The sequence below is a fragment of the Actinokineospora enzanensis DSM 44649 genome (assembly GCF_000374445.1).
Lineage (GTDB): Bacteria > Actinomycetota > Actinomycetes > Mycobacteriales > Pseudonocardiaceae > Actinokineospora > Actinokineospora enzanensis.
The window spans coordinates 1-57,671 of record NZ_KB894431.1 but is presented as its reverse complement, the minus strand read 5'-3'; the positions used below and the strand labels follow the sequence as shown (position 1 = coordinate 57,671).

The 57,671-nt window shown below is 71.3% G+C and carries 44 protein-coding genes (1 of these 44 running past the window's edge); 20 read left to right on the top strand and 24 right to left on the bottom strand.

Annotated features, from left to right (window positions below):
• A protein-coding gene (locus C503_RS0127805) for an ATP-grasp domain-containing protein (protein WP_018685498.1) crosses the window boundary here: on the bottom strand, positions 1-733 show its 5' portion. It extends 482 nt beyond the left edge of the window; 733 of the gene's 1,215 nt are visible here — the first part of the coding sequence; the start codon lies at positions 731-733; the stop codon falls past the left edge of the window.
• A complete protein-coding gene (locus C503_RS0127800; RefSeq protein ID WP_018685497.1) occupies positions 730-1,992 on the bottom strand; it encodes an ATP-grasp domain-containing protein in 1,263 nt (420 codons plus the stop codon). The genes C503_RS0127805 and C503_RS0127800 overlap by 4 nt, the downstream gene beginning before the upstream one ends.
• Positions 1,993-2,369: 377 nt before the next feature.
• On the opposite strand from C503_RS0127800, the gene C503_RS0127795 reads away from it, so the two are divergent.
• From C503_RS0127795 to C503_RS0127760, 8 genes are read left to right on the top strand one after another with little or no spacing between them, the layout of a single operon-like run.
• Positions 2,370-3,422, top strand: coding sequence for an N-acetylneuraminate synthase family protein (locus tag C503_RS0127795; protein ID WP_018685496.1), 1,053 nt, complete (start codon positions 2,370-2,372; stop codon positions 3,420-3,422).
• The gene (locus C503_RS0127790) at positions 3,422-4,225 is read left to right on the top strand and encodes an SDR family oxidoreductase (protein ID WP_018685495.1); all 804 of its coding nucleotides are present in this window, start codon (positions 3,422-3,424) and stop codon (positions 4,223-4,225) included. The genes C503_RS0127795 and C503_RS0127790 overlap by 1 nt, the downstream gene beginning before the upstream one ends.
• A gap of 25 nt (positions 4,226-4,250) precedes the next feature.
• Entirely contained in the window at positions 4,251-6,164 is a 1,914-nt protein-coding gene (locus tag C503_RS0127785) for a transketolase C-terminal domain-containing protein (protein ID WP_018685494.1), read from the top strand.
• A 2-nt stretch (positions 6,165-6,166) separates the two neighbouring features.
• Positions 6,167-6,841 (top strand): RraA family protein, encoded by a 675-nt coding sequence (locus C503_RS0127780; protein ID WP_026316766.1) that lies wholly within the window; start codon positions 6,167-6,169, stop codon positions 6,839-6,841.
• The gene (locus C503_RS0127775; protein ID WP_018685492.1) at positions 6,841-7,749 is read left to right on the top strand and encodes an SDR family oxidoreductase; all 909 of its coding nucleotides are present in this window, start codon (positions 6,841-6,843) and stop codon (positions 7,747-7,749) included. The genes C503_RS0127780 and C503_RS0127775 overlap by 1 nt, the downstream gene beginning before the upstream one ends.
• Entirely contained in the window at positions 7,746-9,056 is a 1,311-nt protein-coding gene (locus C503_RS0127770; RefSeq protein ID WP_018685491.1) for a D-arabinono-1,4-lactone oxidase, read from the top strand. Before C503_RS0127775 ends, C503_RS0127770 begins: the two co-directional genes overlap by 4 nt.
• On the top strand, positions 9,053-9,703 hold the full coding sequence (locus tag C503_RS0127765) for an HAD family hydrolase (RefSeq protein ID WP_018685490.1): 651 nt from the start codon (positions 9,053-9,055) through the stop codon (positions 9,701-9,703). The genes C503_RS0127770 and C503_RS0127765 overlap by 4 nt, the downstream gene beginning before the upstream one ends.
• 17 nt (positions 9,704-9,720) lie before the next feature.
• On the top strand, positions 9,721-10,668 hold the full coding sequence (locus tag C503_RS0127760) for a branched-chain amino acid transaminase (RefSeq protein ID WP_033401141.1): 948 nt from the start codon (positions 9,721-9,723) through the stop codon (positions 10,666-10,668).
• 9 nt (positions 10,669-10,677) lie between these two features.
• Here the strand turns inward: C503_RS0127760 and C503_RS43685 are convergent, their stop codons facing one another.
• The 17 genes from C503_RS43685 to C503_RS0127665 all read right to left on the bottom strand — a co-directional run bounded on the left by C503_RS43685 (position 10,678) and on the right by C503_RS0127665 (position 36,395).
• A complete protein-coding gene (locus C503_RS43685) occupies positions 10,678-11,448 on the bottom strand; it encodes an LppU/SCO3897 family protein (protein WP_018685488.1) in 771 nt (256 codons plus the stop codon).
• A 336-nt stretch (positions 11,449-11,784) separates the two neighbouring features.
• A complete protein-coding gene (locus C503_RS0127750) occupies positions 11,785-12,096 on the bottom strand; it encodes a hypothetical protein (protein ID WP_156893567.1) in 312 nt (103 codons plus the stop codon).
• Between the two features lie 198 nt (positions 12,097-12,294).
• The gene (locus C503_RS0127745) at positions 12,295-13,692 is read right to left on the bottom strand and encodes a DHA2 family efflux MFS transporter permease subunit (RefSeq protein ID WP_018685486.1); all 1,398 of its coding nucleotides are present in this window, start codon (positions 13,690-13,692) and stop codon (positions 12,295-12,297) included.
• Positions 13,693-13,783: 91 nt separating this feature from the next.
• The gene (locus C503_RS0127735) at positions 13,784-23,980 is read right to left on the bottom strand and encodes a non-ribosomal peptide synthetase (RefSeq protein ID WP_018685484.1); all 10,197 of its coding nucleotides are present in this window, start codon (positions 23,978-23,980) and stop codon (positions 13,784-13,786) included.
• 28 nt (positions 23,981-24,008) lie between these two features.
• On the bottom strand, positions 24,009-24,785 hold the full coding sequence (locus C503_RS0127730) for an ABC transporter ATP-binding protein (protein ID WP_018685483.1): 777 nt from the start codon (positions 24,783-24,785) through the stop codon (positions 24,009-24,011).
• Positions 24,782-25,804 carry a FecCD family ABC transporter permease gene (locus C503_RS0127725; protein ID WP_018685482.1) on the bottom strand — a complete coding sequence of 341 codons (1,023 nt, stop codon included), beginning with the start codon at positions 25,802-25,804 and terminating at the stop codon, positions 24,782-24,784. Before C503_RS0127725 ends, C503_RS0127730 begins: the two co-directional genes overlap by 4 nt.
• Positions 25,801-26,751: a FecCD family ABC transporter permease gene (locus C503_RS0127720; RefSeq protein ID WP_018685481.1), complete on the bottom strand. Its 951-nt coding sequence runs from the start codon at positions 26,749-26,751 to the stop codon at positions 25,801-25,803. Before C503_RS0127720 ends, C503_RS0127725 begins: the two co-directional genes overlap by 4 nt.
• 59 nt (positions 26,752-26,810) lie before the next feature.
• Positions 26,811-27,806, bottom strand: a complete 996-nt coding sequence (locus tag C503_RS0127715) for an ABC transporter substrate-binding protein (RefSeq protein ID WP_033401133.1) — start codon at positions 27,804-27,806, stop codon at positions 26,811-26,813.
• Between the two features lie 189 nt (positions 27,807-27,995).
• Positions 27,996-28,847, bottom strand: coding sequence for a siderophore-interacting protein (locus C503_RS0127710; protein ID WP_018685479.1), 852 nt, complete (start codon positions 28,845-28,847; stop codon positions 27,996-27,998).
• Positions 28,844-29,098, bottom strand: a complete 255-nt coding sequence (locus C503_RS0127705) for a phosphopantetheine-binding protein (RefSeq protein ID WP_018685478.1) — start codon at positions 29,096-29,098, stop codon at positions 28,844-28,846. The genes C503_RS0127710 and C503_RS0127705 overlap by 4 nt, the downstream gene beginning before the upstream one ends.
• On the bottom strand, positions 29,095-29,763 hold the full coding sequence (locus C503_RS0127700; protein ID WP_018685477.1) for an isochorismatase family protein: 669 nt from the start codon (positions 29,761-29,763) through the stop codon (positions 29,095-29,097). Before C503_RS0127700 ends, C503_RS0127705 begins: the two co-directional genes overlap by 4 nt.
• A gap of 3 nt (positions 29,764-29,766) precedes the next feature.
• On the bottom strand, positions 29,767-31,401 hold the full coding sequence (locus C503_RS0127695; protein ID WP_018685476.1) for a (2,3-dihydroxybenzoyl)adenylate synthase: 1,635 nt from the start codon (positions 31,399-31,401) through the stop codon (positions 29,767-29,769).
• Entirely contained in the window at positions 31,398-32,591 is a 1,194-nt protein-coding gene (locus C503_RS0127690; RefSeq protein WP_026316762.1) for an isochorismate synthase, read from the bottom strand. The genes C503_RS0127695 and C503_RS0127690 overlap by 4 nt, the downstream gene beginning before the upstream one ends.
• Positions 32,592-32,730: 139 nt before the next feature.
• Entirely contained in the window at positions 32,731-33,501 is a 771-nt protein-coding gene (locus C503_RS0127685; RefSeq protein WP_018685474.1) for a 2,3-dihydro-2,3-dihydroxybenzoate dehydrogenase, read from the bottom strand.
• A 479-nt stretch (positions 33,502-33,980) separates the two neighbouring features.
• Positions 33,981-35,438 carry a WXG100 family type VII secretion target gene (locus C503_RS48110; protein ID WP_018685473.1) on the bottom strand — a complete coding sequence of 486 codons (1,458 nt, stop codon included), beginning with the start codon at positions 35,436-35,438 and terminating at the stop codon, positions 33,981-33,983.
• Positions 35,435-35,722 carry a hypothetical protein gene (locus C503_RS0127670; RefSeq protein WP_026316761.1) on the bottom strand — a complete coding sequence of 96 codons (288 nt, stop codon included), beginning with the start codon at positions 35,720-35,722 and terminating at the stop codon, positions 35,435-35,437. Before C503_RS0127670 ends, C503_RS48110 begins: the two co-directional genes overlap by 4 nt.
• Positions 35,723-35,882: 160 nt before the next feature.
• Positions 35,883-36,395 carry a snapalysin family zinc-dependent metalloprotease gene (locus tag C503_RS0127665; protein ID WP_018685471.1) on the bottom strand — a complete coding sequence of 171 codons (513 nt, stop codon included), beginning with the start codon at positions 36,393-36,395 and terminating at the stop codon, positions 35,883-35,885.
• Positions 36,396-36,590: 195 nt separating this feature from the next.
• Here C503_RS0127665 and C503_RS0127660 point away from each other — a divergent pair, with 195 nt between their 5' ends.
• Positions 36,591-37,031, top strand: coding sequence for a hypothetical protein (locus tag C503_RS0127660; RefSeq protein ID WP_026316760.1), 441 nt, complete (start codon positions 36,591-36,593; stop codon positions 37,029-37,031).
• A 6-nt stretch (positions 37,032-37,037) separates the two neighbouring features.
• Here the strand turns inward: C503_RS0127660 and C503_RS0127655 are convergent, their stop codons facing one another.
• Entirely contained in the window at positions 37,038-37,946 is a 909-nt protein-coding gene (locus tag C503_RS0127655) for an alpha/beta fold hydrolase (protein ID WP_018685469.1), read from the bottom strand.
• Positions 37,947-38,117: 171 nt separating this feature from the next.
• On the opposite strand from C503_RS0127655, the gene C503_RS0127650 reads away from it, so the two are divergent.
• Together C503_RS0127650 and C503_RS0127645 are read left to right on the top strand one after the other, a co-directional pair.
• Entirely contained in the window at positions 38,118-38,498 is a 381-nt protein-coding gene (locus C503_RS0127650) for a DUF4279 domain-containing protein (protein ID WP_018685468.1), read from the top strand.
• A gap of 70 nt (positions 38,499-38,568) precedes the next feature.
• Positions 38,569-39,081, top strand: a complete 513-nt coding sequence (locus tag C503_RS0127645) for a hypothetical protein (protein ID WP_156893566.1) — start codon at positions 38,569-38,571, stop codon at positions 39,079-39,081.
• Positions 39,082-39,140: 59 nt separating this feature from the next.
• On the opposite strand, the gene C503_RS0127640 is transcribed toward C503_RS0127645, so the two are convergent.
• Together C503_RS0127640 and C503_RS0127635 are read right to left on the bottom strand one after the other, a co-directional pair.
• Positions 39,141-41,207 (bottom strand): DUF8189 domain-containing protein, encoded by a 2,067-nt coding sequence (locus tag C503_RS0127640; RefSeq protein WP_018685466.1) that lies wholly within the window; start codon positions 41,205-41,207, stop codon positions 39,141-39,143.
• 87 nt (positions 41,208-41,294) lie between these two features.
• Positions 41,295-43,364, bottom strand: coding sequence for a DUF8189 domain-containing protein (locus C503_RS0127635; RefSeq protein ID WP_084477347.1), 2,070 nt, complete (start codon positions 43,362-43,364; stop codon positions 41,295-41,297).
• A 404-nt stretch (positions 43,365-43,768) separates the two neighbouring features.
• Here C503_RS0127635 and C503_RS0127630 point away from each other — a divergent pair, with 404 nt between their 5' ends.
• Positions 43,769-45,289, top strand: a complete 1,521-nt coding sequence (locus tag C503_RS0127630) for an alpha/beta hydrolase (RefSeq protein ID WP_018685464.1) — start codon at positions 43,769-43,771, stop codon at positions 45,287-45,289.
• A gap of 52 nt (positions 45,290-45,341) precedes the next feature.
• On the opposite strand, the gene C503_RS0127625 is transcribed toward C503_RS0127630, so the two are convergent.
• Positions 45,342-46,388 carry a GNAT family N-acetyltransferase gene (locus tag C503_RS0127625; RefSeq protein ID WP_018685463.1) on the bottom strand — a complete coding sequence of 349 codons (1,047 nt, stop codon included), beginning with the start codon at positions 46,386-46,388 and terminating at the stop codon, positions 45,342-45,344.
• Positions 46,389-46,506: 118 nt separating this feature from the next.
• On the opposite strand from C503_RS0127625, the gene C503_RS0127620 reads away from it, so the two are divergent.
• The 6 genes from C503_RS0127620 to C503_RS0127595 all read left to right on the top strand — a co-directional run bounded on the left by C503_RS0127620 (position 46,507) and on the right by C503_RS0127595 (position 53,543).
• Positions 46,507-47,454: an NAD-dependent epimerase/dehydratase family protein gene (locus C503_RS0127620; protein ID WP_026316758.1), complete on the top strand. Its 948-nt coding sequence runs from the start codon at positions 46,507-46,509 to the stop codon at positions 47,452-47,454.
• Positions 47,455-47,524: 70 nt separating this feature from the next.
• Positions 47,525-47,692, top strand: coding sequence for a hypothetical protein (locus tag C503_RS0127615; protein ID WP_018685461.1), 168 nt, complete (start codon positions 47,525-47,527; stop codon positions 47,690-47,692).
• Entirely contained in the window at positions 47,692-48,039 is a 348-nt protein-coding gene (locus C503_RS0127610) for a VOC family protein (protein ID WP_033401137.1), read from the top strand. The genes C503_RS0127615 and C503_RS0127610 overlap by 1 nt, the downstream gene beginning before the upstream one ends.
• On the top strand, positions 48,036-49,322 hold the full coding sequence (locus C503_RS0127605) for an MFS transporter (RefSeq protein WP_018685459.1): 1,287 nt from the start codon (positions 48,036-48,038) through the stop codon (positions 49,320-49,322). Before C503_RS0127610 ends, C503_RS0127605 begins: the two co-directional genes overlap by 4 nt.
• 114 nt (positions 49,323-49,436) lie before the next feature.
• Positions 49,437-53,015, top strand: coding sequence for a multifunctional oxoglutarate decarboxylase/oxoglutarate dehydrogenase thiamine pyrophosphate-binding subunit/dihydrolipoyllysine-residue succinyltransferase subunit (locus tag C503_RS0127600; protein ID WP_018685458.1), 3,579 nt, complete (start codon positions 49,437-49,439; stop codon positions 53,013-53,015).
• A 192-nt stretch (positions 53,016-53,207) separates the two neighbouring features.
• Positions 53,208-53,543, top strand: a complete 336-nt coding sequence (locus C503_RS0127595; protein WP_018685457.1) for a hypothetical protein — start codon at positions 53,208-53,210, stop codon at positions 53,541-53,543.
• A gap of 14 nt (positions 53,544-53,557) precedes the next feature.
• Here the strand turns inward: C503_RS0127595 and C503_RS41120 are convergent, their stop codons facing one another.
• Entirely contained in the window at positions 53,558-54,424 is an 867-nt protein-coding gene (locus C503_RS41120; protein WP_018685456.1) for a MerR family transcriptional regulator, read from the bottom strand.
• Between the two features lie 602 nt (positions 54,425-55,026).
• Between C503_RS41120 and C503_RS0127585 the strand changes: the two genes are divergently transcribed.
• Together C503_RS0127585 and C503_RS0127580 are read left to right on the top strand one after the other, a co-directional pair.
• Complete coding sequence (locus C503_RS0127585; protein ID WP_018685455.1) at positions 55,027-55,662, top strand: DedA family protein; 636 nt, start codon at positions 55,027-55,029, stop codon at positions 55,660-55,662.
• Positions 55,663-56,228: 566 nt separating this feature from the next.
• Positions 56,229-57,509 (top strand): cytochrome P450 family protein, encoded by a 1,281-nt coding sequence (locus C503_RS0127580; RefSeq protein WP_018685454.1) that lies wholly within the window; start codon positions 56,229-56,231, stop codon positions 57,507-57,509.
• Positions 57,510-57,671: the final 162 nt, after the last annotated feature.

The following is a 57,671-nucleotide window of genomic DNA, read 5'->3' as shown; positions in this document are numbered from 1 at the left end:
ATGGTCCCAGAAGCGGGTCGTCGGGATCCAGCAGGGCGCTGCGCAGGGCCGTCCCGCCGAGCAGGTCCAGGCAGGAGGTCGTGCCCTGTGAGGACGGCCACATCAGCCGCACCTCGCCACGCACGGTGATCCCATCCACGTGGAACAGCTCGTGCTCAAGGTAGGACTCCACAAGCAACTGGGCGCCGTCGTCCGTGCCCAGTTCACGGGTCTCCGCGACATAGCCGAGCAGCTCGGTCTCGTCACGCAGCACGTGCACGCCCTCGGAACCACCGCCACGGCGCGGTTTCACCACCACCGGGTAGCCGTGTCGGTCGATGAAACCGAGCACATCCGCGAGGTGTGCGACAGGGGCGAAAGGCACCAACGGAATACCTGCCGCACCGAGAAGTTCCTTCATCCACAACTTGTCCCGGAACGCCCGCGCGCCTGCCACGTCCTGGCCGGGCACGCCGAACAGCTCGCGCAGCCGAGCCGCCCGAAGCAGGTCGAATTCGGACAGCGAGATGACCCGGTCGAAGCCGAACCGCTCGTGCAGGCGCAGCGCCGCCAGCTCCACCGCCGGGTTGAAGTGGAAGTCGTCCAGCACGGTGGTGTGCTCGTAGCCTGCCAGCTGCGCGGGGTCCGACACCGCGTCGGCCGCGGTGATCAGCACCGCCCGGTTGTCCTCGCCGAGCCAGGCCGGAAAGTGCCGGTCGGCCAGCGGCGTGCGGTTGAGCACCAGGTACCTCATCGCACCTCCACCCGGATCTCGCGGCGCAGTTCGGCACAGACCTCGTCGAGATCGTCCATACCGGCGGCGGAGAACACCACGTGCCCGTGCGCGCCGGACAGCTGCGGGGCGATCAGGATACGGTCCCCGACCCCGTGGTAGAGCGCGATCTCGCTGACCCGCGGGTCCTGCTCGTAGCGCTCGACGCCGTGGAACCGCGCCAGCTCCCCGGCCCGCTCGGCGTAGATCCGGTAGAAACCGGTCGGCGTCGGCGAGTCCCGCACGGTCAGATCGGTGTCCCGGCCGGTGGCCAGGTCCAGCAGCACCGTGACCATGTCCACACCGGTGCTCCGCAGCACCGACTGGTAGACCGCCGCCCCACCGAGCCTGGCCGCCGTCTCCAGGATCACCGCGCGGCCCGCCGCAGTGACCCGGAACTCGGTGTGCGTGGCGCCGATACCGATCCCCAGCGCGGAGTTGGCGGCGGCGGTGGCCTCGCCGATCCGCCGCACGAGCTCGGCGGGCAGCCTGCTCGGCGTGCTGAAGTAGACCTCGTAGAAGAACGGTCCTTCCATGGGCAACGGCTTGTCGTGCACCGCGAGTACCTCGGTCCGTCCCGCGCGCACCACGGACTCGACGCTGATCTCGCTGCCCGGAATGTACTCCTCAAGCAGGATTGCCCGGTCGTATCGCTCCGCCGTGCGCTCGTACAGCGGGTCGTGGCTGAACCCGTCCCAGGCGCCGCGGCGGATCGCGTCGAAGTGCTCGGCCAGCTCGGCGTCGCCGTCGACCCGGCGCACGTACTTGCTCCCCGCGCCGATCAACGGTTTGAGGATCAGCGGGTATCCGACGCGGGTCGCCACCTCGCGTGCCTGCGCCAGGCTCGCGGCCAGCTCGAACCGCGGCTGGTCCAGCCCGACCGCGGCGAAGGCCGACCGCATCGCGAACTTGTCCCTGGCCAGGTAGGCCGCCCGTTCGTCGACACAGGGCAGTCCCAGCTCGGCGGCCACGGCCGCGGCGGCGGGCACGCTCTGCTCGACGAACGTCAGCACCCCGCGCACCGGCTCGCGCTCCTGCGCGGCCAGCGCGCGTACCGCGGTCAGCGTCTGCTCGATGCTCGTGGTGTCGGCGGACACCACACGGTCGGCGAAGTCGACCTCCCAGGTCGGGTCCTTCATCACGATCAGCAGCCGCTCGCCGTGCGCGCGGCAGTAGTCCCGCACCCGCGTCACGTGCGGACGGCGGCTCGGGTTCGTGGTGTGCAGCAGTACGACACTCATTACGTTCCGTGGTTCCTTCGACGTCGAGAGCGGCTCGCCGCTAGCCCGTTCGGAAAAACGTCTAGCCCGCTCGGAGTAAACGGAGACCCGCCTTGGGGGCGGACGAACGCCCGCGCCGCCCTTTCAAAGGACCGTAGTGCGGTCCAGGCAACACGATGGCCTTTGCATGACCCCTCGACTGCGAGCCTCCGGACTCAAGCCTCTGGACAAAGACCGCGTTCACCGGCAAACTGCATGCTAGCCTAGCACTCAGGGGGAGGGTAGGCTTTCAATACATCAAAGCAGCGACTCGGCTGCGCGAGACCCGACGGGCCCGAACCCGCCGGGTCAACCTTTCGCGTTCATTTTCAGTGCGATCTGGGGAGGATTGCCCTACTATGTCCGAGCGTAAAATCGTCATTGGCGACCGCATCGTCGACGATTACTCCGATGCATATGTGATCGCCGAGATCGGGCACAACCACGAGGGCGAGCTGGCGCGCGCCGAGGAGCTCTTCCACATGGCCGCCAAGGCCGGCGCCAGCGCGGTCAAGCTGCAGAAACGCAGCAACCGGACACTGTTCACCCGGCACATGTTCGACGAGCCCTACGTGGGCCGCAACAGCTTCGGCCCCACCTACGGCAAGCACCGGGAAACACTTGAGTTCGGCCGCGCGGAGTACGTCCACCTGACCGGCCTGGCCGCCGAGCTGGGCATCGACTTCTTTTCCACCGCATTCGACAGGGACAGCGTCGACTTCCTCGTCGATCTCGACGTCCCGGCGATCAAAATGGCGTCCGGTGATCTCACGAACACGCCGCTGCTCACCTATGCGGCGGCCGCCGGTAAACCATTGATCGTGAGCACCGGCGGCGCCGACATGGATGATGTCCGGCGCGCCGTCGACACCATTCTCCCGATCAATCGACAGCTCGCGCTTCTCCAGTGCACGGCCGTCTACCCGGCCACCCCGGAACAGCTCAACCTGTCGGTCATCGACACATTCCGCCGCGAGTTCGACGGCGTCGTCGCGGGTTTCTCGGCACACGACCTGGAGGTCGAGTCCAGCTGGGTCGCCTACGCGCTCGGCGCCAGGGTGGTGGAGAAGCACGTCACACTGGACCGGGCCCGGCCCGGCAGCGACCACCACTTCTCGCTGGAGGCACAGCATCTCAGCGCGCTGGTGGACGGCCTGGCCCGCACCCGGCTCAGCCTGGGCTCGCCGGTCAAGCGGCACCTGACCGAGGAGCTGCCCGCGATGCGCAAGATGGCCAAGAAGCTCGTGGCGGCCCGGGACCTGCCCGCCGGGCACGTGCTCACCGAGGCCGACGTGGCGATCAAGTCCCCGGGTGACGGTCTGCGCCCGCACCTGCTGCCGCAGGTGCTCGGCCGCCCGCTGGTGGCCGCGCTGGCCGCCGACGCGGACATCCGGCTCGACGGTCTCGGCTGATGCGGATCAGTCTGGACGGCCGGGTCGCCGTGGTGACCGGGGTGCTGGGGCGCCTCGGTCCGGTGTGGACCGAGGCGCTGCTTGGCGCGGGCGCCGAGGTGGTCGGCATCGACCTGGCCGAGGAGATCCCCGCCGCGCTCGGCGAGGTGCTCGGCGAGCACGACGCGACCCGGTTCCACCTGCTGCGGGCCGACGTCACCGACCGGGCGAGCGTGCGCGCGGCACTGGCCGAGTGCCTCGGCCGGGTCGGCGCACCCGCCGTTCTGGTCAACAACGCGGGCATCGACTCGCCCCCGTCGGCCACCGGTGGCAGCTGGCGCTTCGACGACATCCCGGACGAGGTCTCCGGAGCGGTGCTGGAGGTCAACGCGCTGGGCACGCTGCGGATGTGCCAGGTGTTCGGCGCGGAGATGGCCCGCCGGGGCACCGGGTCGGTCATCAACATCGGCTCGCTCTACGCGGGCATGGCGCCGGACCCCCGGCTGTACGAGCACCTCCCGGTGGACCCGCCGTTCCTCAAGCCGCCCGCCTACGGCATGTCCAAGGCCGGGGTGGCCGCGCTGACCAGGTACCTGGCCGCCCTGTGGGGCCCGCTCGGGCTGCGCGTGAACACGCTGTCCCCCGGCGGGGTCCTCGGCGGTCAGGACGAGCGATTCCGCGCCAAGTTCACCGACCGGGTGCCGCTGCGGCGGATGGCGCTGCCCGCCGACCTGACCGGCCCGCTGCTGTTCCTCGCCTCGGACCTGAGCAGCTACGTCACCGGCACCGAGCTGATGGTCGACGGTGGCTATGTCTGCTGGTGAGCCCGCGACTTCCCGTGGAGACACAATGACTCTCTCCCCCGGCGGCACCGTCCGGCTGGGCTTCGTGCCGACGACGGCGTTCGCGCCGATCCTGGCGCTGCCCGACCGGCACGACCGGTGCCGCGCGTTCGCCGACGCCGTGCGCGTCAACACCCTCTACAGCGTGATGCGAGCCGGGTCCGGGCACATCGGCTCCAGCTTCAGCGCCGCCGACATCGTGTCCTGGCTGCTGCTGGAGGGACTGGACGAGCCGTTCGCCCCGGACGGCGACATCTACTTCTCCTCCAAGGGGCACGACGCGCCCAGCCTCTACGCCGCGCTGATCGCGCTCGGACAGCTGCCCGAGGCGGACCTGCACCGGCTGCGCAGGCTGGGCGGCCTGCCGGGGCACCCGGACGTGCGCACCCCGCACATGCACGCCAACACCGGTTCGCTTGGCATGGGGATCTCCCGTGCCAAGGGTTTCGTGCTGGGCGACCGGCTCACCGGGCGACGGCGGCGGGTCGTCCTGCTCACCGGGGACGGGGAGCTGCAGGAGGGCCAGAACTGGGAGGCGCTGGCCGGGGCGGTGCACCGGGAGATGGGCGAGCTCACCGTGGTCGTCGACCACAACAAGCTCCAGTCCGACACCTGGGTCCGGGACGTCAGTGATCTCGGCGACCTGGAGGCGAAGTTCCGCGCCTTCGGCTGGGCGGTGCTGCGCTGCGACGGCAACTCGGCGCCGGAGTTCGCAGCCGCCTTCGCCCGCCGCGAGCGGGAGTTCGGCGCCCGGCCCGCGGTGATCATCGCGGACACGGTGAAGGGCGCCGGGGCGACGGTGTTCGCGGCGACCTCGATGCCCGAGGGCGAGTGGATGTACCGCTTCCACAGCGGCGCACCGGATGTCGGGTCGTACCGCGAAGCGCACGAGGAGCTGGTGGCCTCGGTGAACGCGATCCTGCGCAGGCACGGCGCGGATCCGGTACGGCTGTCGGTGGTCGAGCACACGCCGGGTGCCCGGCCGTCGGGGCCGCGGCTGCCCGAGGTGTACGGGCGGGCGCTGACCGAGCGGGCCGCCGTCGACGAGCGGATCGTCGCGCTGGACGCGGATCTCGTCCTGGACACCGGGTTGATCCCGTTCAAGGAGCAACTCCCGGACCGCTTCGTGGAATGCGGGATCGCCGAGCAGGACATGGTGTCCATGGCGGGCGGTATGGCCGCGCGCGGACTCATACCGTTCGCGCACTCGTTCTCCTGCTTCCTGCACGCACGGCCCAACGAGCAGATGTACACCAACGCGACCGAGGACCGGAAAGTCGTCTACGTTGGCTCGCTGGCGGGCCTGCTCCCGGCCGCGCCAGGTCACTCGCACCAGGCGGTCCGCGACGTCAGCGCGGTCGGCGCGATCCCCGGCCTGGTCGTGCTCGAACCGGTCAACAGCGCGGAGACCGTGGCCGCCGTGGAGTTCTGCGCCGACTCGCCGCACAGTGTCTACCTGCGACTGGTCAGCACGCCGGTCCCGGAAGCGGCCGAGGCGCTGCCGGTCGGGCCGCTCGTGCTCGGCCGGGGTCGGGTCGTGCGCCAGGGCGGCCGGACCGTGGCGATCGGCTCGGGCCCGGTGGTGATCCCCCAGCTGCTGCACGCGGCCGAGCTGCTGGACACCGACCTGACCGTGGTCAACCTGCCCTGGCTCAACCGGGTCGACGCCGAGTGGCTGGCCCGGCTGGTCGCCGAGGCGGATCATCTTGTCGTGGTGGAGAACCACTACACCCGCGGCGGGCAGGCCGACCTGGTCGCCCGCTGCCTGCTGGAATCCGGGTTGCCGCGACTGCCCACGTTCAGCGGGCTCGGCCTGACCGAACTGCCCGCCTGTGGGGCACCGGACGAGGTGCTCGACGCACACGGCCTGAGTGCCGCCGCGCTCGCCGCGCACATCACGCAACGATCACCGAGGAGATGACCATGGACACCGTGTACAACGACTTCGTGCGCCCGCCGCAGGAGGTCGTGGACGGCTTCCGGGCACTGCTGCCCGAGTACAGCCCGAGCTGCATGGTCACCGACGCGCAGCGCAGGCACGGCGCGATCGGTGGCATGCAGGTGGTCCGGCGCGAACAGCGGGTGGCCGGGCCCGCGCTGACGATCAACCTGTCGATCGACGACTGGGTGAACACGCTGCCGATCCTGGCCCGCGCGCAGGAGGGCGACGTCGTGGTGATGGCCTGTCACGGAGTGGCCACCACCGCGATGTGGGGCGGGCTCACCGCGACCGTCTCGCACACGTTCGGCATCGCCGGGGCGCTGGTGGACGGCGCGGTGCGCGATGTCGACGAGATCCGGGACATCGGCTTCCCGGTCTGGTACCGCACTGTCGTCCCCCGCCAGTCCCCGGGTGCCGTGCACGACCGCGTCGAGCCGGTGCAGGTGAACGTGCCGGTGTCCTTCGGCGGTCAGCTGATCAACCCGGGCGACATCGTGGTGGCCGACGAGAACGGCATCGCCGTGGTGCCCCGGCAGTCGGCCGAGCAGGTGCTGGCCGCCGCCCGCGAGGTGTGCGACCGGGAGAACGCGATCCGGGACCGGATCAAGGCGGGCGCCACGGCGGCCGACCTGCGCGCCGAGTTCGGGAACCTCTGATGCGCCTGTACATCACCGGCGCCGACGGCAGTCTCGGCACGGCACTGCTCGACCGGTTGCGGCGGGACGAACGCACGGCGGACTGGCCGGTGCTCGGGGTGTCCGTCGCCGACTTCGACATCGCCGACGAGACGGCGGTCGCCGAGTCCATCGACGCCTTCCGGCCGGACCTCGTGCTGCATCTGGCCGCCGTCTCGATCGTGGCCGCCTGCCAGACCGACCCGGAGCTGGCGTTACGGGTCAACGTGGCCGGGGTGCACCAGGTCGCCGAGGGGTGCCTGCGGCACGGCAGTGGGCTGGTCTACATCTCCAGCGACTACGTGTTCGACGGGGTGGACGCGCCCGCGGACGGGTACCGCGAGACCGACGTGCCCAACCCGCTCAGCGTCTACGGGCTGACCAAGCTGGCCGGTGAGCAGATCGCCGCGACCGTGCCTGCGCATCTGGTGCTGCGCACCTCCTGGCTGTTCGGCGGGGCCGCGGAGAACAACGACGACGTCCTGGCCACCATCCGGCAGGCCGAGCGCGGCGAGCGGCAGCCGTTGATCGAGGACCAGCTCAGCAGGCCCACCTACACCGTCGATCTGGCCCGGGCGATCATCGAGCTGATCACCATGGCGCCGATGCCGACCGGCACCGTGCACGTGGCCAACGAGGGTCGGGCCAGCCGTTACGAGCTCGGCGTGCACGCGCTGCGGGTCTACGACGCGAGGTTGGACGCCGACCATCCGCCGGTGCCGGTCGCGTTCGCGGACACCGTGTTCGTCGGCGGACGGCCCAAGGTGTCCGCGCTGAACACCGACCGGCTGGCCGCGCTGGGACTCACCATGCCCAGCTGGCAGGACGCCGTGGCCAGACACTGCGTGGAGCTGCGCCGAGCCGGGCAGCCGGAGGAGAGGGTCGGATGAGCGGTCGGAACACGGCCTGGCGCAACTGGGCGGGCTCGGCTCGCTGCGTGCCGCAGGAGCTGGTCGTGGTGCGGGACGAGGAGGACATCGTCCGCGCGGTGCAACGGGCGGCCGCCGCCGGGCACACCGTGCGTACTGCGGGCACCGGCCACTCCTTCAACCCGATCGTCACCACCGACGGTGTCCTGCTGGACCTCACCGGCTATAGCGGGATCGTGTCGGTGGACCGGCACACGCCCGCGGTGACCGTGCGGGCGGGCACCTCGCTGCGGCGGCTCAACCTGGAGCTGGAGAAGGTGGGGCTGGCACTGTCCAACATGGGCACGCTGGACGAGCAGACGATCGGGGGCGCGCTGTCCACCGGGAACCACGGCAGCGGCATCACGCACCCGCCGTTCACCGGGCAGCTGCTGGGACTTCGGCTGGTCACCGCCGACGGCACGATCCGTGAGTGCGCCGCGGACTCGGACCCCGAACTGTTCCTCGCGGCGGGGACCGCGCTGGGCGCACTGGGCGTCCTGTCCACGGTGACCCTGCGGTGCGTGCCGAGGTTCAAGCTGCGGGTGGTCAGCGGCAGCGAGCCGCTGGCCGCCATCCTGGCGGACGCGCCTGCCTGGGCGAGCCGCTCGGACCACGCCACCTTCAGCCTCAAGGCGTGGAGCGGGCCGAACGCGTCCACGTTGAAGCTGGACCGCACCGACGACCCGGTGTCCGCCGACGCCACCCGGCGCCGGTACGGCAACACCCTGGGCGAGGTGCGCTGCACCCTGGCCGGGCTCGCCGGGCGGGTGGACCAGCGCGCGGTGCGCGGACTGATGACCGCGCGGCTGCCGTTCGCCGTGGACCGCCCGCCGCACTACGTGGACCGCAGCTTCGACGCGTTCACGTTCCCGCAGCCGGTGAAGTTCCTGTCCCTGGAGTACGCGCTGCCGGTGACCGAGCTGGCCGAGGCGGTTCCCGCCGTGCAGCGGGACGTCACGCGGTTCGGTCGGCAGACTCCCTACTCGGTCACGGTTCGCTTCGCGGCCGCCGACGACTTCCTGCTCAGCCTGGCGCACGGGCGCACCACCGGGTTCGTCAACATCACCGTGCCGCGGACGGTCGGCTATACCGAGCTGCTGCGCACGTTCGAGGCGGTGCTGCGGGAACACCAGGGCCGACCGCACTGGGGCAAGGCGCACACCGCCACCTGGGACGTGATCGCCGACCGGTACCCCGGCTGGCAGCGGTTCCAGGCGGTGCGCGCCGAACTGGACCCGCGGGGCATGTTCACCAGCGACTACCTACGCCGGGTGCTGGGCGGGTGAGCCAGGTCCGGGCGCTGTTGCTGGACTTCGACGGCCTGGTCTGCGACACCGAACGGGCCGCCAGGGCCTCCTGGGCCGAGGTGTACCGACGGCACGGGCACGAACTCTCGGACGAGGTATGGCAGGCGATGGCGGGCAGGCCGAGCGGCGAGTACATCGCCGCGGCGCACCTCGGTGGGCTGATCGGCCGCGAGCTCACCGCCGACGAGCTGCGGGACCGCCGTCACCGCAAGGCGGAACTGTGTGCCGCCGAACCGCCGCGCCCCGGCGTGCTCCGCCTGCTGGAGTGGGCCGACGCCCGGGGTATGCCCGCCGTGATCGTCTCCAGCTCGGGCGCGGACTGGGTGGGCCCGCACCTGTCCCGGCTCGGCATTCGCGGCCGCTTCGCCGAGCTGGTCACCGGTGATCTCGTGCCGGTGCACAAGCCCGCGCCCGACCTGTACCTGTACGCGCTGGACCGCCTCGGCCTCGCCGCGACGGCCGCACTGGCCTTCGAGGACTCCCCGACCGGGGTCGCGGCGGCGAAGGCGGCCGGGCTGCGCTGCGTGGCCGTGCCCAACTCGGTCGGCTCGGCGACCGATCTCGGTGCCGCGGACGTGGTCCTGGAAAGTCTGGACAGCTACCTTTCTGAGGTGAACCCGATATGACCGGTCCGATGTCCATCATGGACTCACTCGTCCGTTCCGACGTGCGCCGCCCGGAGTGGTTGTGGCGCAGTGGGAAGCTCGTGCCGTGGCAGGACGCGTTGGTCCACGTCAACGCGGTCGGCCACGCCTCGGTGGCCGCGGTGTTCGAGGGGATCAAGGCCTACCTGTCCCACGACGGCGAGACCCTGCTGCTGTTCCGGCTCGACGAGCACCTCAAGCGGCTGTACGACTCGGCCCGCATCGCCCGGCTCACCTTGCCGCACGACCAGGGGGAACTGCGCGAGGCCGTACTGGAGGTGCTGCGTGTCAACAACTACCGTCAGGACGTCTACCTGCGCCCCTGGGCGTTCCCGGCCGGGATCATCCAGGAGCAGATGGTGCCCGCGGGCGTCGAGTGCGAGGTCGTGGTGGACAGCTGGCAGTTCACCAGCGGGCTGGGCACCGAGCGCGGGTGTCGGGCCGCGGTCAGTTCCTGGGCACGCATCAGCGAGGCCGCCATGCCGCCCCGGGTCAAGGCGTTCTCCAACTACCACAACGGCAGGCTGGCCATGATCGAGGCCAGGGAGAACGGCCACGACTGGCCCATCCTGCTCAACGACCGCGGCAAGGTCAGCGAGGGCCCCGGCGCCTGCCTGGCCCTCGTCCGCGACGGTGTGGTGGCCACGCCGTCGTTGACCAGCGGAATCCTGGACAGCCTCACCAGGGACACCTCGATCCGGCTGCTCACCGAACTCGGATACCCGGTACAGGAGCGCGAGGTGGACCGCAGTGAGCTGTACCTCGCCGACGAGATATTCTTCATGGGCACCGGCTGGGAGATCCTCCCGGTGACCACAGTGGACGGTCTCCGGGTCGGCGACGGGACAGCGGGACCGATCACCCGACAGCTCGACGCGGCCTACGAGTCGGTGGTGCGCGGCCGCTCGTCGGAACATCCCGAATGGCTCACCCCGGTGACCGGATGAGTGGCTGCGTCAGAGTTCCTGCAGGCACAGCACATAGGATTCGGCGGGGGCGGGTCTGCGGCTTATCTCTATCCCGTTTCGGGTGGTCACGTAGTACTTCGTCACGATGAAGGTGTGCGTGTAGCCGCGCACTTTCCGGCAGGCCGAGTCGAGGGTCGTGCCCGCGAACCGCTGTTTGACGCGGAACATTCCGCGCGCGCAGGGCGCGGGGATCATATCCGGGTCGGTGTCGGTTCCGGTCTGTTGCAGGCATGTTCCGACGGTGGCGGAGTCCTGCGGGTCGACGGGCACGGTGTCGATGGGCGGGGCGTACTCCGTGGTGATAGGCGCTGTGGTGATGGGCTCTGTGGTGATAGGCGCTGTGGTGATGGGCTCGGTCGTGGTGGGCGCCGTGGTCGTCGTCGTTTCGAGGGTTGTCGTGGGCGCGACGGGTTCCGAGGAGGCAGCGGGCGGTAGCGACTCGTCGTGTCCCGAGAACGCCGTCCGGACGACGATGACGGACGCCAGGACCACCACCACGACCGCCGCGACGACCAACCATGGTCGGCGGGTCCGGGCAGGCGCGGCGTGGTGGACTCGGAAGTGCACCACGCCGCCGTCCTGCATGGTGACCCGGATCAGCGTGCCGTCGACGGCTTGTGCCGGTACGCGCATCGTGATCTGTCGCGCCGGTCGCCCCTCGCCCGCAGGCACGGTGACGACCCGGACTATGTCGTGACCGACCTCGGCGGCGGTCAGTTCGAACAGCAGAGGGTGGTCGGCGGATCCGTCCGGTTGCACTGTGTTCGGCCTCGCCTTCGCCAGGGGTGTCGCGAAAGTGGTAGCACGATGCGCTCTACTGCGGGCCGGGATTCGCGCGAGATGTCTAAAAACTGTCCAGCGATTGACACAGGGCTATCGCATATCTTTCGCGGTGAGCGGTGTTGCGTCACCCCTCCGACGCTCCGAACCGGGGCCTGTTCGATCGCATCAATATCCACATGACCAATGAGTTCCCATGGATACATTGGATGCTCCGCCGGAAACTTCCGCGATGATCGGATCCGCGGTTGACTCTCTCCTGGCATTTCTGCTCCGGGAGCCGCATCCGCAAACGCTGACGGCCCGCCGGACGCGTCACCTGCCGAGGTGCAGTTTGCGCACGTAGGCGGCTATGACGCGCACCTGCTTGCGCTCGTCGGCGTCCAGCGACGCGTATCCCTCCATCGCCTTCTTGGCCACCAGCGCCAAGGTCCCGCCCGCGACCGGCAGCCCGATGCCCGGGAGCAGGGTCGCCGCCAGCGTGGCCGCGCCCAACCCGACCGAGACGATCGCGCCGATCTCCCCGCCGACCCTGGCCAGCGACACCAACGCCTGCCGCACGTCCCGCGCGGTCACACTGCGCGACAGTCGTTCTATCTCGTCATCGACATCCTTTGCCCAAGCCATGGCGCACACCCCTTTCGTCGAGGAATTGTCGTCGAGGGAGCTATCGGAGGTCCCACCCACTACATCGAGTGAGCTCCGGGCTTGACTCTCCGACAAACGGGTGAATTCTCGCCAAGAACCCACTCGATGGAATCCTGGGCGGAAAGATTCCTTGCGGCGGGCTCGGCGGAATACCGCGTGCACCGAAATGAGGCGGACTCAGCCCGGCTTTCGTTGTGGCCGGGGCAGGCGGGTGGCGGCCAAGGCGGCCAGGACACTTGCGGCGAGTACCCACCAGAAGGTGTCGGCGAATGCCGCTGGGGAGTCGGGGCCGTGGACGGTCAGCCGGGATTGCAGGATGACGGCCAGGGCCGCGGTGCCCACGGATCCGCCGAGGGTGTTGAGCAGGCTGAGGGCCCCGGCCGCGCGCGGGAGTTGGGCGGCGGCGACGGCGCGGTAGGCGAGGGTCATGATCGGGGCGCCGATCATCGCCGCGCCCAGGCCGCGCACCAGCAGGGATACCGCGATGGCGGCGTCGGGGATGTCGTGGTCCAGTTGGGTGAACACGGCCGTGCCCAGGGCGACCAGGACGATTCCGGTCAGCACCAGGGTTCGGGGCGCGACGCGGTGCACGACCCGGCTGACCCACACCGAACCGAGGGCGGCGCCGATGCCTTGGGGGGCGAGCAGGAGACCGGTCTCCCACGCCGTCTGGCCTGCCGCGCGCTGTAGGTAGAGCGGGAGCAGGAACATCGTGCCGAAGACCGAGGCGCCCAGGACCACCAGGGCCATCGCCGCCACGCCGAACGGGGGGCGGGTGAACAGGCGCGGGTCGATCAGGGGGACGCCCGCCATGCGCAGACCGTGCACGACGAAGGCCACGAGCATCGACGCGCCCACGACGATCGCGGTGACGCTGAGCGGGACCGAGCCCGCGTGGCTCAAGCCGGTCAGGCCGTAGACGAGTACGGCCAGGCCGGGTGAGAGCAGGGCGGCGCCGCGCAGGTCGAAGGGGGTGCGGTGGTCGGCTCGGGCGCCTGCGGGGACGCATCGGCGTACCAGCAGCAGGGCGACGGCGCCGATGGGGATGTTGACGCAGAACAGCCAGGGCCAGGAGGCGACGCCGAGGATGGCCCCGCCTGCGAGGGGGCCCAGGACCGGGGACAGCAGGGGGACCACGGAGACCACGCTGATCACCCGGCCGATGCGATCCGGGCCCGCGGCACGGGCGAGCAGGGCCTGTCCCAGGGGTGGCAGCAGCCCTCCCGCCGCGCCTTGCAGCACCCGGAAGGCGATGAGGCTGGGCAGCGACCATGCCAGCGCGCAGAGCAGCGACGCCAACAGGAACACCGCGATCGCCGCCGCCCACGCACGCCTGCCGCCGACGCGGTCGGCCAGCCAGCCGGATGCCGGGACGGCGGCGACGACGGCGAGCAGGTAGGCGGTGCTGACCCAGTGGATGTCCGTGACCGAGACGGCGAATCGGTCGACGAGGACGTCCAGGGCCACCGAGACGATGGTGCTGTCGAGAGTGGCCATGAACGTGCCGAGCACCAGGACGAACGCGGCCCGCCACAGGGCCCGGTCGACGGTGGGGCGCGCCGCGTCGGTGCTCACGTGCTCTCCTTCGGCAGGCGGTCCACGTCGTCATCGAGCAGAACCGGTCGGTCGAAGGACGAAAACGCGCCCAGCCAACGCTTATCGGTACTCACGTGAACTCCCCCAACAGCCGGTCCACGTCCTCGTCGAGCAAGGCAGGCAGCACACGCAGGGCGTGCATGAGATCGGTGGCGATGGCGTCGACCTCGTCGGGAGAGAAGACCCCGGCCTGGGGTGAGAGAACGCCCGTCCAGCCGTCGTCGGTGGGGACGACGGTGAGGGTGAGTGGGTGGTGGGTGCGTTCGCGGAAGCGGGTTTCGGTGACGATGAGGCCGGGAGCGGGTTCGCGCAGGCGGTTGGGGTCGACTGGGTAGTTCTCGAATACCAGGAGGGTGTCGAACAGGCGCTCGCGGCCGGTGAGGGTGGTGAGTTCGGGGATGCCGATGTGCTGGTGTTCGACCATCGACTGCTGACGCGACTGCGTGTCCGCCAGTGCCTCGGCGACGGTTCCGTCGAGGCGAGCGCGGACCGGGACGGTGTTGGCCAGCAGGCCGAGGATGTCCTCCACTCCCGCCACCTCGGGGGTCCGGCAGGCGACCATGGTGCCGAAGGTGACGTCGCGACGGCCGGAGCGTGCGGCGAGAACCGTTGCCCAGGCGCCCTGGAGCATGGTGTTGGGGGTGAGACCGCGATCGGCGCCTGCGGTGGCGAGGGCGGCGACGGTCGGGGTGGGCACGGTGAACAGGACCGGGTCGGCTGCGGTGACGGTGGCGTGCCTGCCGTGCAGCAGGTGGTCGCCCTCAGGTAGATCGGCCAGTTCGGATTGCCAGGCTCGCAGGTCGGCGGCGTGGTCGTGGGCGGCCAGCCATCGGGTGTAGTGGGCGAACGGGGTGGGGTCGGGTAGTTCGGTTCCGCTGTAGAGGGCGAACAGCTCGGTCAGGATCCGTGGGGCCGACCAGCCGTCGGACAGCAGGTGGTGGCTGGTCAGGACGAGGTCGTGGCGGCCGGGTCCGCGCCGCAGCACGGTGAGACGGAAGAGCGGTCCGGTGGCAAGGTCGAACGGTTCGGCCAGGTCCTCGGCCAGCACCCGGTCCCGGTCGGCATCGTCGACCTCCAGCACGCTGAAACCGGGCCAGGGGCGAGCGGGAATGACCTGGACGGCGTGGCCGGGTGGGAACACGGCGCCGAGGTTGGGGTGGCGGGTCAGCAGGAGCGTGCCTGCGGTGTGGAGGGCCGTCGGGTCGAGGTCGCCGTCGAGGGTGAAGACGGCCTGGACCGTGTAGGGGTCGCTGCCTGTGCGGGCCTGGTCGAGCATGAGTTCCTGTAGCGGTGTCAACGGGAGGAGGTCGCCGTTGGGCACGTCGGCGGTGAGTTCGGTGAGTTCGTGGGCGAAGTGGTCGCCCAGCTCCGCGATCTCCGAGGGGGTGAACAGGGCGGCGGGCCAGGTGATGCGGACGCCCAGTTCGTCGTCACGCAGGAGGGCGTTCACCATGAGGGCTTGCGGCAGCGGCAGGTCCTCGCCACCGGAGCCGAGTGGGTCGGCGTCCGGTGGGGGCTGCCAGGCGGTTTCCTCGCCGGGGGCGGCGGGGAAGCGGCCGAGGTAGTTCCAGCCGACCTCGGGTGGGCGTACCAGGTCGCCGCCCAGGATTCCGTGGCCGAGGCCGTCGCCTGCGGCGCGGAGGTGTTCGCGGACGGCGCGTAGGGCGGGTGCGGTGCCTGCGGGTGGGGTGATCCGGGCCGGGTGCACGGCGGTGAACCAGCCCACCGTTTGCGATAGGTCCACCGGGCCGGAGAAGTCCGGGCGGTGTGCCGGGCGGCCGTGGCCCTCCAGCGCGACGAGCAGGTCGGGTGTCGTGCCGCGCCAGGCCGCGACCGCGCGGGCGAGCGCGGTGAGCAGGACGGTGTCGGGGGTGGTGCGGTACGCGGCGGGCAGGGTGGTGATCGCGGCGCGGGTGGTGGCCGGGTCGATCCGGACGTGGTGGTGGCGGGCGGTGGCCGCGATGTCCCGAACCGGGTCGAGCGCGGGCAGCGAGGAGGGCGGGGCGGCGGCGACACGGTGCCAGTGCGGGCGTTCGCTCTGCCGCGCGGGTACGGCGTCGCGCAGGGCCTTCGCCCAGCCCAGCAGGGACATGCCGTGGCGGGGCAGGGTGGCGCCCGCGTGGGCCTGGGCGATGTCGTCGAGCAGGACGCGCCAGGACACGGCGTCGACCACGAGGTGGTGGGCGATGAGGACGAGCCTGCCGAGACGGGACGGCCCCGCGTCGATCCACACCGCGCGCAGAAGTGGCCCGGTGCGCGGATCCATCGCGGCGCGGGCACGGGTGATGTGCTCCAGGGCTTGCACGTCCGGATCATTGGTGGCGGTCACCACGGTGAGTACGTCCGCGCCGGTCACGGCACCCGCTTCGGGAACGCGCAACACCGGACCCGCTTCGGGGTCACGCGACGTCGGTTCGTCGATCAGGTGGGCGCGCACTGCGTCGTGGCGGGTGAGGATGGCGTCGAGGACTCCGTGCCACGTCGCGGCGTCGCTTGGGGGTACGCATATCCGGACCCACTGGCAGAAGGAGTTCGCGGGGCCGCGCCGCAGTAGGTCGTGCATGATCGGGGTGAGGGGGATGTCGCCGACGGCGGGAATGTCCTCTGTGGACACAACAGCTCCGCAGCGGGCCGCGATTCCGGCGATCGTGCCGCCCTCGAAGACGTCGCGGGCGGTGAGAGTGAGGCCCGCGCGGCGAGCCCGGGAGACCACCCGGAGGGAGACGATGCTGTCGCCCCCGATGTCCAGGAAGGAGTGGTCCAGGTGGACGTTGCCGAGTATCTCGCGGAATACCGTGAGCAGCGTGGCCTCGGCCGGGGTGGACGGTTCCCGGGCCTCGGTCGCGGTGTGCAGGACGGGGTCGGGTAGGGCGTCGCGGTCGAGTTTGCCGGTGGGGCCCAGGGGCAACCGGTCGACGGTCACGAAAGTCGTGGGCACCATGTGGTCGGGAAGATCGGCGGCCAGGTGTGCGCGCAGTGCGGCCGGGTCGGGAGCGGTGCCGTCGGGCAGGACGTAGCCGATCAGTCTGGAGTCACGGACGATCACGGCGCAGGCGCGTACGGCCGGATGCCTGCCCAACACGGTCTCGATCTCGGCGAGTTCGATGCGGAACCCGCGCACCTTGACCTGATGGTCGGTCCGGCCGAGAAACACCAGCTGACCGTCCGGCCGCCAGCGCACCAGGTCGCCGGTGCGGTACATGCGCTCGCCCGCCGGGCCGAAGGGGTCGGCGACGAACCGTTCGGCGGTCAGTGCGGCGCGGTTGACATAACCCCGGGCCAGTTTGGGGCCTGCCAGGTACAGCTCGCCCGCCACGCCGACGCCGACCGGGAGCAGGCCCGCGTCGAGGACGTAGGCGCGCACCTGCGGGTCGGGGCGGCCGATCGGCAGCGGGCCCGGGTCGTCCGGTCGGTAGTGCCAGGTGACGGAATTGATGGTGACCTCGGTGGGCCCGTAGGCGTTGAACAGCGCGCGGCGGTCGCCCCAGCGGTGGGCGAGTTCGGGGTCGAGCCGCTCGGCGCCGATCATGACGAGCACGTCGCGGGCGATCGCGCTGTCGTCGGGGATCGCCGCGACGAACGAGGGCAGCAGGTTCACCCCGGTCACCCGGTGCTCGACGATGTAGTCCAGCAGCTCGTCGCCGGGCACCCGCGCCTCCTCGGGCGCGATGACCGAGGTGCCGCCGGACAGCAGTGGCAGCATGAACTGCCAGAAGGCGACATCGAAGCTGGTCGAGGCGAAGTGCAGGTAGCGCTCGCGCTCGCCGATGCCGACGATGTCCTCCTGCAGGGTGACCAGGCTGGGCAGGCCGCGATGCGGGATGGCGACGCCCTTGGGCCTGCCCGTGGTGCCGGAGGTGTAGATGACGTAGGCGATCGAGTCGTCGGTGATGTCCGGTCGGGACTCGGTCGGGTCGATATCCCAAGTGGACGGTCCGAACGCGACTGGGTCGACCACCGGGACCGCGACCGGGATGGCGGGCCTGCCGGTGGCGATCACCGCGGTGGGGGCGATGTCGTCGATCATGAACCGGAGGCGGTCGACCGGGTAGGTCGGGTCCATCGGGACGTGCACCGCGCCCGCCTTGAGCACACCGAACAGTGCCACCACCAGCTCGACGTCCCGGTCGAGCAGCACCGCCACCGGGTCCTGCGGACGCACGCCCTGCGCGCGTAGGGCGTGGGCGAGGCGGTTGGCGCGGCGGTCGAGTTCGGCGTAGGACAGGCTGCGGTCACGGCACACGACCGCCTCCGCGTCAGGCGTCTCGCACACCCAGCGCCCGAACTCCGCGAGGCAGCCGCCGACCTGCCTGCTCGGCTCGGGTCCCTCCCCCAGCGCCAGCATCGCCCGGTGCTCGGTGGCGTCGAGCGCGCGTAGCCGGGCGACGGGGCGGTCCGGGTCGGTGATGATCTCGTCGAGCAGTGTGCGCAGCCAGTGGCCGTAGCGCCGCACGGTGTCCTCGTCGAAGGCGCGCGGCTGGTAGCCGAGGCCGACGACGATCTCCGCCCCGGGGATCACGATCACGGTCAGCGGGTAGTGCGTCGCGTCGATGATGTCCACGCCCACCAGGTCGAGGCCGGGGGCGAGCGGGGTGCGACTCCGGTCGGAGAGCGGGAAGTTCTCCATCACCAGCATGGTGTCGAACAGCTCGCCCAGCCCCGCCGCGCGCTGCACGTCCGGCAGGCCGACGTGGTGATGCTCGACCAGGGCGGCGCTCTCGGCCTGCACCCGCGCGAGGACGGCGGCGGCCGTCTCGGCCACTCCGGCGCGCACGCGGACCGGGATGGTGTTGCCGAGTTGGCCGATCACGCGGTCGACACCGTCGAGTTCGGCGGGCCTGCCGGAGACGGGACAGCCGAACACCACGTCGTTGCGCCCGGTCAGCCTGCCGAGCAGCACTCCCCACGCGGTCTGGAACACGGTCGTGGCGGTCACGCCCTGCGCGCGGGCGAACGCGCGCAGCCGCTCGCTGAACTCCGTGCCCAGGTTGACGGTCACCCGCTCCGGACGCTCCACTGTGGACGCCACGGCGGCCGGGGCGAGTCGGGTGCCCCCGTCGAGACCGGCCAACGCGACACGCCAGGCATCGAGCCCGGCGGCGTGGTCGCGGCTCGCCAGCAGGCGGTGGTAGTCGGTCAGGGACGGGCCGGTCGGTGCGGCGGGTCCGCCGCCGAGTTCGGCATAGGTGGCCAGCAGGGTGCGGCCGACCAGCGGCATCGACCAGCCGTCGAGCAGCGCGTGATGGTTGGTGATGACCAGGCGGTGCTCGTCGGGGCCGAGCGTGCACAGCAGGAAGCGCACCAGCGGCGGGACGGCGGTGTCGAATGGCCGTTCCAGGTCGACGCGGCAGTGCTCGGCCACCAGCCGGGCGCGCTCGTCGGGAGTGTGTCCGGACAGGTCGACCCGCCGCCAGTCGAGAGTGACCTCTGTCGGGACGACCTGGACGACCTCGCCGCCCGTGGTGGTGTGCAGGTGGACGCGCAGCGCGGGATGCCTGCGCAGCAGCTCGCCGGTCGCCGCGCGCATCCGGTCGTGGTCGAGGGCGCCGCGCAGCAGGGTGACCGCCTGCACGACGTAGACGTCGGTGTCCTGGTCGCCGCGCAGCTGGGTGTGGAAGGCCAAGCCGACCTGCAGGGACGTGGCGGGCAGGACGTCGAGCACCCGGCCGCGCCGCTCCAGCTCGTCGATGGCGTCCTGGTCGAGGTCGACCAGCGGCAGGTCGGACGGGGTGAGACCGCCGCCGTCCCGGCCCAGACGTTCGGCGTGCGCGGCGAGGGCGGCGAGCGCCTCGTCCCAGGCGAGCCGCAGGCAGGCGAGCGCGTGCGGGCCGAGGACCAGTCCGGCGGCGGTCCATTCGACGGCGATGCGCGGCTCGGTGCCCGCGCGGACGAAGCAGTTGAGCGCGAGTACCTGTTCCAGCGCCTTGGCCGGGGGCTCGATCACGGCGAACGGGTCGTCGTCGGGCAGCCGCCACCCGCCATCGGTCGCCGGGGCGAACCGGCCCAGGTAGTTGAGCAGCACGTCCGGTGGCGGGATCGCGGCGAAGTCCGCACGGGTCTCGGGATCGAGGTGGCGCAGGACGCCGTACCCGATGCCGTTGTCGGGAACCGCGCGCTTGGCCTCCTTGACCGCACGCACCAACCGACCTGCGGCAGCGCCACCGGCGAGGGCGTCGGCCAGGTCGGCGGGCGTGCGCACGGCGTCGGCGGGCAGGCGCAGGGGGTGCTCGGCGGTGAACCAGCCGACGGTGCGGGCGAGGTCGAGCCCGGCTTGATCCCGACCGTGCCCTTCCACGGTGACGGTCACCGTGTCGCGTTCGTCGCCGCGCCACAGCCGCAGGGCAAGAACGAGCGCGGCCAGAAGCACCTCATCGGAACCCGCGCGGTAGGCGGTGGTCAGTCCGGTAAGGACGGCTGCGCTCGCCTCGGGCGAGGCGACGGTGGTGGTGCGGTGGGCGGTGGCCGTGGTGTCGACGGACTGGTCCAACGGCCGAGCACCGAGCCGGAAATCGTCGCGGGAGGCGCGCCAGTGGTCGATCTCGGCCCGGCGGGCGCCGGTGGCGCCCTGCTCGGCAAGCCGGAGCGCGTGTCGGCGCCAGGAGGTACCGACCGGCAGGAGCGGCGAGCCTGCGCAGGCGGCTTGCAGGTCGGGAACCAGGACCCGCCACGACACACCGTCCACAGCGAGATGGTGGACCACGATCACGACCTCGTCCGGGGCGTCCGACGGCGTGCGCAGCACGGCGACCCGCACGACCTCGCCCGCAGCCGGGTCGAGCGCGGCGGCCAACGCTTTCGCCACCGCGCCCGGATCGTCCCCTGTGGACTCGACGACCCGGTGTGCCGAGGGCCCGGAGACCACGACCAGCTCGCCGGAGGGCGACACCCGCAGGCGCAGGGCGTCATGGTGGTCGACCAGCGCGCGGACGCCACGGGTGAGGTCCGCGAGGGTCAGGGATCCGTTGACGCGCAACGTGGTCCACTGCGCGTAGCCCGCGATCGAGGCGTGATCGGGGTGCGGTTCGAGCAGGGCGCGCACGATGGGTGGCGCGGGCACCGGCCCGGTGGGCTCGTCGACCACCACCGCCTGCACCTCGACGAGATCACGCCCGGCGGCGGCCAGCGCGGCGAAGCTGCCACGGCCGAGTAGGTCACGGGGGCGCAGGTCCAGACCGTGCGCGCGCAGCCTGCTGCTGACGCTGATCGCGGTGATGCTGTCGCCGCCGACCGCGAAGAAGTCGTCGTCCGGGCCGACCCGCTGCACCCCGACCACCTCGGCGACGGCGGCGCAGAGCAGTCGTTCCCGTTCCGTGGTCGGGGCCCGGCCGCCCCCGGCGGCTCGGGGGGCGGGCAGGGCGGCGCGGTCGAGCTTTCCGTTGGTGGTCATGGGAAGCGCGTCGAGCACGACCACGGCCGTGGGCACCAGGTGGTCCGGCACCCCCTCCGCCAACGCCGCGCGGACCTCGTCCGGGTCGAGCGCGGTGGTCCGCGCGGCGGGCACGACATAGCCCACGAGACGGGCCGTGCCGGTGTCGGTACGCACGGCGGCCGCCGCAGCGCCCACTCCGGGCAGCGCGCCCAGCGCGGCCTCGACCTCGCCGAGTTCGACCCGGTGGCCGCGTACCTTGACCTGCCCGTCGCGACGGCCCAGGTACGCCAGACCTCGGCCCGGCACCCACCGGGCCAGGTCCCCGGTGCGGTACATCCGATCACCGGTGGCGCCGAACGGGTCGGCGACGAATCGCTCGGCGGTGGCGCCCGGTCGGTCCAGGTAGCCGCGCGCCAGGTGCGGGCCTGCCAGGTACAGTTCTCCGACGCTGCCCGGCGGCACCACGCGCAGCGCGTTGTCCAGCAGGTAGACGCGGGTCCCGGGGACCGGGAACCCGATCACCGGCTCACCGCCGTCGATCCGGGCACCTACACTGTCCACAGTGGCCTCTGTCGGGCCGTAGAGGTTGCGGGCGGCGACACCGGATTCCGCTATCCGGCGCCACATCGCGGGCGGCGCGGCCTCCCCGCCGAGAATGAGCAACGTCGGTCGGCGGGAGCTGTCGAGCAGGCCCGAGTCCAGCAGCGGGGCGGCCATCGACGGCGTGGTGTCGACCACGTCGATGGCGTCTCGCCCGAACGCGGCGAGCAACGCGGTCGCGTCGCGTGCGGTCTCGGCGTCGTAGAGGTGCAGTTCGTGCCCGCACAGCAACCACACCAGCTGGTCGAGCGCGGAGTCGAAGGCGAACGAGTACGTGTGCGCGGCACGCAGCCGCCGCCCGGCCGCCCGCGCGGCCCCGGCCACCGTGGTGGACCGATGGTGGTGCACGAGCGAGGCCAGGCCGCCGACGCGCCCCAGCACGCCCTTGGGGGTGCCGGTGGAGCCGGAGGTGAAGATGACGTAGGCGAGGTGATCAGGGTGCCGGGGCGCCGAAAGTTCCTCGGCGGACAGTGGAAGATCGGGCAACCCGGCCAGTTCCGCGCGTACCTCCGGCGCGTCGAGTATCAGGTGCGGCACCTCCGGCGGCACGGCGTCCACAGTGGACGACTCGGCCAGCACGAGCACGGCGCCCGCCTCGGTGATCGTCGCGCGCAGTCGTGGTGCCGGGTGCTCGACGTCGAGCGGGAGGAAGGCGGCGCCCGCGTCGAGCACCGCCAGCAGGGCGACGACGAGATCGGTCGACCGGGTCAGCGGCAGCGCGACCACCTCGTCCGCGCCGACACCACGCGCCCGCAGGGCACGGGCCAGTCGACGCACCCGGGCGACCAGCTCCGCGATGGTCAGACGCTCCGCCCCGCACACCAGCGCCGTCTGTCCACGGTGGTCCAAGGCAAGATCCGCCAGCAGGCCGGGCACATCGCGCGGCGCGCCCGGCGCGGCCTTCGTGCACCACGCGTCGAGCAGGGCCGCGCGGTCCTCGGGCGCGACCAGGTCGACCCGGCCGATCGCGGGTGTGTCCGGGCCCGTCAGGCCGTGCAGCAGCGCGAGCAACGAGTCCAGCCTGCGATCGACCCCGGCCTGGTCGTGGGTGCGGGCGTCGACCTCGAAGCCCAGCAACAACCCGCCATCCGCGGTCGGCAGGACGCTCAGCCCCATGTCCTCCGGCGGCCCGCCCGCGACGTTGCGCATGGTCCCGGCCGACCCGGCGAAGTCGAGCGCGAGGTCGAACGCCTTGAGGTTCACGCCCCGCCCGTGCAGCAGCGCGCCCGCGCCGGGCACGGCCAGGTCACGGGGCAGGTCCTCGCCGCGATAGCGCTGGTGCGCGCGCATCTCGCGCATCGCCACGGCAACCCGCGCGGTCACCTCGGCCAGGCCGTCACCGCCGGACACCGCGACCCGCAGGGGCAGCACGTTGACCGCCATGGCCGGGGTGCGCAGCGCGGAACCGAACCGGCACATCAACGGCAGCGCGAACACCACGTCGTCGCGGCCCAGCACCCGGTGCAGGAACGTGGCATAGCAGGCGATGAGCGCCTCACCCCAGGTCGCGCCCACGCTCTCGGCGATCTCGCCCAGCCGTGCGAGGTCGCTCGCGGGCAACACGGCGCGAGCGGTGACCGTGTGTTCGGGAAGGCCGGTCCCGCCCACGACGTCGTCCAGGTCCGGTAGCGGGGTGAACCGCTCGCGCCAGTACGCCCGGTCCTTCTCGGCCCGTTCACCGGCGAGGTAGTCGCGGTCGGCGGCGACCACATCGGCGAACCGCCCGAACGGCGACGGAGCGGGCGGGTTCCCCTGCACCAGGGCCGTGTAGTGGGCGGCGGTGCGGCGGGCCAGCATGGCGGCGGTGTAGCCGTCGAACACCAGGTGGTGGCCCAGCTGCGTGAACCACACCTCCCGGTCGGTCAGGCGCAACACCTTGTGCGAGAACAACGGCCGGTCCACCATCTCCCGACACGCCTCGGCGACCCGGCGGCGTTCCCGGTCGACGAACGCGTGCGCGGCGGCTATCGGGTCCGGCGCGCCGCGCAGGTCGACCACCTCCGGCAGCGGCACCGGCTCGGCGGACAGCACCTGACGCGGCCCGTCCGCGGTGGCGAACACCCGCAGCCGCAGGCTGTCCGCCTCCTCGGTGGTCGCGCGGATCGCCGCGCGCAGCGCCTCGACGTCCACCGGCTCGCCGCCGCCGATCTCCAGCACGTCGCCGACGACGTAGTACGGCGAGTCCGGCTCCAGGCGCTGCGCGTCCCAGATGCCGCGCTGGGCGCGGGTCAGCTCCCAGGTGATCCCGGGCGCGGCCGACTCGGACTCGGTCCCGGGGTGGGCGTGGGCTGTGCTCAACGCGTGCTCCTGGTCGGTGTCGGGGTGGTCAGCGGGCGGGGACGACCATCGGCGTGCCGGTCACCGGGTCGGGCACCACCACGCAGGGCAGCTCGAAGACCTTGGTGATCAGGGCGGCGTCGACGACCCGCGACGGCGGGCCCTCGGCCACCACCTGCCCGTCGCGCATGGCCACGACGTGGTCGGCGTAGCGGCAGGCCTGGTTGATGTCGTGCAGCACCGCGATCACGGTGCGGCCCTGGTCGCGCAGGCCTGCCAGCAGCTCCAGCAGCTGGTACTGGTGGGCGATGTCGAGGAACGACGTCGGCTCGTCGAGCAGCAGGTGCGTGGTGCGCTGCGCGAGCACCAGCGCGATCCACACCCGTTGCCGCTGCCCGCCGGACAGTTCGTGCACCGGCCGGTCGGCGAGATCGGCCACACCCGCCGCGGTCATCGCCTCGGCGACGCAGTGCTCGTCCTCGTCCGACCAGGTCGACAGCAGCGACTGGTACGGGAAGCGACCGCGTGCGACCAGCGCGCGCACCCGCACGTCCTCGGGGGCGATCGGTTCCTGCGGCAGGAAACCCAGCGCGCGCGCCAGTTCCTTGTTCGGGTAGGACCGCACGTCCCGACCGTCGAGCAGGACCACACCCGCGCTGGGGCGCAGCAGCCGGACGAACGCGCGCAGCAGCGTCGACTTGCCGCACGCGTTCGGGCCGACCACGGCGGTGAACGCGCCGTCGGGCACGTCCACCGACAGCCGGGTGGAGACCACCCGGTCGTCGTAGCGCAGGGTAAGGTCCCGCGCGGACAGGCGGGCGCTCACGTGCGCCCGACCTTCCTGGCCAGCAGCCAGATCAGGTAGATGCCGCCGACGACGGTGCTGACCACGCCCGCGGGCAGCGAGACCGGCGCGAGCAGCACCTGGGCGAGCAGGTCGGTGGCCAGCAACAGGACCGCGCCGGTCAGCGCGGCCGGGAGCACCGGCACGCCCGGCGCGGCGACCAGCCGTCTGCCGATCTGCGGGGCGGCCAGGGCGATGAACGCGATCGGCCCGGCCACCGCGGTGACCGTGGCCGTGCAGCCCACGCCGATGAACACCAGCTGCAACCGCAGCCGGTCCAGCCCGACGCCGGTGGCGATCGCGACCTCCCGGCCCAGGTCGGCCTGCTGCGCGGACCGCGCCCGGGACGCCAGCAGGGCCAGCAGGACGCCGATGACGGCGAACGGGACGCCCACGTCGTCCCAGCCGATCCCGTTGAGCGAGCCCGCGCTCCAGCCGACGGCGGCGATGGCGATCTCCAGGTCGGCGCGCAGCACGATCCAGGAGTTGACCGCGGTCAGCATGGCGTTGACCGCGATGCCGACCACCACCAGCCGCAGCCCGAACACGCCGCCGGAGCGGGAGAGCAGGTAGACCACGGCCGCCGCCACCAGACCACCCAGCACGGCACCGGTGACCAGCTGGCCGGACGTGCCGGACAGCACGGTGAGCGCGACCAGCGCGCCGGTGTAGGCGCCCGCGTCGAGGCCGATGACCTCCGGGCTGCCCAGCGGGTTGCGGGTGAGGCCCTGGAAGATCGCCCCGGCCGCGCCGAGCGCGGCGCCGAAGACCGCGGCGGCGAGCACCCGGGGCAGGCGCCACTGGCGGATCACCACGGCGGACTCGCCGTGGCCGCCGGTCAGCGCGGCGAACACCTTGGCCGGGCTCGCCCAGACGGCACCGTGGCACAGGCCCAGCAGGATCAGACCGGCGATCACGACCAGCGCGACGACGGTGACGACGAGGGTGCGGCGCTCGACGCGGACCGAGAAACGGCCGCGGCGCAGGACGACGGCGGTCACAGCGGCGCCGCCCCGTACCGGCGGACGGCCCAGATGAGCACCGGCGCGCCGAGGAACGCGGTCACGAAGGCCACCGGAACCTCGCCGGTCGGCAGCAGCACCCGCGACCCGACGTCGGACACCAGCAGCAGGATCGGACCCAGCACGGCGGCGTAGGCGACCAGCCACGGCACCGAGCCGCCCGCCACCCGGCGGGCCAGGTGCGGCACGATCAGGCCGACGAACAGGATCGGCCCGGCGATCGCGGTCGCCGCCCCGGCCAGCACGGTGATCAGCACCAGCGCGCCCGCCCGGATCGCGACCACGTTCGCGCCCAGGCTGCGCGCGACCGTCTCGCCGAGCGCGACGGCGTCCAGCTGCCTGCTCAGCAGCACGGCACCCACCAGCGCCAGGCCGATGGCCAGCAACGGCAGCAGCATCGGCGACTGCTCCCGCCCGGCCAGCGAGCCCACCGCCCAGAACCGGTACGCGTCGAAGACGTCCGGCAGCAACAGCCGCGTCCCCAGCGACACACCGGACAGCACCGCGCTCAGCGCCACCCCGGTGAGCACCAGCCGCAGCGGTGAACCCCGGCCAACCGCGTGCACGATCACGGTCGCCAGCACCGAACCGGCCACCGCCAGCATCAGCTCCCCCGCGCCCGTGGCGGTCAGCCCGGCCGCGGACCCGAGGGTGATGGCGAACCCGGCGCCGGTGGTGACGCCGAGGATTCCCGGCTCGGCCAACGGGTTGCGCGAGATCGTCTGCACCAGTACGCCCGCCACGCCCAGCGCGGCGCCCACCCCGACGGCGAGCAACGCGCGGGGCGCGCGGATGTGGCGCACCACCGCGTCGTCACCGGTGCCCGTCGGGGCGAACAACGCGCGCAGCACGGCCGCGGGGGCGATGGCGTGCGCACCGACGCCGACGCTGACCACCGCCACCGCGGCCAGCACGACCAGCGCCACGACGAGCCACGCCCGGCGCGTCCCCGATCGGGGACGCGCGGGCGCGGCGTGGACGGTGGTCACGAGGTCAGCAGCGGGGCGAGCGCCTGGTCGGCCGCGTCGGCGGTGGCCATGGCCGAGCCGTAGGTCGCGGCCTCGGTGTAGCGCAGCGGATAGATCTTGCCTGCCTTGACCGCGGGCAGCCCCTTCCACAGCTCCGAGTCCAGCACGTACCGCACGCCCTTGGGGACGGAGCCGTCGGCGCTGACCGTGTAGGTGATCACGTCGGCCGCGGCGAAGGCGGACGGCAGCTCCTCGATCGAGGGGTACTCGCTGACCGCCTTGGAGCCGGTGCCCTTCACCTTGACCTCGCCGTAGTAGTTCGCGCCCAGGTCCTGGGCGACGTTGGTGCCCCAGGAGCCGTTGAACTCGCGCTGGAAGTTGCCGTTGGCGACCTCGCCGTACGCGCCCAGGTGCGCGAACTTGAGCTTGGGCAGGACCCCGGCGTACTTGGCGGCCAGCTGCTTCGTCTTGTCCACGTAGGCGGCACGGACGGTGTCGAAGGTGGCCAGCGCGCCCGCCGCGTCGGCCTGCTTGCGGGAGAGGTCCCGCCACGCCGACGGGAGCGAGGGGCCCAGCGCGACGACCGGGGCGATCGCCCGCAGCCGGTCGAGGTCGATGTCGGCGAGCACCGGCTTGGGCACACCGATCACGATCAGGTCGGGCTCGGCCTGGGCGATCGCCTCGTAGTTGGTCTCCGCGGCGGACTCGCCTGCCACCTTGGCCAGCCTGTCGTAGGCGGCGCGGTCCTTGGCGGACATCATCGGCAGCCCCCGCTGCCAGGTGGAGATCCCGACCAGCGGCGCGCCCGCCTCCAGCAGGGCCGGGACGGCGTACCCGGTGGCGACGACGCGTTTCGGCGCGACCGGGATGGTGATGTCGCCGTTGTCGGCGGTGAAGACCCGGGTGGCCCCCGAGGGCGCGGCGGGCTCGGCGGCACCGGAGTCGCACCCCGCGACCAGGCCGACGATGAGCACGAGCGCACCCGTGACGCGGGCGAGTGTGGGAACTGGCATTGACTTCCTCAGCAGGTTGATCGTGGAGCCGGGGTGGTGGCGGCAATCAGCGGGGTGTGGTGGGTGGGGAATCAGCGGGGTGTGGTGGGTGGGGAATCAGCGGGGTGTGGTGGGTGGGGAATCAGCACTGTGTGGTGGGAGTGCAGTCAGCCGGGGGTCTTGGGCCGGGTGTGGTGGGGTCTGTGAGGCTTAGTCGTGGTCGTCGTCGAAGTCGGCGACGCCACGCTTCCAGTAGCCGGTGATGTCGTGGTCGGCCTTGTCCAGGCCCAGCTCGTCCCGGACCCAGCGGCGCAACGGTTTGATCGCGCCCGCCTCGCCCGCGACCCACACGTAGACCCGCTCGCCCTCGGGGACACGGACCTCCCGGACCGCGCGGTCGAGCAGCCCGGGGTCACCGGGCTCGGCGCCGTCGTGGTGCAGCCAGCACACCTCGATGCCCTCGGGCGCGTGCAGGTCGATGTGCTCGCCCGCGTCGGCGACCTCGATGAACGCCCAGCCACGCGCGGTACGGGGCAGTTCCTCCAGCCAGCGGGCGATGGCGGGCAACGCGGTCAGGTCTCCCGCGAGCAGGTAGCGGTCGTAGTTGTGCGGGACGATCAACCCGCCGGGCGGGCCCGCCACGTGCACGACCGTGCCGGGTTCGACGGTGCGCGCCCACTCGCTGCCCAGTCCGCCCGGGTGCAGGGCGATGTCCAGGTCGAGCTCGCCGGTGGCCGGGTCGTAGCGGCGCACCGTGTACTCGCGGGAGGTCGGCGACGGCTTGGGCCAGCGCAGCATGTCGCCGTTCGGCTCGGGCAGGCGCAGGCCGCCGTCCTGGTCCGGGAACAGCACCTTGACGTGCTCGTCCGGCGCGTGCGCCTCGAACCCGTCGGTCCCCGGGCCGCCCAGGGTGACCCGCAGCAGGCCGGACCCGACCATGGTCGTGCGCAGCACCGTCGCGGCACGCACCCGGATCGGGTAGCCGACCTTCTCCGCCGACGTGCCCGCGCGGACCTCGGCGATCCGCTCGCGGTGGCGGTGCCGGTGGTCGACCCGGTTCACGCGTCCGCCCCGCCGACGAGCCGGGTCCAGCGGTCCAGCCGGGGTTCCTCGGCCAGGTCGGCGAACTCGACCGCGGGCGCGCCCGCCGCCCGCCAGCGCTCGACCAGGGCCATGGTGCGCACGGAGTCCAGGCCAAGGTCGAGCAGGTCGGCGTCCGGGGTCACCTCGGCCGGTGCGCAGCCGAGCACCTCGGCGATGTCCGCCCGCAGGCGGTCGCCGGTCAGGGCGCCGTCCGGCTCGGGGGCGCTCATCGCCGGACCCCCGCCGCGAACGGCGCAGACAGCTCGGTCAGCGTGTCGGCGGTGGTGATCACGGCGCCGCAGCACTGCGCGACGTACTCGCAGGCCCGGTCGTGGTGCGCGCGGGAGAAGTCGGCCACGGCGTCGGCGACCAGGAACGGCCGCACGTCGCGCATGAACGCCTCCACCGCGGTGGCCTGGCAGCCGATGTGCGCGTAGACGCCGGTGATCAGCAGCTGGTCGCGGCCCGCGGCGGCGAGCCGCTCGATCAGCGAGGTGCGCTGGAACGCGCTGTAGCGCCACTTGGTCAGCACGGTGTCACCGGGCCGCGCGGCGAGCTCGGTGACGATGTCGGCGGCGCGCGGGTCGCGGTCGATGACCGCGCCGATGCCCTGGCCCCAGAACTCGGTGAGCAGGCCGCGGTCCTCGGCGGCCTGCCTGCCCGGCTGGGCGGTGTAGATCACCGGGATCTTCGCCTCGCGCGCCGCGTCGAGCAGGACGGCGATGTTGGCGAGCATCCGCGGGATGGGCGCGCCCGCGAAGGGGGCGAGGAAGTAGCGCTGGGTGTCGTGCACCAGCAGCGCCGCCCGCGCCGGGTCGGGCCGCCAGTCGACCCGGCCCGCGGGCAGCTCGGCCGCCGTGGGCAGCGGGTAGTCATCGATCCTGGGCAACGGCACGGGTCACGCCTCCCTCACGAGGGCGGCCAGTGCCGCCCGCAGTTCACGTTTGCTGGTCTTGCCGACACCGGTCACCGGGAACGCCGCGACGACCTGCACCAGGTCGGGCACCTTGAACGCGGCGACCCCGCGCTCGCGGACGAACCGGCGCAACGCGGGCGCGGTGGGCGCGGCGCCCGCGACCGGCACGACGTAGGCGCAGGTGCGCTCGCCCAGGTACGCGTCCGGCACGGCGACGACGGCGGCGTCGAGCACGTCGGGGTGCGCCATCAGGTGGTCCTCGACCTCCTCGGCGGCGACCTTCTCCCCGCCCCGGTTGATCTGCTCCTTGGCCCGGCCGACGACCTCCAGGTGCCCGGTCGGGCCGCGCCGCACGAGGTCCCCGGTGCGGTAGAAGCCGTCCGGGGTGAACGCGTGGGCGTTGTGCTCGGCCGCCCGGTAGTAGCCGCGGATCGTGTACGGGCCGCGGGTCAGCAGCGCGCCGGTCTCCCCCGCCTGCACGAGGTCGTCGGAGGCCGCCGCCGGGTCGTCCGGGTCGACCACGCGGACCTCGTCGTCCGGCGAGATCGGGCGGCCCTGGGTGCCCAGCACCAGCTCGTCCGGGTCGTCGAGGCGGGTGTAGCAGACCAGCCCCTCGGCCATGCCGAACACCTGCTGCAGCCGCACGCCCAGCGCGGGTCCGATCCGTTCGGCCAGCTCGCGGCCGCACTTGGCGCCGCCGACGAGCAGGACGTCCAAAGTGGACAGGTCATGCTCGGTGCGCGCGGCCGCCTGCACCCAGGTGGCGGCCAGCGGCGGCACCACGCCGGTGATCGTCACGCCCTCGCGCTCGATCAGCCGGAACGCGGTGTCGGCGTCCGGACGCGGGCAGAGCACGACCTTCGCGCCCACGTGCAGCGCGCCCAGGATGCCGGGCGAGCTGAGCGGGTAGTTGTGCGCGGCGGGCAGGGCGGCGAGATACACGCTGTCCGGACGCAACGCGCAGATGCGGGCGCTCTCGCGGACGCTGTAGAGATAGTCGTCGTGGGTGCGCGGGATCAGCTTCGGCAGACCGGTACTGCCGCCGGAAAGCTGCAGGAACGCCACGCCCGACGGGTCGGGGTCGGGCAGCTCGCGCGCGGTTGTCGCGGCCAGGTCGTCGAACTCGGGCGACCCCACCACGTGCACCTGGCGCACCGAAGGAACTTCTGCGGCCACGGCGTGCGCGAGGGCCGCGTGGTCGTGCCGCTCGTGCGTGTCCACGGTGAGGATCACGGCTGCCTCGCTCTGCTCCGCGAAGTGGCGCAGCTCGGTGTGCCGGTGGGCGGGCAGCGCGAACACCGGCCAGGCGCCCGCGCGCCACAGCCCGAACAGCGCCGGGACGAACTCGGGCACGTTCGGCAGCTGCACGACCACCCGCTCGCCCGCGCGGATCCCGGCATCGGCCAGTCCCGCCGCGATCCGGTGGGCGCGCCGGTCGAGTTCGGCGTAGTCCCAGCGGCTGGTGACGCCGTCGCGTTCGCCCACCACGGCGGTGCGGGTCGCGTGCGCCTCGGCCAGCGCGGTGAGCCACGCGCCGAAGGTCTGCCCGCGCCAGTGACCCGCCGCGCGGTAACGGGCGGCGACCTCCGGGGGCCACGGGGTGTGGTCGAGGGTCACCGCGGCTCCTCCGCGCCGAGTGCCCGCAGCAGGGTGCGGAACTTCGCGCCGGTCTCGGCCACCTCCGAGTCCGGGTCCGAGCCCGCGACGATCCCGGCACCCGCGAACAGGCGCACCGCCGCGTCGCAGACCTCGGCGCAGCGGATGGTGACCACCCACTCGCCGTCGCCGCGCAGGTCGGTCCAGCCGACCAGGCCGGTGAAGTAGCCGCGGTCGAGCGGCTCCAGGTCGGCGATCGCGTCGCGCGCCCGGTCGACGGGCACCCCGCACACCGCGGGCGTGGGGTGCAGCGCCTCGGCCAACGCCAGCGCGGAGGCGCCCGGATCGGTCGGATCGGCGAGCCTGCCGGTGATCCTGGTGGAGAGGTGCCACATGGTCGGCGTGCCGATCACGGTGGGTTCGGGCACGTCGAGCTCGGAGCAGAACCGGGCGAGCACCCCCGCGACCCCGGCGGCGACGTGCGCGTGCTCGGCCCGGTCCTTGGCCGAGGCCAGCAATGCGGCACGGCGCCTGCGGTTCTCGTGCTCGTCGGCCACCCGCGGCGCCGACCCGGCCAGCGGGTTGGCCACCACCTCGGCGCCGCGCCGGGACACCAGCAGCTCGGGGCTGGCGCCGACCAGCGTGCGCGGGGCGGGATCGCCGGGCGCGCTGACGTCGACGGCGAAGGCGTGCGCGGCGGGATCGGCGCGCACCAGCCGGGCGAGCAGCGCGGGCACCGCGACGGGAGTGTCGGCGAGCAGGTCGAGACACCGCCCCAGCACGACCTTGTCCAGCTCGCCGCCGCCGATCAGCTCCAGCGAGCGGCGCACGGCGTCGGCGTAGTGGGCCGGTCCCGGCCGGGGGGTGATCGTCCAGTCGGGTACCGCCGCCGCGCCGGTGGGGCCATCGCCAACGGGGGCGCAGGCCCGGCGGACGAGCGCGGGCACGACCAGGCTGGCCGGACCGTCCGGGCGGAAACCGATGGCGCCCACCACCACGGGGTCGTCGACACCCGCGCGGGCCGCGGCCGCCAACGCCGCGCGCGCGGCCGCGGCGCGGTCGCCGTCACCGGCCTCCACCGGGGCGTGCACGCCGTCGGCGAGCAGCGAGCCGTGCGCGGAGGAGTAGTAGAACGAGCCGGGCAGGTACGCGGATAACAGGTCCGCCGCCCGGTGGACGGGGCGGGGACGCACCAGGACAGCAGGAGACACGTCGGGTTTCCCTTTCGTGAAAGCGGTTCGGGACATGGGCCGGGCGGCATTCGGGGAGCGCCCTCACCTCGCGCCGATCCGCTCGTGCGACTCGGCTAACCGAGCGGAAGGCCGAACGCGCGTCCGCGGCCCGGACAGCTCAGGCGCACAGGGTGGCACCGCCGTCCACGTAGAGGTTCTGCATGGTGATGTGCCGCGCCTGGTCGGAGGCCAGGAAGACCACCGCGTCGGCCACGTCGGCCGGATCCGCGATGCGTCGCAACGGGATCCCGACGCGGAACTGCGCCGGGTCGCCCGCGATGACGCGCTCGGGTCCGTTGCCGTCGGTCCACAGCGCGCGCTGCATCGCGGTGTCAGTCGAGCCGGGCGAGACGATGTTGCAGCGCACGCCCGACCCGGCGAGTTCGAGGCCGAGACACCGGGTGAGCATCGTGGCGGCGGCCTTGGACGCCGCGTAGGCGGCCATCCCGGTGCGCGGCACACCGGCCGCGTTCGAGCCGACGGTGACCAGCGCCCCGCGCCCGCGCTGCACCATCCGGCGGGAGATCTCCCGCAGCACGAAGAACACCCCGGTCGAGTTGACCGCGAAGGTCCGCGCCCAGTCCTCGGCGCGGGTCGCGCCGACGGAGGCCGGGTGCAGCACGCCCGCCGCGGAGACGCCGATGTCGAGCGGGCCGAGATCGCGCTCCACCTCGTCCACCACCCGGGCGAACGCCTGCTGGTCGGTGACGTCGACCGGGAACGGCACCACCGCGCCGCCGGTCCGGTCCACGACCTCCTTGAGCCCGTCCACGTCGATGTCGACAGCCGCGACGGCGACCCCCTCGCGGGCCAGTGCCTCCGCGATGGCGGCACCGATCCCACGCGCGGCACCGGTGACCAGCGCGATACGACCGGACAACCCCGTCACCCCAGCCACCGCTGTCTCCTTCCGACGATTTAGCCTCCCCTAAGTTAGCTATTACGGCCGGATCACGCGAGAGGTGTGTCGCTGCTCTCATCCACATTTTTGCCGGTTGCGTCCGGTTCCGGTTTCCCTTTACCATCCAACCTTCGCCAAGGCGAGCACTTTCGACGTTGCCAGAACTCCGCCCCCGGCCTGCCGGTCCACTCGCACGTTCCCACTACCGGATCCCCTGCCGCGCGCGAGAAAGCGGCGCGCCACCGGTCACATTGTCTCATTCGGACAGTCGACACGGTCGAACCCCGTCCGCGTCGGGACCGATCGGAGTCCATAAAGGACGTAAATTGAGCGGGTTCCGCGCCATTCCGGTTCCGCCTGTTCGGCCGCCACCGAATCGTTCCCGGGATATCCAGGGCAATCATGTGTTCGGGTGCGACAGTCCACTCATGACATCCGGCTCGCCCTCGGACGACGTGCGGCTCCGGTCATCGCCCCGGGTCGGGGGTGCAGACGGTCAGGAACGACCTGCGGTTCTCCCGCTGCACATCCGACGCGTCCAGCCAGCCGCGCGAGCCGAACAGGTAGCTACCGGACGGGTGCCGGGCCGACTCGCGCAGTACCTGGGCGACGTCGACCCTGGCGCCGTTCGCCACCGGGCCGTCGACGGAGAAGTTGACCGAGGCCGCCGTGGTCCAGTCGTAGTCGGCGGGCAGGGGCTGTCGGACCTGGAGCGGGTCGCCGGTGTCCGGAGCGGATCCCCCGGCGGTCCGCAGCAGGTCCATGTGCTCCACCGTCACCCCCGGTCGGGGCGCGGTCCACTCCTGTTCCGCGCTCTTCGCGGTGCCGGAGTCGAAGATCAGCCGCAGGCCGGTGACACCGTCGCACGGGGTGCCCGTCCACAGCTTCAGGACGCCGTCGTCGACCCGGAACCCGGCCGCCGGGGGCAGTGACGGCGCGAACTGGGCCTTGGTGTCACACGCCGTGGTCAGCGCGGCCACGAGCAGGACTGCACCGGCCACGCGCGATCGGCTAGCGATACCCGCCATCGGACAGTCCCGCGTCTTCCTCGGTCTCGTTGCCACCGGTGATCTTGCGTCGTCCCCGCTGATGTTCGTCGGCATCAGGAAGTACGACTTGAAGGTGCCGTCGCCGTCCTCGTCCTCGCGGATCTCCTCCATTCCGTCGAGCACCCGGAAATCGTCCGGCGTGATGTGGTGGTCGGTGATCATCTGCTTGATGGTGTCGACCGACACGCCCCGGCGCACCGCGTTCTCCAGCCACTGCCGGTAGTGGCCGGACGCGGGCGGACCGGTGAGCAGCCCGGCGTCGCGCAGCGCCTGCTCCATCTCGATCACCTGGGCCTCGATCTCCCCGTTCTTACGGGCGTCGGCCAGGGTGTTCGCCCCGTGGTCGCCGATCTTGCGTTCCTGTGCGAGCCGCATCACCTGGGCGAGAGCCGAGTCGATGTTCTTCGCGGTGGCGAGTATCGCCTTGGTTTCCTGCTCCAGCTGCTTCCGGATCGTCTCGCGGTGCTGTCGGGCCTCGGCCCGGTCCTCGGCCTCGACCCGCGACCTCGGCGGCGGGTCGGCGGGTTTGTCGTCCACGATCGAGCCGTCGGCGGCGATGCGGAACTGATAGGTACCGGCCAGGGAATCGTTGTTGGCGACCCGGGATTTCAGGGTGGAAACGTCGTCCGACGCGGTTTGCATGGCGCGTTCGACGGCGGACAGCTCCGCGATCAGGATCTCGGCATTGTTCCGCGTCTCCCCCAGCGAATTGCGCGCCCGTTCACCCGCGGGCCCGTGCCAGTCGGGCAGTTTCCTGGCGTCGTCGAGTTCGTCCTGCAACCCGATGAGTTTGTCCCGCCGCCCGCGCAGGTTCGTGGCCGACGTATCGAGCGCATCGGCGTCCCATTGGCGGACGTCGTCGTAGCCGGTGGTCATCCCCGGAACGCCCTTTCCGCGGACTCCTCGTTCTCGGTGTACGCCTTGGCGGCCGCGGCGACCGATTCGCCCCACTGGTCGATCTCGCCCGCCCACGTCTTCCCGCGCTCGTTGAACGTCGACGCCAACGCGGGCGCGTTCGCTGCCGCGTCCCCACCCGGCAACGCCGCCGCGACGGCGTCCAGCCCGGTACCCGGGTTCACCGCCCTGGCCTGGTCGGCGGCGGATCCCGCCGCGCCTGCGGCGGCCCGTAACTGACCGATCTCGACCCCGTATCCGCTCACAGTCCGTGACCACCATCCCTGAATCGGGCATCTGGCGGCAGCGTACTGGAGGCAGACGACGAACATGGCCGATTCGGACAGAACGTCGATGACGTACGCCCCGGCCATTCCACTTGGGATGGCCGGGGCGCATCAAGGTCCACCGAGGACGGATCCCGGGTCAGGCGACCAGGCCGACGGTCGGCGCCGCCACCCGCCCGGTCCAGAACCGTTGCACGGCGGCCAGTTCCGCGGCGCTCGGCTGCGCGTTCTGGCACCGGCCACCGGCCATCACCTTCGCGCAGTTCCCGATGTCCGACGGATGGTTGAGGCTCAGGATGTGCCCGAACTCGTGCACGACGACGCGCAGCGGGGCGGCACCGGAACTGGTGATCTGGTTGCGGTAGAAGTAGATCTGGCCGCGGGTGCAGCCGACACAGCTGGAGGTGCCGGGAGCGGAACCGCTCTGGGCCGTGGTGACGGTGACCCCGCCGGGGCCCTTCACGAGTTTGACACTGGTGACGCCCGCGTTCCAGATCTGCGCGGCCTGGTCGACCTCGTCGGCCAGTTCGGCGGCGCGGCTGCTGTCGTAGTAGATGGTGCGGACCAGCGTGGTCGAGGCGACGGCCGGGGAAACCAGGGCGAACGCGGCCAGGATGCCGACGAGTGCGGCGAGGACTCTGGTGCGGGACATGGGTACAGCTCCTTTGCGCTGGGACTTTCCCAACGTAAATGCCGCTGTCTCAAGACCGGCACCCAACAGGAAGCTATAACCCTTCCCATTGTTTCCACCCGCGCGTGCGTGCGCGTGCGCCGCATCCGCGCAGGTCAGACGGCCGGGCACCGAGGCGGTCGGGCCGACGCGTCGCCCCCGCTGTAGTTTGCCCCCGTGAGCCTCCTCGACGAAGTAGCCGAACGCGACGGCTGGCGCTGCTGGGTGTGCGACGAGCCGGTCGACCCCGACATGTCGGTGAACGACCCGCGCGGCCCCAGCGTCGACAGCCGGACCGCCGACCGGAAGGCCAGGCTCCCCGAGCGGCTCGCCCACCGCGGCTGCAACACCCGCAAGGGCGCGGTCAAGGTCGTCATCGCCTGGCCGGACCGCCTGCACGTGGCCGAGCCCGCCCCGCTGATCACCGTCGCGGGACGGCTGGAGCGCAAGGGCGGCCGTGAGATGGTCGCCCGCTGCCCGACCGAGCAGGACGCGCACGAGGCCGCCGACTGGCTGGTGGACCGCTTCTCCCGACTCGTGCCGGACCTGCCGGTGACCGCGAACGTGGAGGCGGGCGGCGGCCAGTACCTCGTCATCCTGTCCACCGGCAGGCGCTGACCCGGGTCACCGGAGCAGGGCGGCCAGGATGTCGGGGCGTTCGAGCTCGGGGAAGTGCCCGGTGTCGGGGAGTCGGACGAGGCGGGCGGCGGGGGCGATCCGGGTGATGGTCTCCGGGTCGCTGTGCCGGTGGCTGGGGTCGGCGTCGCCCCAGAGGGCGAGGATGTCGGTGGCGGTGTCGATGCGGGGTGCCGGTCCGGCGAGGTAGTGCTGGAACGCTGTCGCGAGGCTGAAGGCGGCGCCTGTGCGGTCGGCCGCCGCGAAGTCGGCGAGCAGGCGGGCGCGGGTGTCCGGGGTGGCGCAGGCTCGGCGTAGCCATTGTCCGCCGAGGTTCGTGCGCACGGCGCGGAGCAGCAGTTGGCCGAGCAGTGGTGTGCGCAGGATGCCTTTCGACGCCCGGTCGAGCCGGTCGCGCCAGAAGAGCGCGGTCGGCCAGTCGGGGGCCTGGGTCAGCACGAGTCGGTGCAGCAGCGCCGGTTGTCTGGTCGCGATGTCCAGGGCGCAGTAGGCGGTTGCGCAGGGGGCGACCAGGGTGGTGTGGGTGTCGGAGAGCGTGGCGATGAACTCGGTGAGAGCGTCGCCGAGAGCGGTGAGGGTGAAGTCGTAGCCCGGCAGCGGTGTGCTGAAGCCGAAGCCCGGTAGCTCGGTCACCACGACTCGGTGGCTGTCGCGCAACCGTCCGATGAGGTCGGAGTAGGACTCGATGGTCACGGGCGGATCGGCGAGCAGGACGACCAGCGGGCGCGTGGCGTCGTCGGGGGCGGTGTCAAGGTAGCGCAGGGTCGCGGTACGGCCATGGGCGAGGAAGACCTCCGGCGGGATGGGCACACCTCGGCGGAACGGCTGCGCGCTCCACCGTCGGTCGGCTGCGGCCCCCCAGCGGTGGATCATGGTCCGCCGCGACGTCTTGGTCACTGTCCACAGTCCCTTCGGCGATAACGGAACGAACGTCCCCGCTCATGCTGGCAGCGAGGTAGCCGCGCAATCGTCTTACTCCCTCGAACCCGTCCGCGTCGGTGCCTGCAACCTGCTGGACAGCAGCAGAATCGACTCGCTTGATCGGGCCCGGCCATCGACGATGTGCGGGTGCGTACCGAAGCGACCTATCGCCTCGTCGGGGGCGGGTCCGCCCGAGCGGTCACCGAGATGCTCGGTCTCGAACCCACCATCGCGGCGGAGGTGGGTGATCGGCGTGGTCGGTCGACCGTCAGCGTCCCGTACTGGTTCCTGAGCTCCGGTCTGCCGACCGACGCGGAGCTGGCCGATCACCTGGACTGGCTGCTCGACCGGCTCGAACCCAGGCAAGCGGAGCTGTGGCGCCTGGTCGAGGCAGGCTACACCGCGGATTGGTTCTGCCTGGCCGCCTCGCACGCGACCGAGCACGCGGTGGAACTCGACCGGGCGCTGTTGGCCAGGTTGCTGGCCGTTCCCGGCGATCTCCTCATCGACGTCACGGGGGACGACTGAGGACGCCGCACGCCGAACCGCCCAGGCCGGGTGAGGGGGTGCGGTCAGGACGCGTGTCACGGTGGCCGGTGTGACGGAGGCTCGGGACAGGCCAAGGTTCCTGCGACCGCACCACCTGCGGTGGACCGGGGAACGGGATCTCGCCCACGCGATCTACGGGACGGTCGTCAGCACGGCGGCGATGGCGACCGCGGGCGCGCACAGCACGTTGGGCCGGACCGTCGCCACGGTGTCGGTCACCGTCGCCGTCTACTGGATGGCCGAACGCTACGCCGACGCGCTGGCGGCGGCCGTGCGCGGACCCCACCGGCGGGCCCGGGTCGCCCGCGCACTGCGCCAGGGGCTGCCGACGATCGAGGCCGCCTGCACGGCCCCCGTCGTGCTCGTCGCGGTCACGCTCCTCACCGGCGAGCTCCGGGCGGGCATGGTCGTCGCGCTGGGTATGTCGACCCTCATGCTCAGCGCCCTCGGCCACACCGCAGCGCGGCAGGCCGGGGCGACACGGGCGGTCGCCGTCGCCTGGGCCGCGGGCAGTGCCGCGCTCGGCGGCATCGTGATCCTGCTCAAGACTCTCCTGCACTGACGCGGTCGCACCCCCGCGCCCCACGCCCGCGGGCGTGGGGCGCGGGGGTGCGGAACCGGTCAGGGACCCTCGATGTCGCGGTAGCGCCCCAACGGCGCACCGCCGTCGCACTGCGTCTGGTTGCGGACGACCAGCGAACCCGAGTCGGTCAGCTCGAACGAGAACACGCAGCCGTCCCGGTCGACGGCCGCGGCGGGGTTGTCGACGTGCACGGAACCGACGTCGGTCCAGGAGTTGAGGTAGCCCATGTTCGGGTTGTTCTGTCGGGTCGTGCTCTGCCCGGTGCCCGCGTTCTGCGCGAACAACAGGATGCGCGCGTCCGCGATCGGGGCGGAACCCGACCACGGGCCGGGCGCGTCGCTCGCGGCGACCGCGCCGACGCCCGCGTGGCCGCCGATGCGCTCGCCGGTCGAGCTGAACGAGCCGTCCGGCCACTGCCAGGTGTGGCCGACCAGGCCCGCGTAGTCCGCGCCGGAGTTGGTGGCCAGCCGGTAGAACACGTCGAGCCTGCCGTCCTCGTTGTGCGCCACGGTGGGCGGACCGCCGGGTTCGTCCCCGGCCAGGTTCGGCTGCGCGGCAAAGCCCTGCCCCGGCGCGGCGCGCCAGCGCAGGTTCACGCCGCGGCTGCTGTCGATGGAGTAGGCGAACAGGTTGATACCGTTGTCCCGGTCGACCGCGAGCGCCACCGGGTCCTGCACGCCCGCGCCGCCGAGGTCGGCCCAGCCGGTGTTCCATCCGCCGTTGGGCACCTGCTGGGAGATCAGGCTGACACCGCCGCCGCCGTTGCGCACCGCGACGCGTTGCAGGCCGTCCGGGCCGAGCACGGTGACCGGGATGCCGACCTGGGCCTCGCTGTCCATCCCGGCGTTCGGGTTGCCCAGGGACGCCCACTGGGTGGAGAACACACCGTCCACCGCGACCTGCCAGGTGGTCACGATCTCGAACGTGTCGGCGCGGCGGGCGAACACCTGGAGCCTGCGGTCGGCGTTGCGGCCGACGCTCACACCGGGCAGCAACGGCCAGGGCGTGCTCAGCACCTCGCCGCGGCCGAACTCGCCGTCGGACCGCTGGTACCAGGTCACCAGGCGACCGCTGAGGACGGCGAACGCCTCCAGCCTGCCGTCGTTGTTGGCCCCGACCCAGGTGGTGCCGGTCGGGTACCGGTTGTACATGCGCCTGGTCCACCCCAGGTAACGCCCGTCGGTCGCCGAGGTGCGGTCGTCCCAGGCGTCGTAGGCGAGGTAGGTGGCGGCCTTCTGGTCGCGGCCGCCGTCGAGCCGGTCGGGGAGGCCGGTCAGGTTCTCCGCCCTGGTCTCGATGTTGTAGTCGTGGTAGGCGACCAGGTTGACCGCCCGGCGTCCGGTGGCGTCGGTGTGCGCCCTGGCCGCCACCGCGGCGAAGCGGGCGGTCCGGACGTGATCGGGGTGGTCCGCGCCCCGGAAGGGCTCCGGGTCCTGGGTGCGGATGACGGTCGGCCGGAAGTAGTCGAACAGTCCGCGCAGCACGTCGACGAGCCGGTCGTGGTCGTAGGTGTAGCGACCCGCGACGGTACCCCAGGTCAGCAGGGTGTTCGCGGTGCCGGTGCGCGCCCACAGCCGCTCCAGGCTGCCACCGCCGTTCGGAGCGACGTCGGAGTGCGCGTCGGCCTCCTCCGGCAGGTTCAGGAACACCAACGTCATGTCCGACTTCCCGCGCAACGTGTACTGGTCGACGACGACCGGACCCGCGCCGGTGGGGATGGACAGGCTGCCGTGGTCCCACTGGTCGGCCCGACCCGCCATCAGCGCGTACGCGGCCATGGCGCCCCGCTGCCTGCAGTAGGCGTACCGCTCCCGGGCCTGCCGTGTGCCCTTGCACTCGGCGCGTTGGGGCTGCGGCCCCCAGGCATCGGGGTTGTTGTCGTTCTCCCCGGCGGTGACGAAGATGGTCTTGACCGGTCGCCCCGTCCGGATCGAGTTCTGCAGATCGGGGTTCATGAACAGGATGTCGTCGTCCTGGTGCGCGACGACGTGGACGATCACCGGGGCCTGCCCGGCCGCCAGCGCGGGGGCGGGTCCCCCCACCACGAGCGCGGCCGACAACGTCACCCCCACCGCCGCGAGCGCGCAGATGAGCCTACTTCGCATGAACAAACCTCCACATCGGACTGACAGTGAGCACGCGTCACCGCGTTTCGTCCGGGGACCACGCATCCCCAGGTTTTCCCAAGCCGGTCAGGGGCCGTCGATCTCGCGGGTACGGTCCAACGCCGCGCCGCCGCTGCACCGGGTCTGGTTGCGTACGACCAGGGAGCCGGAATCGGTGAGCGCGAAGGAGAACACGCAGCCGTCGCGGTCGACGGCGGCCGCGGGCTGGTCGACGTGCACCGCGCCGACGTCGGTCCACAAGGTCGAGTAGCCCGCGTCGGGGCCGGTCTGCCGGGTCGTGCTCTGGCCGGTGCCCGCGTTCCCGGCGAATACCAGGATGCGCGCGTCCGCGACCGGGGTGGAACCCGACCACGGCCCGGGTGCGTCGCCCACCGCGACCGCGCCGACGCCGCCGTGGCCGCCGACCTGCTCGCCGGTCGGACTGAACGACCCGTCCGAGCGCTGCCAGGTGTGGCCGACGAGGCCCGCGAAGTCGTTGGTGGAGTTGGTGGCCAGCCGGTAGAACACGTCGAGCCTGCCGTCCTTGCTGTGCGCCACGGCGGGCGGTCCCGCCGGTTCGTACCCGGCCAGCTGCGGCTGCGCGGTGTAGCCCTCCCCCGGCGCGGCGCGCCAGTGCCGGATGGAGCCGACGCCGTCGTCGATGGAGTAGGCGAACACGTTGACGCCGTCGGTCCGGTCGACCGCGAGCGCCACCGGGTCCTGCACGCCCGTGCCTGCGCCGATGTCGGTCCAGTCGGTGCCCCACGCGCCATCGGCCTCCTGCTGGGTCAGGACACTGATCCCGCCGTCGCCGTTCTTCACCGCGACGCGCTGCAACCCGTCGGGGCCGAGCACCGCGACCGGGGCGCCGACCTGGGCCTCGTTGCCGGTCCCGGCGTTCGGATTGCCCAGCGACGCCCACTCGCCGGAGAAGCCGCCGTTCACCTCGACCTGCCAGGTGGTCACGATCTCGTGGGTGTCGGCGCGGCGGGCGAGCACCTGGAGCCGGTGGTCGGCGTTGCGGCCGACGGTCAGGCCGGGCAGCAGCCGCCACGGGGTGGTCAGCACCTCGCCCCGGCCGAACTCGCCGTCCGTTCCCTGCCGCCAGGCGACCAGGTGGCCGCTGAGCACCGCGAACGCCGCCAACCTGCCGTCGGCGTTCGCCCCGACCCAGGTGGTGCCCGTCGGGTACCGGTGGTACATGCGCCTGGTCCAGCCCAGGTAGGTCGGACTGTCGGCGGAGGTGTGGGTGTCCCAGCCGTCATAGGCGAGGTAGGTGGCCGCCTTCTGGTCGCGGCCGCCGTCGTGCAGGTCGGGCAGACCGGTCACGTTCTGCTGCGCGTCGGAGAGGTTGTAGTCGCGGTAGTCGACCAGGTCGACGGCCTGGCCGGTGCCGTCGGTGTACGCCCCGGCAGCCTCGGCGGCGAACCGGGCGGCGTGGACGTGGTCGTCGTGGTCGCCGGAGTACCTGGGGTCGGGCTCCGGGTCCTGCGCCCGGATGACGGTCGGACGGTAGTGGTCGAACAGGCCGCGCAGCACGTCCACGAGCCGGTCGTGGTCGTAGGTGTAGCGGCCCGCCAGGGTGCCCCAGGTCAGCACGGTGTTCGCGGTGCCGGTGCGCGCCCACAGGTGGACCAGGCTCCCCCGGCCCTGCGGAGCGACGTCCGGGTTCGCGTCGGCGTTCTCCGGCAGGTCGAGGAACACCAGCGCCAGGTCGGACCGGCCGCGCAGGGTGTACTCGTCGACGACGACCGCGCCCTCGCCGGTGTCGACCGACAGCGCGTCGTGGTCCCAGTCGTCGGGTAGACCGGCCATCAGCGCGTACCCGGCCATGGCGCCCCGCTGCCTGCAGTAGGCGTACTCCTCCCGGACCAGGTCGGCGCCGGTCTTGCAGGTGTCGCGGCTCGGCAGCGGGCCCTCGTCGCCGGGGGCGTGGGTGTTCTCGCCCGCGGTGACGAAGATGGTCTTCACCGGCCTGCCCAGGCGGATCGAGTTCTGCAGATCGGGGTTCATGAACAGGATGTCGTCATCCTGGTGCGCGACGACCTGGACGGTGACCGGGTCCTGCCCGGCGGCGAGCGCGGGCACGCCGACCTCGGGCACGGCCGACAACGTCACCCCCGCCACCGCGAGGGAACAGATAAACCTGCTTCTCATACGCGAACCTCCCCATTCGACTGCAATGATTTCGCTCGTCGCCAACAGAATTCGATTCCGCCTTCGTTTCAGGCAAGGTTTCGGTCGCGAAAGGCGCGAACGGGGGTAGCATGGCACTGTCCAAGAAATGGTTCGAGTGACCATGCCCCTTTCGCTCCCCCGGCATTGCCCGTTCGGACCGTGTGCTCGCTACTTCTCGGGTCGGGTCGGCCGAAAACCTCACCAAACGACCATGGAGGAGAAACCTCGCGACCCGGTCGCGCTGTCGGGTGCCGCGGACCGTTCGAACGGCTGAACGGCAGTACCCCGGGACGGTCCACACCGTCCGTACGTGGACGTGCGGGGTATGGGTATGCCGCTCCCGGGTGGATGACGGGGTGCGCGCGCCGCCCTACCGTCGAACGGTGCGACGATCACTCCCGGTCCTGCTCGGCGCGGTGGTGTTGGCGAGTCTGGTCACCTCCGTCCCCGCACAGGCCGCTCCCGGCCCCCCACCGCCGATGTGGACCGAATGTCCACCCGATCCCTACGGCAACCCCATCGACCCACGCCTGCGGTGCACTCGGATCACCGTGCCGCTCGATTACTCCGATCCGCACGGCCCCACCATCCAGATCGCGGTATCCCGACTATCGACCGCGAAACCCGACCTGCGGCGCGGAATCCTGGTGCACAACGCGGGCGATCCCGGTATCGCCGGTCTGAATCTGCCAAGCTTCTACGCCCAGATCTATCCGCCCGACGTGCTCGACCGCTATGACCTGGTCGGCTTCGATCCACGCGGCGTCGCCTACAGTTCACCGATCACGTGCGGTCGTACCGCCGCGCAGGTTCCTCGGGCCAAGCTCCAGCCATTCCCGGCCGCCGATGGTTCCATCGACGACAACATCGCCTTCGCCCGCGGTCTCGCCCAGGACTGCCTCGCCAACGGCGGCCGCGAACTCCCCTACATCACCACGGCGAACACGGCCCGCGACCTGGACCGCGTCCGCGCCGCGCTCGGGGAACGCAAGATCTCCTACAACAGCGCTTCCTACGGCAGCTATCTCGGCGCGGTGTACACGTCGTTGTTCCCCGACCGGACCGACCGCGTCATCCTCGACTCGGCTGTCGGGCCGCACTCGGTCTGGCAGGGGGAATGGCGGATGGCGGACAAGGCGACCGAGGTCCGGTTCGCCGACTTCGCCGCGTGGTCCATCGCGCACGACCCGAGCCTGGGTACGACGCCGGAACAGGTGCGCGCCAACATGTTCGCGCTGGCTGAGCGGCTGGACCGGAAACCGGTCGAGATCCCGGACTTCGCGCTGGTGGACGGGAACACGTTCCGGGCCATCTACTTCGCGGCCTCGTACTACACGGCCGCCTTCCCGTCGTTCGCGGGGATCTGGCACTTCCTCGCGGGCGAGGGTCCGCCACCGATGGTGTTCCCCCCGGTGGACATCCCGGGCATTCCCCCGGACAACGCGGCCGCCGTACAGACGGCGGTGGCCTGTGGCGACGCTCGGTCCTCGCATGATGTGGACCGGTATCGGCGGGCGGCGCGGGAGGATCGCGCCCGTTATCCGATCCTGGGCGGTATGGGCGCCAACATCCGGGCGTGCGCGTTCTGGCCGGATCCTCGGGAGCGCTCGGTATCGATCCATGACCACGGTCCGGAGAACATCCTGATGGTGCAGAACCTGCGGGACCCCGCCACACCGTACGAGGGCGCGTTGGACATGCGCCACTCCCTCGGCCACCGCGCCCGGTTGGTGACCGTCGACGCGGGCAACCACGGGGTGTACAACCCGACGGCGCCGTCGTGCGGGATCACCGCGGTGAACCTGTACCTGGCCACGGGAACACTCCCGGACCATGACACGTCCTGTGAACCGGATCCGGCTCCCCAGGCGCAATCGCCGGTCGTGTCCCTGGGATTCCGCTGAACCATGGCCTCACCGAGTCCGGGCACTCGTTCCAGAGTGCCCGGACTCGGGTTCACGACGGACTTCCGATCGAGTCGTTCTCGGTGCGCCCCAGAGCCACCGCCAAGGCGTCGATGTCCTGGTTGACCGCGATCATCTCGCGGGTGACCGTGTAGCCCAGTTCGGCGTTGACCCGGAGCATGTGCGTGTTGCCCGCGTTGGACCCGGTGAAGACGAGTTCCAGGTCCGGGACATCGGCCAGCAGCCAGGTGAGCATGCGCGACTTGACGACGTATCCCAGTCCGTGGCCCCGGTGGGCGGACAGGACGCCGGTGTCACGCTGATAGCCCCAGCGGGGCCGGTGCGGGTGCTGCTCCAGTTCGGTGAACCCGGCGACCTCGCCCGTCCGCTCGTGCACGGCGACGACGACTCGTTGTCGTACACCGCTTTCCCGGAACTCCGCCTCCCTGGCACGGATGCCCTCGACTGTCCATTCCGGAGCCTGGTACGCCATCCCCTCGTGGGGCGCGTCCCGCATCGCCCGGTGTACACGGACATACGACTCCAGCAACTCGTCCGGCGCGGCGTCATCCCACTGGACGAGACGGTATCCACGAGGGGTGTCCGGCCGCCACCGCTTCGGGTCGTGTTCGGCGAGCGAGAGCGCCTGCAAACGGTTGTGGTAGGTGGTGCGCATGCCCAGTCCGCGCGCCCAGTGTTCGCCGTCGCCGTTCTTCGTGACCTGCCAGTATTCGACGACAGTGCGTCCGTTCTCCCGTAACCAGGGCAGAAGAGTCCGCAACACCTCCGTCCCCACGCCCTTTCGCCGGTGGCGCGGGTGCACTTGGATGTCGGTGACGGCGAGCTGTCCGTTTTGCGGGCCTTCCATGAGATACACGGTCGCCAGGCCGACGATCTCGCCTTCGGCGGTCGCGATCCAATGCGCCACCGGTCCGAGCCCCGCGAACGGGGTTCTCAGCCGCCCGACGCAGTTCTCGTAGGTGAGGCGCGGCTCGTCCACGCGGTCTCTCGCCTGGCTGGCTCTCATCACCTCGTAATACCCGCGCAGCACGGCATCAGCGGCCGCCGCGGGCTCGAATCTCGACACGACCAGCGTCATATCTCCCCCTTGATCCGTCCCCGAGAACCAGTGCCACCACCACTACCACGGCCACGCGCGGGATGTGGTGACATCCGTTGCCCTGGGGTGTGGGTTCTGTGATGGTGGGCGGGTGACGATGCGTGTTCTGGTTGTCGGCGGCACCGGTCTGCTCGGGCAGCACACTTCCGCGGAGTTGAAGAGTCGCGGGCACGAGGTCAGCACGTTGGCGCGGCAGGGGGACGCGTCGGTTCTGGGGGACGTTCAGCGGCTCTCCGAGAGTGAGTGGACCTCGACGCTGCACGGTTTCGACGGGGTGGTGTGGGCCACGGGGGCCGACGACCGGCATGTGCCGCGGGCTCCGGCGGAGCGATTCTTCCATGACGCCAATGTGGCGGCGTTGCGCCGGATGCTGGACGCGGCGCGGGAGGCTCGATGCGGGCGCGTGGTGGTGTTCGGCTCGTATTTCACCGCGCTGCACAGGGCTCATCCGGGTTGGGGTCTGGCCGAGCACCATCCGTACGTGCGGAGTCGGCTGGGGCAGATCGAGCTGGCGACGGAGCATTCCGGCGATGGGATGACCGTGGCGGTGCTGGAGATACCGCTGGTGTTCGGGTCGGCCGAGGGGCGGCGCCCGCTGTGGGCGCCCGCGGTGCCGTGGTTGCGGTCGCGGCTGCCGTTGGTGTCGTTGACCGGCGGTACGGCGGTGACGTCGGCGGTGACCGTCGGGCAGGCCGCGGCAGGCGCGGTCGAGCGGGCCGCGGACGGCGCCTTCCCGGTGGCGGACGCGAACCTCACCTGGCGGGAGCTGGTCGCGCGGCTGGCCGTCGCGGCGGGTAGGCGCGAGCCGGTGCGGGTGTATCGGCTGCCGCGAGTGGTGGTGCACGCGGGGATACGCGGTGTCGGGCTGTGGCACCGGCTGACCGGGCGCGAGTCCGGCCTGACGCCTGCCCGGGTACCGGGTCTGTTGATGTCCGAGCTGTACGTGGACGAGTCGGTATGCCGCACCGGGCTCGGCGTCACCGGTGGCGACCTCGCGGACGCCCTCCGCGACACGATCAGTGCCTCATTGCGCCGCGATCACTGAACGCGCAGGTCACAACGGTCGGAATCGGCACTCGCCGGGCGGCGCTGTGCTCACATGCTAGCATGCGGGCATGCCTCAAGCCGACAAGCGGCAGTTCAGCGTCTATCTGCCGGGAGACCTCATCCGGCGGGTGAAGCACGCGTCCGTCGACGCGGACGAGTCGTTGTCGGCGTTCGTCGAGCGGGCGCTGGAGAGTTTCCTGCGGCAGGGGCACGTCACCGACAAGGAGCGACCGTGATGCGCGTGATGCCGATTCGCTACAGCTCGGATGTCGCCGCGTCGACGCGGTTCTACCAGGCGGTCGGCCTGCGGGTCGGGCCCGCGTCGCGGCCTGGCGGGTGGGTCGAGATGCCCGCCGACAGTGGCATGCTCGCCATCCATCGCGGGCCCGCCGAGGACGTGGGGCGGTGCGAGCTGGCTTTCGAGGCCGACGAACCCCTGGAAAACGTCGTCGAGCGGCTGCGGGTGGCCGGGTTCGAGCCGTCGGAGATCATGGACGAGAGGTTCGGGCACTACCTGCGGGTCCAGGACCCGGATGGCGTGTGGGTGCAGATAAACCGGTACGACCGAGAGCTCTACACATGAGCGAAACCCGCACCACGAGCACCGTCCTCCTCGCGGCGGGAATCGTGGCGCTTGAGTTCGCCGCCGCCGTCACCGGTTTCGTCGCCTCCACCCTGCTGCCCATTGTCGCCACCGACCTGGACGCAACCGACCGGCTCGCGCTGCTGATCGCCGGTTCGACACTGGGGTTGTTCGTCGCATTGCCGCTGTCGAGCCGGGTTCTCGGCCGCCTGGGTACGCGAAGCACACTGGCTGTCGGCATGCCTGCCTACGTCGGCGGTCTCATCCTGGCCGCCACCGCCCGGACGGCGTGGGTTTTCGCGGTGGGACAGTTCGCCAACGGGCTCGCAGGCGGCTTGCTGGCCGTGTTCGGTATCAGCACCGCGATCCGGCATCTCGACGAACGGCTGCGCGTCCGCGTGGTCGCCGCGTCCTCGGCGATGTGGATCGCGCCCGCGTTGGTCGGCCCCGCCGCCACCCTGGGCCTCGAACACCTCGTGGGCTGGCGCTGGACCCTGCTCGTCCCGATCCCGTTCGTCCTCTTCGGACGGTTACTCGTGGTGCGCGCGGTCCGTGACGATAAACCCGACCAGGCAGCACAACGTCCGGTGGCGCGGACATTGCTGATCCCCTTGGGCGCAGCAGGCGTCGTGTTGAGCACGGGTTGGTGGCCGCTCGCGATCATCGGCGCCGCAGTCGCCACAGTCGGAATGGTGACGATCCTGCCCGCGGGAACCGCGCGCCTCAGGCCGGGGACTCCCGCCGCGCTCGGCGCGATGGTGTTGTTCGCGGTCGGCTACTTCGGCGCGGACAGCCTGATCACCGTGCTGTTGACCACCGGCCTGCACGTCAGCCTCGGACAGGCGGCCATCGTCCTCGGCGCCGCCCCGCTGGCCTGGGGTGTCACCAGTCTCCTGACCACCCGGTTCACCAGACCACAATGCTTCCCCACCATCGGACTCGGCATTGCCGCGCTCGGAACCGCTGCACTGGCAACCGAACTGGCCTTCGCTGGGCCATTCGCAGTAGTGGCCACCGCCTGGGCGGTGGGCGGGATCGGTGTCGGGCTGGCGTATCCGGGGCTGTACATCAGGGCGACGACCGCGGGCACGAGCGGTTTCACCGCGGCGGAACTGGCCACCGCGGTCATCACGGCCGAGTGCACCGGCCAACTCCTGGGACGCGCGATCGGCGGCACCCTCAGCTCCGACGGCTCCAGTGGGCTGCTCGCTTCCTATGTGTTGTTCGCGATCGCCTTGGCAGCGGCCGCCGCCGCCGCGAACCGGACATCGGCCACCGAGTAACACACCGCGTACGACCTCGCGGGTTGTCCGCCCTCGCACACTGCGGCAGGGCTAGCCTGGCGACGAGCAAGCGCATGGTGTCGGATCGAGGATGGATAGAGGCGAACGCCAGCCGTGGCCAGCAGCAATCCCGCAGCGCAGTTCGGTGTCAATGAGTGGCTCGTCGAGGAGATGTACGAGCAGTACCTGGCAGATCCCAAGTCGGTGAACGCCGCCTGGCACGAGTTCTTCGCCGAATACCGGCCGGACAGGCCAAGCGGAAACGGCTCCCCACCGACCCGGAACGGCTCGACCCCGGCCCCGGCCCCGGCCCCGGCCCCGGCCCCGACCAGGATCGAGAACGCCGCCGAGTCCAAGCAGTTACGCGGTGCCGCCGCCGCGATCGCGAAGAACATGGACGCCTCGTTGTCGGTGCCGACCGCCACCAGCGTGCGCGCGGTCCCGGCCAAGCTGATGGCCGACAACCGTATCGTCATCAACAACCATCTCAAGCGCACCCGCGCGGGCAAGATCTCCTTCACGCACCTCATCGGCTACGCCATGGTGCGCGCGCTGAAGGACTTCCCGAACCTGAACCGGCACTACCGGCTGGTCGACGGGAAGCCGTTCGCGGTCACCCCGGAGCACGTCAACCTGGGTCTCGCGATCGACCTCAAGGGCCGCGACGGCGCCCGCACCCTGGTCGTCGCCTCCATCAAGGCCGTCGAGGACCTGAGCTTCCTGCGGTTCTGGCAGGCCTACGAGGAGATCATCGGCCGGGCCAGGACGGGCACGCTCACCGCGGACGACTTCGCGGGCACCACGATCTCGCTGACCAACCCCGGCGGCATCGGCACCAACCACTCGGTCCCCCGGCTCTCCGCAGGCCAGGGCGCGATCATCGGCGTCGGCGCCATGCAGTACCCGGCGCACTTCGAGGGCACCAGCGAGAAGACGCTGGCCGACCTGGCCGTCTCCAGGATCATGACGCTCACCTCGACCTACGACCACCGGATCGTCCAGGGCGCCGAGTCGGGCGAGTACCTCAAGCGCATCCATGAGCTGCTACTCGGCGGGGACGGCTTCTACGACGACGTCTTCGCCAGCCTGCGGCTGCCCTACCAGCCGATCCGCTGGGTCGCCGACATCCCCGATGGCCCGGTCGACAAGACCGCCAGGGTGATGGAGCTGATCGAGGCCTTCCGGATGCGCGGACACCTGATGGCCGACACCGACCCGCTCGACCACCGCCAGCGCGGCCACGCCGACCTCGACGTCCTCAGCCACGGCCTGACGCTCTGGGACCTCGACCGCGAGTTCGCCGTCGGCGGGTTCTCCAGCCGCGAGCGGATGAAGCTGCGCGAGATCCTCGGCGTGCTGCGCGACGCCTACTGCCGCACCGTCGGCGTCGAGTACACCCACATCCTCGACCCGCAGGAACGCCGCTGGATCCAGGAGCGCGTGGAGGTCCCGCACGCCAAGCCCGACCCGGCGGTGCAGAAGTACATCCTGTCCAAGCTGAACGCCGCGGAGGCGTTCGAGACGTTCCTGCAGACCAAGTACGTCGGCCAGCGCCGGTTCTCGTTGGAGGGCGCCGAGACCCTGGTGCCGCTACTGGACACCGTGCTGGACAAGGCGGCGGCGTACGAACTGGACGAGGTCGTCATCGGCATGCCGCACCGCGGTCGGCTGAACGTGCTGGCCAACATCGTCGGCAAGCCGATCTCCCAGATCTTCCGCGAGTTCGAGGGCAACCTGGACCCGGGCCAGGCGCACGGCTCCGGCGACGTGAAGTACCACCTCGGCGCCGAGGGCAAGTACTTCCGCATGTTCGGCGACGGCGAGACGCGGGTCTCGCTGACCGCGAACCCGTCGCACCTGGAGACCGTGGACCCGGTGCTGGAGGGCATCGTCCGGGCCAAGCAGGACCTGCTCGACAAGGGCGACAGCGACACCGGCGGCTTCACCGTGCTGCCGGTCCTGCTGCACGGCGACGCGGCGTTCGCGGGCCAGGGCGTCGTGGCGGAGACGCTGAACCTGGCGCTGCTGCGCGGTTATCGGACCGGCGGCACCGTGCACGTCGTGGTCAACAACCAGGTCGGCTTCACCACCGCGCCCGAGCACTCGCGCTCCGGCCAGTACGCCACCGACGTGGCGAAGATGATCGGCGCACCCGTCTTCCACCTCAACGGCGACGACCCGGAGGCCGCGCACTGGGTGGCCGAGCTGGCCGTGGACTACCGCCAGGCGTTCGACAAGGACGTCGTGATCGACCTGGTCTGCTACCGCCGCCGCGGCCACAACGAGGGCGACGACCCGTCCATGACCCAGCCCGCGATGTACGACGTCATCGACGCGAAGCGGTCGGTCCGCAAGACCTACACCGAGTCGCTGATCGACCGCGGTGACCTGTCCGAGGACGAGGCCGAGGCCGCGCTGCGCGACTTCTCCAGCAGGCTGGAGCACGTGTTCAACGAGGTCCGCGAGCTGGAGCAGCACCCGATCTCGCCGAGCCCGTCGGTCGAGGAAGAGCAGCAGGTCCCGACCAAACTGGCCACCGGCGTGCCGCGCGAGGTCGTGGAGCGCATCGGCGACGCGTTCGTGGACGTCCCCGAGGGCTTCACCCCGCATCCCCGGGTGCTGCCGGTCATGCAACGGCGGCACCGGATGTCGCGCGAGGGCGAGATAGACTGGGCTTTCGGCGAGCTGCTGGCCTTCGGGTCGCTGGCCATGGAGGGGCGCCTGGTGCGACTGTCCGGTCAGGACTCCCGGCGCGGCACCTTCACCCAGCGGCACGCCGTGCTGATCGACCGGGCGAACGGCCAGGAGTACGCCCCGCTGCAGAACCTGGCGGACGGCCAGGGCCGCGTGATGATCTACGACTCGGCGCTGTCGGAGTACGCGGCGGTCGGCTTCGAGTACGGCTACTCGGTGGCCAACCCCGAGTCGCTGGTGCTGTGGGAGGCGCAGTTCGGCGACTTCGTGAACGGCGCGCAGACCGTCATCGACGAGTACATCTCCTCGGGTGAGGCCAAATGGGGGCAGCGCTCCGACGTCGTGCTGCTGCTCCCGCACGGCCACGAGGGCCAGGGCCCGGACCACACGTCGGGCCGCATCGAGCGCTTTCTGCAGCTGTGCGCGGAGGGTTCGATGACCGTCGCGGTCCCGTCGACCCCGGCGAACCACTTCCACCTGCTGCGGCGGCACGCCCTGGACGGGATCCAGCGGCCGTTGGTCGTGTTCACGCCCAAGTCGATGCTGCGGAACAAGGCGGCGACGTCGCCGGTGGCGGACTTCACCGACCGAACCCGCTTCCTGTCGGTCATCGACGACACGACTGCCACGCCCGATCGGATTCGTAAGGTGCTGTTGACCTCGGGCAAGCTGTACTGGGAGCTGGTCGCCGAGCGCGCCGCCCGGGGGATCGACGATGTGGCGATAGTGCGGATCGAACAGTATTACCCGCTGCCGAAGCGGAAACTGCTCGCGGCCCTGGCGCGGTACAACCGGGCCGATCGGATCGCGTGGGTGCAGGAGGAACCGGAGAACCAGGGTGCGTGGCCGTTCTTCGGCCTCAACCTGCCCCGGAAGTTCCCGGAGGTCCTCGCCCGGCTGGAGGTCGTGGCCCGGCGTCCGATGGCGGCCCCCTCGGCGGGCTCGTCCAAGGTGCACGAGGTGGAGCAGAAGGCGTTGATAGCGCGGGCGTTCGACTGAGGTCCAGCCGGGCCGGGGCTGCCACCAAGGCCTTCGGTGGCGGCCCCGGACCGCGTCCGCCTGCGGTACGCGCTTGCGCATGGAGACTCCTGGGTTCGACAGGATCATCACGCCGCCCACGCCGAATCCCGTCGCCGGTGCAGGACCGGCGTTCCGGACTCGCTGGGCCGCACGGGGGAAGGTGAGGCTCGGATGGTGGAACGTTCCCGGCTGCGGGTGACAGAGATCCTGCTCGGGGTGGCCGGATACGTGCTGTTGTCGATCGGGATGCTGTCGTACGTGGTGAGGTTCATCATCGTGACGTTGAGCGAGATCGACGAGGAGTGCCTGAAGCAGTCGACCGGCCTCGCCGATCCCGGGTTCAAGGAACTGCGGTGGAGCCTGCTGCCACCTCAGGCCACGTGCGTGTACGCCGACGGCACCACGTACGCGCAGATGCCCTGGTGGCTCAATCCGTTGTTGTTCACGTGTCTGGGTGGGGCGTTGGCCTGCGCCGCGGCGGTGATCGTGCTCGGTCGCCGCCGCTGACGCGGGCCCGCGCCTCAGTCGTCGGATCGGGGTTCGCTCAGCATCGCGACCGCGGTGGACAGTGACTTCGGCTGTTCCCAGTGGACGGGCGTGCTCCGCCAGCCCGGCCCCGCGACGATCAGCCGCGGGCCCAGTCCGGCGATGGTGGTCGCGGCGTCGTGGTGGGCCGGTTCGGTCCGGTGCGACCACAGCAGCACCGACTCGGGGGTGGTCGTGGTGACCGCCCGCACCAGCGCGGGCGTTGGCATGGCCGCGCCCAGCACCCGGGCGGCGATGTCGCGCTCGGCCAGCGCCGCCGCCAGCGCGTCGACGGGGAGCGAGTGCTGCTCCCCCGGCGCGCAGGCGAGCAGGATCGAGGCCTCGCGCAACGGCCGGTGTACCCGGTGCAACGCGACGGTCATCGACCAGGACAGGGCGTGCTCGTTGTCCACACAGTCCGGGTCGCGGCGCTGGGCCCGCTCGACCATGACCAGGGACGGACGGCACACCCGTTCCCAGGTCCGCATGACACCCCACCGGTGCACGGACTGGATCAGCAGGTCCGAACAGGTCGCGGTGTCCAGCCTGCGGGCGGCGGTGATCACCGCGTCCTGGGTGTTGCGCAGCGGGGCGGCCCCGTTGAGCAGACCGGCGGCGGCCGCGGGGCGCATGCCGCTGTTGACCAGCTCGCACATCCGCGCCAGCCGCACCACGTCGTCCGGACCGTAACGCCGCTGCCCGCCCTGCCGGGCCGTGTAGGGCTCCAACCCGTACCGCCGGTGCCAGGAGCGCAGGGTCGACTCGGTGATTCCCAGTCGTCCGGCGACCTGTCCGGCTGTCCACCTGGGCAGCCGGTCGGCACTGTGGCCGGGGCGGAACTCCGAATCCTCGTCGACGCTCACCGGACGGTGTTTCCTGGACTGTGCTGACAACCTCGGCTCGGCAGGCTCCGGTTCATCTCTCCAACTTCGACTCGACGACGTGCGGCCGGTTTCCCCGACACGTGGTTCGAAGGGGGATGGGGACTCCGCGACACGACCGCCCGCGCGCCGCGGAGTCTACCCGCCCCGGAATCAGCACCTGTGGGCTCCAAGCCCCGTCCCGGGGCCGACAACGTCGCCCGCACCTCCGGCTCCGTGGTCCGCACCCGGGTCCTTCGAACCACGTCGTCAGTTCTAGCCCCAACCGGGCCCGCCGGCACTACATGCCACTCTTCTGGGTGACACACGTTCGCGCTTTTGCCAGAAGACCGTTGCATCTCCGTTGCGGAGAGTGTCCAACCCCGCGTCCGATCGCCGCTGGTCGCCGAGCACCTGGCGATTCCCACTCCACCGCCCCGACCCCGACGCCGCGCACGTCCCGGCGGCCTTCATGTCCACCGAGGAGCGTTCGGACGTGCCCGGTCGGTTCTCGGTGGCGACTCGGCCAACAGGATTAAAAGGGCAAAACGGAAACATCGGGGTATACCTGCGGACGGGAACGCCGACAAGGAAAGATGCCCCCTGTGTCAGTCGATGAGATTCTCAACGCCATCCCCCCGCTGGCGATCTACCTGATCGTCGGGCTGGTCATCGGGGTGGAGAGCCTCGGCATCCCGCTGCCCGGGGAGATCGTGCTGGTCAGCGCCGCCCTGATGGCCTCACAGCACCACGAGCTCAACCCCGTCTGGGTGGGCGTGTGCGCCACGGTGGGCGCGATCGTGGGCGACAGCATCGGGTACGCGATCGGCCGCAAGGGCGGCCCCCGGCTGTTCGCCTGGGCCGGGCGCAAGTTCCCCAAGCATTTCGGCCCCGCGCACATCGAGAAGGCCCGCTCCCTCTTCGCCCGACGCGGCATGTGGGCGGTGTTCTTCGGCCGGTTCATCGCACTGCTGCGCATCCTGTCCGGCCCACTGGCCGGTTCCCTGCACATGAGCTACGGCCGCTTCTTCACCGCCAACGCCCTCGGCGGCATCGTCTGGGCGGGCGGCACCACGGCCCTGGTCTACTACCTGGGCGTCGTCGCGGAGAAGTGGCTGTCCCGCTTCTCCTGGGCGGGCCTGGCCCTGGCCGTCATCGTGGGTGTGGTGGTGACCCTGGTCGTGCGCAAGCGGATGGGCGCGCACGAGGAGAAGCCGGAGCCGGAGAAGGTCTCCGAGTGAGCTGACGTGGGGCCGGTGGCCGCGGAGCGGGGATCGACCCGCGGCCACCCGATACCGGACCAGCCTCTCAGGTTCGACAGCGACAAGGCTCGTATTCCGTGCGCAGGTACTCGAAGTCGCGGGCGAGAGCCACCGGGTCGTCGTTGGTGAGCAGGACTCGACATACCCGATCACGGACCGTGCCGCCGGGCGACACCCGGCCGGTTCCGGCCACCGCGTTCGGTGAGATCCGGGCAGCCGGGCGGGTGCGGATTCCGGGTGTCGCCTGACCGAGGCCCGGCGTTGAGCACATCTCACCGATCAATCGGATACCCCTATCGCCGTGCCCCCTAGGACGGCGTCGAGGCGCTTCCCCGCACACGATGTCCACGCCGGTGCGGCGAACACAGGGCAACCCACTGCTGGTCAGGCGGCATATTTCCGTGGCCGCGGTCGGGGACGGGCGATCCTAAGGCATGGTCGACCGTAGGCGGTCATTCGTGACCTGGGTCTCATTGGGAGGTTTCGGGCGGTGCTGGTTACGGTCGCCGCGACCGCGGTCCACTCGACGCCTCCCGGGGGAGACCATGTCCGTACCGGACGCCGTGATCAGTCAGGCCACATCGACCACTGTGGACAGTCCGAGCGGATCTCAGTGTCCGGTCCGGCTGGACGAGCAGTTCTTCCAGGACCCCTACGCCACCTACACGGCACTGCGGGACGCGGGCCGGATCCAGCGGGTGAGCCTGCCGCAGGGCACGCACGCCTGGATGGTGACGCACTACGCCGACGTCCGCGCCGCGCTCGCCGACGGGCGGTTGAGCAACGACGTGGGCGCCGGGCACGAAGCGTTCGAGCGGCACCGCGACCCGGACAAGCCGCCGGTGCGGTTCGATGCCGCGTTGTCCTCGCACATGCTCAACTCCGACCCGCCCGCGCACACCCGGCTGCGCAAGCTGGTGACGAAGGCGTTCACCGCACGCGGCATCACTCACTTGCGGCCGCGGACCGCAGGTATTGCGGCGGGTCTGCTCGATGGGTTGGCCGAGCGCGCGGCGGCTGGGGATGGGACGGTCGATCTGATCGCCGACTATGCCTTTCCGTTGCCGATCACGGTGATCTGTGAGCTGCTCGGGGTTCCGTCGGCCGATCGTGAGGCATTTCGGGACTGGGGGTCGACGATTCTGTCTGCCAGTCCGCCTGCCGTTATTGCCGAGGCTCGGGCGAATATGGGAAAGTATATGACCAGCCTGGTCGCGGCGAAGCGGGCGGAGCCTGGTGAGGATTTGATGACCTCGTTGATCGAGGCGCATGAGGGTGGGGACCGGTTGAATGACCGGGAGCTGGTTTCCATGACGTTTTTGTTGTTGCTTGCCGGGCATGAGACTACGGTGAACTTGATCGCCAGTGGGATGCTTGCTTTGATGCAGCAGCCGGATCAGCAGGCCAAGTTGGTGGCTGATCCCGGGTTGATGCCTGGGGCTATTGAGGAGTTTTTGCGGTTTGAGGGGCCGGTTAATGTGCCTACTGTTCGGCATACCACCGCGCCGATCGAGCTGGCGGGTATGACTATTCCGGCTGGGGATCTGGTGTTGGCGCCGTTGTGTGCGGCCAATCGGGATCCGGGGAAGTTTCCGGATCCGGATCGGATTGATGTCACTCGGGATACTTCTGGGCATATCGCGTTTGGGCATGGGGTGCATTATTGCGTGGGGGCGCCGTTGGCTCGAATGGAAGGGGAAGTGGCGCTTCGGGCGCTGTTGGCTCGGTTCCCTGGGGTTTCGTTGGCTGTTGAGCCTGAGGAGTTGCGGTGGGCGCATAGTTCTACTATTCGGGGGCTGGAGGCTTTGCCGGTGCGGTTGGGGTGATTACCGGCTGGGCCCGCATGTGTTGTGTTTGTTGGCCTCGGCTTCGCCTCGGCGGCGGGATCGCCTTCAGCCGGTCTCTTCCCACCCGATCCCACTCGGCCCTGGGGGCCTCCTGGGATCGGGTGGGAAGAGACCGGCGCGATCCCGCGTGGTGGCTGGGTT

What these genes read in the sequence shown, in the direction of transcription:
- C503_RS0127595 (WP_018685457.1), top strand. Translation starts at nt 53,208, where the DNA reads ATGGTGGAACGTTCCCGGCTGCGGGTGACAGAGATCCTGCTCGGGGTG.
- C503_RS0127795 (WP_018685496.1), top strand. Translation starts at nt 2,370, where the DNA reads ATGTCCGAGCGTAAAATCGTCATTGGCGACCGCATCGTCGACGATTAC.
- C503_RS0127580 (WP_018685454.1), top strand. Translation starts at nt 56,229, where the DNA reads ATGTCCGTACCGGACGCCGTGATCAGTCAGGCCACATCGACCACTGTG.
- C503_RS0127750 (WP_156893567.1), bottom strand. Translation starts at nt 12,096, where the DNA reads ATGGCTTGGGCAAAGGATGTCGATGACGAGATAGAACGACTGTCGCGC.
- C503_RS0127800 (WP_018685497.1), bottom strand. Translation starts at nt 1,992, where the DNA reads ATGAGTGTCGTACTGCTGCACACCACGAACCCGAGCCGCCGTCCGCAC.
- C503_RS0127715 (WP_033401133.1), bottom strand. Translation starts at nt 27,806, where the DNA reads ATGCCAGTTCCCACACTCGCCCGCGTCACGGGTGCGCTCGTGCTCATC.
- C503_RS0127635 (WP_084477347.1), bottom strand. Translation starts at nt 43,364, where the DNA reads ATGAGAAGCAGGTTTATCTGTTCCCTCGCGGTGGCGGGGGTGACGTTG.
- C503_RS0127665 (WP_018685471.1), bottom strand. Translation starts at nt 36,395, where the DNA reads ATGTCCCGCACCAGAGTCCTCGCCGCACTCGTCGGCATCCTGGCCGCG.
- C503_RS0127605 (WP_018685459.1), top strand. Translation starts at nt 48,036, where the DNA reads ATGAGCGAAACCCGCACCACGAGCACCGTCCTCCTCGCGGCGGGAATC.
- C503_RS48110 (WP_018685473.1), bottom strand. Translation starts at nt 35,438, where the DNA reads ATGACCACCGGCTACGACGACGTCCGCCAATGGGACGCCGATGCGCTC.
- C503_RS0127790 (WP_018685495.1), top strand. Translation starts at nt 3,422, where the DNA reads ATGCGGATCAGTCTGGACGGCCGGGTCGCCGTGGTGACCGGGGTGCTG.
- C503_RS0127615 (WP_018685461.1), top strand. Translation starts at nt 47,525, where the DNA reads ATGCCTCAAGCCGACAAGCGGCAGTTCAGCGTCTATCTGCCGGGAGAC.
- C503_RS0127705 (WP_018685478.1), bottom strand. Translation starts at nt 29,098, where the DNA reads ATGAGCGCCCCCGAGCCGGACGGCGCCCTGACCGGCGACCGCCTGCGG.
- C503_RS0127640 (WP_018685466.1), bottom strand. Translation starts at nt 41,207, where the DNA reads ATGCGAAGTAGGCTCATCTGCGCGCTCGCGGCGGTGGGGGTGACGTTG.
- C503_RS0127610 (WP_033401137.1), top strand. Translation starts at nt 47,692, where the DNA reads ATGCGCGTGATGCCGATTCGCTACAGCTCGGATGTCGCCGCGTCGACG.
- C503_RS0127775 (WP_018685492.1), top strand. Translation starts at nt 6,841, where the DNA reads ATGCGCCTGTACATCACCGGCGCCGACGGCAGTCTCGGCACGGCACTG.
- C503_RS0127760 (WP_033401141.1), top strand. Translation starts at nt 9,721, where the DNA reads ATGGACTCACTCGTCCGTTCCGACGTGCGCCGCCCGGAGTGGTTGTGG.
- C503_RS0127780 (WP_026316766.1), top strand. Translation starts at nt 6,167, where the DNA reads ATGGACACCGTGTACAACGACTTCGTGCGCCCGCCGCAGGAGGTCGTG.
- C503_RS0127770 (WP_018685491.1), top strand. Translation starts at nt 7,746, where the DNA reads ATGAGCGGTCGGAACACGGCCTGGCGCAACTGGGCGGGCTCGGCTCGC.
- C503_RS0127620 (WP_026316758.1), top strand. Translation starts at nt 46,507, where the DNA reads ATGCGTGTTCTGGTTGTCGGCGGCACCGGTCTGCTCGGGCAGCACACT.
- C503_RS0127785 (WP_018685494.1), top strand. Translation starts at nt 4,251, where the DNA reads ATGACTCTCTCCCCCGGCGGCACCGTCCGGCTGGGCTTCGTGCCGACG.
- C503_RS0127625 (WP_018685463.1), bottom strand. Translation starts at nt 46,388, where the DNA reads ATGACGCTGGTCGTGTCGAGATTCGAGCCCGCGGCGGCCGCTGATGCC.